The sequence below is a fragment of the Sphingobium chungbukense genome (genome assembly GCF_001005725.1).
In the GTDB taxonomy this organism is placed as follows: domain Bacteria; phylum Pseudomonadota; class Alphaproteobacteria; order Sphingomonadales; family Sphingomonadaceae; genus Sphingobium; species Sphingobium chungbukense.
On sequence record NZ_LBIC01000001.1, the window covers coordinates 339,793 to 394,246 of the forward strand.

Sequence of the window (54,454 nt, forward strand, 5' to 3'; positions counted from 1 at the left end):
TCCTCTGTCGCGAGGCGAAGCTCATCATCGAACTGGACGGCTCCACCCACGACAACGGCGCCGATTATGACGCCCGCCGCGATGCCTATTGCCGCACCCAAGGCTATAGCATCTTGCGCTTCACCAATGCAGATGTGCTAACCAATCTCGAAGGCGTGCTGTCGCATATCCAGACGACGCTCGCGCAAGCCCACCCCCAACCCCTCCCGCCTGCGGGAGGGGAGTAAGAAGACCCTATGCCCATCACCACCTATGACGTCGTCATCATCGGTTCCGGCGCGGCGGGGCTGACAGCCGCCATCAACCTTGCGCAGGACCGCAAGGTCGTGGTTCTGGCCAAGGGCGCGCTCGACGGCGGATCGACCAACTGGGCGCAGGGCGGCATTGCCGCCGTACTCGATGCCGGTGACAGTTTCGAGGCACATATCGAGGACACGATGGTCGCGGGCGCGGGCCTGAACGACCGCAGCACCGTCGAATTCGTGGTCTCCGAAGCCCCCGCCGCGATCGAACGGCTGGCGGAACTGGGTGTGCCCTTCAATCCTAATGAGGAGGGGATCGGCGAGGAGTTCGGCGAACGCTGGCACCTCACCCGTGAAGGCGGCCACAGCCACCGCCGCATCGTCCATGTCGACGACGCCACCGGCCATGCCGTGCAGGTCGCGCTGCTGAAGGCCGCGCGCGCCAATCCCAACATCACGCTGCTGGAGGATAGGGTCGCGCTCGACCTCATCACCAGCCGCCATGGCGAGAAATATTCGGGCGACGGTCATGTCTGGGGCATCTACGCCTTCAACAAGCGGACCGATCATGTCGACGCCATATTGGGCCGCGCGACCATCCTGTGCACCGGCGGCGCGGGCCGCACCTATCTCTTCTCGACCGCGCCCAGGGGAGCGACCGGCGACGGCATCGCCATGGCCTGGCGCGCGGGCTGCCGCGTCTCCAACATGGAGATGAACCAGTTCCACCCGACCTGCCTCTACAATCTGGAGGTCAAGAATTTCCTGATCACCGAAGCGGTGCGCGGCGAAGGCGGACATCTGAAGCTGCCCCCGGCGTCCCCGGCGGCGGCGAGCGCTTCATGCCCCGCTTCGACGAGCGCGCCGAACTCGCCCCCCGCGACATCGTCGCCCGCGCCATCGACCATGAGATCAAGCGGCTCGGCCTCGACTATGTCCATCTCGACATCAGCCACAAGCCGCCGGAATTCGTGCGCACCCATTTCCCGACCATCTATGCGCGGCTGCTCGACCTCGACATCGACATCACGAAGGAGCCGATCCCGGTCGTCCCGGCGCAGCATTATACCTGCGGCGGCGTGGTCATCGACCTCGATGGCCGCACCGACCTGCCGGGTCTCTACGCGGCGGGCGAAGTCACCGAAAGCGGCCTGCACGGCGCCAACCGCCTTGCCTCCAACTCGCTGCTCGAATGCTTCGTCTTCGGGGAGGCCGCCGCCCGCCATATCCGCGCCCATTGGGACGAGCTGCCCGCGCCCCCGCCAATCCGCCCATGGGACGAAAGCCGCGTCACCAATTCCGACGAAGAGGTCATCGTCCAGCACAACTGGAAGGAAATCCGCCGCTTCATGTGGGACTATGTCGGCATCGTCCGCACCACCAAGCGGCTGGAGCGCGCCCAGCATCGCATCGACCTGCTGGCCAAGGAAGTGGACGAATATTACGGCCATTTCCGCGTGACGCCCGACCTGATCGAGCTGCGCAACCTGCTGGAGGTCGCGCGCCTCGTCGTCCGCTCCGCCCTGCACCGCAAGGAAAGCCGCGGCCTGCACTATACGCTCGACTTTCCCGACATGCTGCCGCAGGCCATCGACACGGTACTGGCGCCATGAAGGAAAAAAGTGGCGCAGCGGCCCATCGCGCTGCGCCATCAGTCGAGGAGTGACGCGGAGGTCGGCGTCGAACTCCTTCTAGACCAGCCATGGCGTGCCGCCTTTGATCGGCGTCAAAAGCCTTTCAGAAAATCGCCCAGCACCGCGTTGAAGCGCGCGGGCTGGTCCGCCATGACGACATGGCCGCTGGGACCGATCGGCACCAGCCGGACATCACGCTTGGCCGCATAGGCGGTGCGGAAGGTGCGGCCGATCTCGCCCGCCTGCGCCCTATCGCTGCCCACGGCATAGACCACCTCCATGGGTGCGGCCAGCCGCGCCAGTTGCGGCCCCAGATCGACATTGGCCAGATCGCGCAGCGCATTGGCGATGACGTCGGGATCGCTCCCCCTCGCGCCCGGCATGTCCGCCAGCATCTGCGCCAGATAGGCCCGCCCCGCCTTGGTCCCGGTGAGATATTGCCCCAGTTGATCGGCCAGGAAACCCATGCCCTGCGCCGTGCCGCCGATCATCGCCGCGCCTTCGGGCAGCATGTCGACCACCATCAGCCTTCCCGACAGCCCCTTCAAACCCAGCATCATCGCCAGCGTACCGCCCATGCTGTGGCCGACGATCGCAGGCCGATCCAGCGCAGCCGCCGCGATATAGCGGGCGATCTCGTCCGCCACCGGCTGGACCAGCGGCCCGCTGGCGTTGGCGTCCGCGGCGAGGCCCGCAAAGCCCCGCACATGGACCAGATGCCAGCGATAACCCGAAAGCGCGCCGACCACCCCGTTCCACAGTCCCGGCCCGCTCGCCAGCCCGGCGATCAGCACGACGTCGCGCCCCGCTCCCCGCGTGGTCACCGCGATCCGGCGCGAGGCGAAGGGCGCCGCCCAGGCCTTTGGTGCCAGCACGCCACCCGCCAGCAAGGCGGCGGCGGCGCGCATCAGGGTCCGTCTGTTCATCACTTGCTGCATCCACACCCTCTTGCAGCCCGCCGCCTGAACCTCAACTGAGTTAAGGCATCCCTCGTTCAGCCTCCTTACATCGCATTTGTGGAATCGTTCGTCGCATGATTCTTGTCACCCGGCGCACGCGCAAAGCCTAATAGGAGAGGAGAGTGCGGGGATTTTGATGACCATGTTGAAGGGAGGGCGCGGCAAGCGCCCAAATGGCGGCGGCAATAGCGGCTCGGCTCGTCTTGTCCTGTTGATGGCGGCGCTGTCGGCTTGCGTCAGCGCGCCGCAGCAACCTTATGCGGCCGTCCAGCGACCGCAACCTACAACGTCGACCTATCCGATCAAGCCGGTCGCCAATCCACCCAAACCCTTCCAGGCCCTCGACGTCGACCAGCGGGAGGCACCTCCGCCCGCGCTGGTCAGCGTCGTGCGCAACCTCGGCCAAAGCTTCAACGGCAAGGTCGGCATCGCCGTTCGCCGCATCGGCAGCGACTGGACGGTCGCCTGGAACGGCAATCTGCTCTTCCCGCAACAGAGCGTGTCGAAACTCTGGGTGTCGATGGCCTTCCTCGACGCGGTCGACCGGGGCAAGATCCGCCTCAGCGACAGCACCACCATCACGAAGAAGGACCTGACCCTCTTCCACCAGCCGACCGCCGCGCTGGTGGGCAATTCGGGCTGGACCACCACCTATTCCGACCTGATGCGCCGCGCCATGACGCAGAGCGACAATACTGCCAACGACACGTTGCTGCGCGCCGTCGGCGGGCCGGACGCCGTGCGCGGCTATCTCGCCCGCCGCTATATCAGGGACATACGCTTCGGTCCGGGCGAGCGGCTGCTGCAATCGACGACGGCGGGCCTGGAATGGCGGCAGGATTATTCGATCGGCCGCAATTTCTACGCCGCCCGCGCCAAGCTGCCCATGGCGGCGCGGCAGAAGGCGCTGGACAATTACCTCGCCAGCCCGCCCGACGGCGCGGCGCCCTCCTCGATCGTGCAGGCGCTGGCGAAGCTCAAGCAGAACGACATGCTGTCGCCCGCCTCCTCGCAACTGCTGATGTCGATCATGAGCGAAGCGAAGACCGGGCCGCAGCGGATCAAGGGCGGCGTTCCGGCGGGCTGGCATTATCTGCACAAGACCGGCACCGGCCAGGAACTGGGCGCGCGGTCGACCGGGTTCAACGATATCGGCATCATGACAGCGCCCGACGGCACCAGCTATGCGGTCGCGGTGATGATCGGCAGCACGACCGAACCGATCCCGACGCGCTGGCAGTTGATGCAGGCGGTGGCCAAGGCGGTGGCGGCGAACCACGAGGCGCGCTGAATAGCTAACCACCGTGCTCCTGCGCAGGCAGGAGCCCAGTCCTAACGTTGCCATGACAATCAAACGACAGAACTGGGTTCCTGCCTCCGCAGGAACACGCTGTTCATAAGGTCGGGCGTTAGTCCAGATTCGGCCGCAGCCAGCGCTCCGCCGTCTCCAGGTCGACGCCGCGCCGCTTGGCATAATCCTCCAACTGGTCGCGGCCCACGCGCGCCACGCCGAAATATTCGGCCTGCGGATGCCCGAAATAGAAGCCGCTGACCGCCGCCGTCGGCAGCATCGCAAAGCTCTCCGTCAGCGTGATCCCGGTCGCATGATGCGCGTCCAGCATGTCGAACAGCAGCGGCTTCAAACTATGCTCCGGACAGGCCGGATAGCCGGGCGCCGGGCGGATGCCGCGATATTGCTCCTTGATCAGCGCCTCGTTGGTAAGCTGCTCGCCCTCCGCATAGCCCCAGAGCGCCGTCCGCACATAATGATGCAAGCGCTCGGCAAAGGCCTCCGCCAGACGGTCCGCCAGCGCCTTCAGCAATATGTCCGAATAATCGTCGATGGCATTTTTGAACCGCGCCAGATGCGGCTCGATGCCGTGGATCGACACCGCGAAGCCGCCCATCCAGTCGCCGTCATGGCTGATGAAGTCGGCGAGGCACATATTGGCCCTGCCCTCCCGCTTGGCGATCTGCTGGCGCAGCATCGGCAGGGTGACATGCTTCTCATCCTCGACATGGACGATGATGTCGTCGCCCTCGCGGCGGCAGGGCCACAGGCCTGCCACGCCCCGCGCCGTCAGCCATTTCTCGTTGATGATGCGGTCGAGCATCGCCTGTGCGTCGTTGAACAGGCTGGTCGCGCTCTCGCCCACCACCTCGTCGTCGAGGATCGCGGGATAATTGCCCGCCAGTTCCCAGGCGCGGAAGAAGGGCGTCCAGTCGATATAGTTGCGCAGGTCCTTCAAGTCCCAGTCCGGGAAGCGATGGACGCCGGGCAGGCGCGGCTTGCCGGGCTTCAGGCTCTCATCGATCTCGAAGCCGTTGGCCCGCGCATCCTCGATCGGCACCAGCGCGCTCTGCCCCTTATTGGCGCGGGCGACGCGAACATGCTCATAATCATCCTTGGTCTTCTGGACGAAGTCGGTCTTCTGCGTCTCCGACACCAGCGCGGTCGCCACGCCGACCGCGCGGCTGGCGTCCAGCACATGCACCACCGGCCCCTCGAAGGCCGGATCGATGCGCAGCGCGGTATGCACCTTCGACGTGGTCGCACCACCGATCAGCAGCGGCATGGTCATTTTGGCGCGCTGCATTTCGGCGGCGACCGTCACCATCTCGTCCAGCGAGGGGGTGATGAGGCCCGACAGCCCGATCATGTCGGCGTCATGATCGTTCGCGGCCTTGATGATGTCCTGCCAGGGCACCATGACGCCCATGTCGACCACTTCGAAGCCGTTGCACTGGAGCACGACGCCGACGATATTCTTGCCGATGTCATGGACGTCGCCCTTGACGGTCGCCATGATGATCTTGCCCTTGCCCTTGGCGCCCGGTTCCTTCGCCGCCTCGATGAAGGGCAGCAGATGCGCCACCGCCTTCTTCATGACGCGGGCGGATTTCACCACCTGCGGCAGGAACATCTTGCCCGCGCCGAACAGGTCGCCCACGACATTCATGCCGTCCATCAGCGGGCCTTCGATCACCTGAATAGGCTTTTCGGCGGCGAGGCGGGCTTCTTCCGTATCCTCGACCACATACATGTCGATGCCCTTGACCAGCGCATGCTCCAGCCGCTTGGCGACCGGCCAACCGCGCCATTCCTGCGCCGCCTTTTCGGACGCCGCGTCCTTGCCCTTGTAGCTTTCGGCCAGCGCGACGAGCCGATCCCCGGCTTCGGGATCGCTGTTCAGCAGCACATCCTCGCACGCCTTGCGCAGCGCCGGATCTATGGCATCGTAGACGTCGAGCTGCCCCGCATTGACGATCGCCATGTCCAGCCCCGCCGGAATGGCGTGGTAGAGGAAGACCGAATGCATCGCCCGCCGCACCGGCTCATTGCCGCGGAAGGAGAAGGAGAAGTTCGACAGGCCGCCCGAAATATGGACATGCGGGCAACGCTTCTTGATCTCGCGACACGCCTCGATGAAATCGACGCCGTAATTGTTATGCTCCTCGATCCCCGTCGCCACGGCGAAGATATTGGGGTCGAAGATGATGTCCTCCGGCGGAAAGCCGATGGTCATCAGCAGCTTGTAGGCCCGCTCGCAAATCTCGACCTTGCGCGCCTGGGTATCCGCCTGCCCCGTCTCGTCGAAAGCCATGACGACCACCGCCGCGCCATAGGCCATGCAGAGCTTCGCATGATGCAGGAAGGCTTCCTCGCCCTCCTTCATGCTGATCGAATTCACGACCGGCTTGCCGCTGACGCACTTCAACCCCGCCTCGATCACTTCCCATTTGGAGCTGTCGATCATCACCGGCACGCGGCTGATATCCGGCTCGGAGGTCATGAGCTTGAGGAAGGTCGTCATCGCCTCCACGGCGTCGAGCAGCCCTTCGTCCATGTTGACGTCGACGATCTGCGCGCCGTTCTCCACCTGATCGCGGGCGATGTCGATGGCCGCGGCATAGTCGCCCGCCATGATCAGCTTCTTGAACTTGGCCGAACCGGTGACGTTGGTGCGCTCACCGATATTGACGAAAGTGGCGGTCGATTGCTGGGTCATGTCATTCTCTTCCCCCCTCCCGCAAGCGGGAGGGGCCGGGGGTGGGCTTTCTTGGGATGGCGCCTGGACCGGCCCACCCCTAACCCCTCCCGCCTGCGGGAGGGGGAACAATCTTACGCCGCGATATGCATCGGTTCGAGGCCCGCGAGCCGCGTCACCACCGGCAATTCCGGCACGACACGCGGCTTGTGCCCCGCCAGCGCCTTCGCCACCGCACCGATATGCGCGGGCGTGGTGCCGCAGCAGCCGCCGACCATATTGACCAAGCCTTCATCCACCCACTGGCGGATCAGGCTCGCCGTCGTTTCCGGCAGCTCATCATATTGCCCCAACTCATTGGGCAGACCCGCATTGGGATAGGCCAGGATCAGCGTATCGGCATTCTTCGCCAGCTCGGAGAGATAAGGCCGCAGCAAATCCGCCCCAAAGGCACAGTTCACCCCGATGGTGAGCGGCTTCAAATGCCGAAGCGAATACCAGAAGGCGTTGATCGTATGCCCCGACAGGTTCCGCCCGGACATATCGGTGATGGTGAAGCTCAGCATCAGCGGTACAGGCCGCCCCGCCGCCGCCTCGGCCTCCCGCGCCGCCATGCCCGCCGCCTTGGCGTTCAGCGTGTCGAAGCAGGTTTCGACCAGCAGGAAGTCCACCCCACCCTCGATCAGTGCATCGCACTGCTCGCGATAGTCGGCCTTCAGCGTATCATAATCGACCTCGCGATAGGCCGGGTCGTTCACATCCGGAGAGATCGACAAGGTCTTGTTCGTCGGCCCGATCGACCCAGCGACAAAGCGCGGCCGCCCATCCTTCGCCGTCGCGGCCTCGCACGCCTTGCGGGCGATCCGGGCAGCGGCGATGTTGATCTCCCGCACCAGATGCTCGCAGCCATAGTCGGCCATGGCGATCTTCGTGGACGAAAAAGTGTTCGTCTCGATCATGTCCGCGCCGGCGTCGAGATAGGCGGTGTGGATGCCCTCAACGATATCCGGCCGGGTGAGACACAGAAGGTCATTATTGCCCTTCTGATCCTTCGCCAGATCGAGCGACCCTCGATAATCCGCCTCGCTAAGCCCATGTTTCTGGATCGACGTGCCGTAGCCGCCGTCGAAGATCATGATCTTCTCCGCCGCAACGGCGCGGAAGCGTTCCTCAGCGGTCATGCCGTCTTCTCCAATGTCGCCGGCCGCAGCCCGAGCAGATGGCAGATCGCATAGCTCAGTTCCGCCCGGTTGAGCGTATAGAAATGAAAGTCGCGCACGCCGCCCGCATAGAGCTTGCGGCACAATTCCGCCGCCAGCGTCGCGGACACGAGCTGCCGCGCAGCGGCGTGATCGTCCAACCCCTCGAACAGCTTGCCCATCCATCCGGGCACATCGGTGTTGCACATGGCCGACATGCGCTGGACCGCCGCGAAATTGCTGACCGGCATGATGCCGGGAATGATCTCCGCGTCGATCCCCGCCGCAGCCACCGTGTCGCGGAAGCGGAAGAAAGTGTCCGGCTCGAAGAAGAATTGCGTGATCGCTCGGCTGGCGCCCGCATCCAGCTTGCGCTTGAGATTATCAATGTCGCTCTGCGCGCTCAAAGCATCCGGATGGGTTTCGGGATAGGCCGCGACCGAAATCTCGAACGGATGCCGCTTCACCAAGCCCTCGACCAGCTCCGCAGCGCCCTTATAGCCGTCCGGATGCGGCTCGAACTTCGAGCCCGCTTCCGGCGGGTCGCCCCTCAGCGCCACGATATGCCGCACCCCCGCTTCCCAATAGGCGTCCACGACTTCGTCGATTTCGGCCTTGCTCGCCGCCACGCAGGTGAGGTGCGCCGCCGCCGACAGGGGCGTTTCCTTCGCGATCCGCGCCACCGTATTGTGCGTCCGCTCCCGCGTCGAACCGCCCGCGCCATAAGTCACCGAAACGAATTTGGGCGCCAGCGGCGTCAGCGTCTGGATCGCGGACCAGAGCTGCTCCTCCATCTTCTCCGTCTTGGGCGGGAAGAATTCGAAGCTGACGTTAACGTCGCCCGCCAGATCGGCATAGAGCGGCGCTTGCCAAGCCTGCGAGGCCTCTTCGACGGAGGGGAAGCTCAAGGTCATGCGGAAAGTCGTCCTTCATGTCGCAGGACACGCGCGCCCCGGCGCCGCCCCAACCATAATTGCACCGTCAGTTCCTGGCCGGGCAGTACCTCCACCCGCTCCAGTTCCAGGCCCGCCTCCGCGAACCAGCCTTCGATCTGCTCGTCGGAAAAGCCCAGCCGCGCATGCTGGTCGCGCAGCCGCAGTTCTTCCCGTTCATGCGCCGCAAAGTCAGCGATCAGCACCCGGCCGCCCGCCGCCGTCACCCGCGCCGCCTCGCCGATCACCGCCTCGGGCGCCTGCGCATAGTGCAATACCTGATGCAGCACCACCGTATCGACGCTGCCCGATTCCACCGGCAAGGCGCCGAAATCGCCCAGCACCAGCGCATATTTGTCGCCCGCATCATGCGGCAGCTTGGCCCGCGCCAGCCGCAGCATATCGGGGCTGCGGTCCAGCGCCGTCACCTGATCCGCCGCAGGGCCGAACAATTCGATCATCCGTCCGGTGCCAGTGCCGATGTCGAGCAGATGCCCGATCGGCTCCGCCCCCAGCAGCGCCTTCATCGCGCTTTCCACATCCCCTTCGGGCACATGAAGCGACCGGATCGCGTCCCACAATTCGGCATGTTCGGCAAAATAGCTTTCCGCCGCCTGTGCCCGATCGGCACGTACCGCCGCCAGCCGGGCCAGATCCGCCTTTTGCCACAAATCCTCATTCTCGGAAGGGACAAGCTGGTCAAAAAGCGCCCAGAAAGGCACGATCTCCGTCTTTTTGCCCAGCCGGAGGAAAACCCAATTGCCTTCCTTGCGCCGCTCGACCAGACCGGCTTCGGCCAGGATGCGGACATGGCGCGACACGCGCGGTTGGCTTTGCCCGACGACCTGCGCGATCTCGCCCACGGCCAGTTCCATGGCGCGCAACAAATGGATGATGCGCAGCCGCGTCGGGTCGCCCAATGCCCGGAAAATGTCGAGTGCCGCGCTCATGAAATGATCATATAAAGAAATCTTTATATACGTCAATCACCGTTGGGCACGGACCCGTCCGACCCTCTTCAGCCCCAAATCACGGGCTTAACGCATGATTGGGATTGCCATGAGTCGCCGGATTCATTACGAATCGCGGCGCAGACGCAATGGGGGGTGAACTTTTCTCCGAGAGTGGTCTGCACCGTTTTTATTCTCAGAGAGGGGTTTAGCCCATGACCAAGTCGATTGCTCTTTCGCTCGTTCTCGCTGCCTCGCTGGGCCTGGCCGCTTGCTCGGGTCACGCCGACAACGCCGCCAACGCTGCTGCGAACGCCGCCGACAACGCTTCGAATGCTGCCGACAACGCCATGAACGCCGCGATGAACGCCGCCGACAACGCCGGCAACGCTGCTGCGAACGCGACCAACGCTGCCGCGAACGCCGCTTCGAACGCGATGTAATTCCCTCCTCGGGGAATGTCTGAATGGGGCCGCGCCGGTAACGGGGCGGCCCTTTTCGTTGGGCGAAGGCCCTTCGATGAAAATGAAAAGGGCCGCCCCACCGGGGCAGCCCTCATGCTTTCATCCCGTCAACGTCGACGGATCAGCAATCCCGGTCGATCGCCCGGCCCGCCAGCGCGCCTACACCCGCGCCGATGATGGCGCCCGTGGTGCCGTCGCCGCGACGGCCATAACGGCCGCTGCCCTTGCCGACTTCGTTACCGAGCAGACCGCCGGCGATCGCCCCGATGATGGTGCCGCCCGTGCCGTTGTCCCGGCAGCGATAGCCGCCACGATAACCCCGGTAACCGCGATAATAGCCATCGTCACGATAATAGCCGCCACCGCGGTAATAGCCGTCGCGATAGCCGCGATAGCCGCGGTCGCCACGATAATAATCGCCACGTTCATAATGGCGGCCCCAACCGTCGCGCGCCATGGCAGGCGTCGCGGTGACGGCGAGCGAGGCAGCGCCCATGGCAAGCGCCGCTCCCATATTGATCAGAAACTTGGTCTTCATGGCGTTGCTCCTCATTTGCCATCGATCTTCGGCGGCCCTTCCCAAAAAGGCGGACTCACCATCGATTGAAGCCCTTTTGCCCGATTCGCGTTGAGCCGAGCCTGAATGGCGATGACAGCGATCGTTCAGCTTGACCGGGGCCCATCATCGCCCCTTTCGGTCCGGAAAGCCAGCGGGACGAAAAGGCGCGCAACCGGTCCGATATTGCACTATGGCCAGCAGCGATGCGTCGAATCCTGATCGTCCTGCTGCTTGCGATCCTGCTCCTGCCCGCGCCGAACAAGAACAAGCCGGAACTGTTCGGTCCCGGCCCGCTGCTGGTGACGGCGCGCGCCCTGCCGCTCAGCTCGACCGATCCGGCGCTGCGCAGGATCGGCCGCCTCACCTATCTGGGCGGCTGGCAGCTCCGCAGCCCCCATCATGGCTTTGGCGGCATATCCTCGCTGCTGGCCGAACCGGACGGGCAGATATTGGCGCTCAGCGATTCCGGTACGCTGATGGGCTTCCATATCGGCCCCGGCGCGCCCGCCCGCCACCCCTTCATCGCGCCGCTGCCGGTCCGCCCGCGGGATCGCGACAAGCCCTGGTGGGCCTGGGATTCGGAAAGCCTGACCCATGACCCCGCGACGGACCGCTATTGGGTGGGATTCGAACTGCAACAGATGATCTGCCGCTATGCGCCGGGCTTCGCGCGGGTGGAGGCCTGTCGCACCTGGCCGGAGATAGAAGCCTGGCCGGAAACCGGCTCCATCGAATCGCTCGCCCGGTTGCCCGATGGACGTTTCCTGGCGATCGCGGAAATGGGCATGACCGCCGACGGCAGCCACGACACGCTGCTCTTCGCCGGCGATCCGGCCGAGGGCGGCACAGCCGCCCCCCTGCATCTGCGCTACGTACCGCCGCGCGGCTATCGCCCGACCGATGCGGTGGCGCTGGATGCCCGGCGCCTGCTCGTGCTGAACCGGCGGCTGACCGTGCAGGACCTGTTCACGGCAACGCTGGCGATCGTCGAGCTGCCGGAAAACCCTCGCCCCGGCGACCGGCTGAAGGCCCGAACCCTGGCGCGCCTGGCGCCCCCCTTGCTGGCGGATAATTTCGAGGGGCTGGCCGTCACCCGCGAAGGCGATCGCCGGATCGTCTGGATCGCATCTGACGACAATCACGAATTTTTCCAGCGCAACCTGCTGCTGAAGTTCGCGCTGGACTGACGGGAATGGCCTTGTCGTAAACCCGAAGCCCTCATATCGCAGGCAACGCAAAAAAGCGGCCCGTCACCGGACCGCTTCTTCAAGCGAACGAATCGAAAGCGATCAGGCCGCGACGGCGGCCTTCTTCTTCGCGATGTCGCGCTTCAGGCGGCGCGCCTTCAGCGACAGCTTGTCGTCGCTGGTCTTCAGCAGCCAGTTGTCCAGGCCGCCATTATGCTCGACCGAACGCAGACCATGGGTCGACACGCGCAGCTTCACGGTCGTTTCCAGCGCTTCGGAGATCAGCGACACATTCTGCAGGTTGGGCAGGAACACACGCTTGGTCTTGTTATTGGCGTGGGAAACATTGTGACCCACCTGGCGGCCCTTGCCGGTCAGCTCGCAAATGCGCGACATAGTCAATCAACCTTGTAATTCGGGTTCGTTCGGAAAGCGGCGCCGATAACGGGATTCCCGACGCACGTCAACCCGCACAGAGCCTTTCGGGGCCGCAACCCTTTCCGACTCATGCGCGTTGACGCCCCATAACGTAGAGGAGGCCGAAATGCGATTCATTGGTGGCTTGTTGCTGATCGTGCTGCTGGTGCTGGCCGGCGGCATCGCCACCGGCTTCATCGACCTGCAAAAGACGCGGGAAGGAAGCCTGCCGCACGTCGCGGTCCAGGGCGGCTCCCTGCCCAAATATGAAGCCAATGTGGCGAAGGTCGAAGTCGGCAAGCGCAAGGAAACGGTCGAAGTGCCGACGGTCGATGTGAAGAAGCCCTGATTCTTTCCTTCCCCGCGTTCGATCCTGTATGGGCGGGGCATGGCCACGCCCTTCCCCTTGCCCGATCCCATGCGCCGCGCGCTGGATCTTGCCCGCGCCGCCGAACAGGCGGGCGAAGTGCCGATCGGCGCCGTCGTGACGCTGGACGGCCGGATCATCGGCGAGGGTGAAAATCGCAACCGCCGGGACAATGATCCCACCGCCCATGCCGAGATGGTCGCCATCCGGGCGGCGGCCGCGCATCTCAAGGACTTCCGCCTGACGGGCTGCGACCTCTGGGTGACGCTGGAACCCTGCCCGATGTGTGCGGGCGCCCTTTCCCACGCGCGGATCGCCCGGCTCTATTATGCCGCCGCCGATCCCAAGGGCGGAGCGATCGAACAGGGACCACGCCTCTTCACCCAGCCGCAATGCCTGCACCGGCCCGAAGTCTATGGCGGCATCGCCGAGACCGAGGCTTCGGCATTGCTGCGCGATTTTTTCCTGGCCCGGCGCTGACGTGGCGAAAACGGCCTCCGCTATCGCGGCGCGCCGTAATCGATGCGGTAGAGGGTATAGGGCAGGGTGATGCCCGTCTTGAGCGCCACGGGCTCCAACCAGTCCGGCACCTCACCCCGCATCAGCCCCGCATAAAAGCCCTTGGGACTGCGCGCCTGATAGATGGTGCCCTCCGGGAAGCCCGGGCAGACCAGCAAATAGGTCGCATGATGCCTGGCGGCGATCGGGCGGAAGGCCGCCGCCGGACCGTCATAGGCATGGTGCATGTCGAGGATCACTGCCCCGTTGCGATGATAGGGGCCCGCTACCGCGCTGTGATGCGTCACCGCGATCAGGCGCGGGCCAAGGTCGACCATGGTGAAGATGGTGGCGGCGGGCAACTGGTCCAGCACCTGCAAGGACGGCAGGGTGCGGCAACGGCCATTGGCCTTGTCGATCGCCTTCCGGCGCGCCTGCACCGCCGGCTTTTGCGGCTTGGTCTGCGCGCCGGTCGCCGTGGTCCACAGCAGGTTGATCTGCGGATAGAGCGGCGTTGCGAAGGCGACCGCCGCCAGCAACAGCATCCCGACCAGCGCCAGCCCGCGCACCAGCGGCCGCCCCGTGCCAAGCGCACAGAGCAGCCGATAGGCCGCCCAGGCGGCAGGCGGGATCGCCAGCAATTGCGCCGCCGGACCCGCACGGAGCTGCCAGAAGAGCAGCGCTGTCGAAAACAGCATCATCAGGCCGACCGTGGCCCAGGCCCAGAGCCGGTCGGTATCGCGCCGGGAATCCCACAGGGCCCAGATCAGGCCGATCAGGCCCGCTGCCGGGATCGCCATCAACGGCACGATCAGGCTCCAGGGCTGCACCGTGATCGGCTTGGCCTCCCGGATATTGGCCAGCCAGAGCCGCTCAAGCTCGGGCGAGATCTGATAGGCGCCGGTCAGGCATTGCGGCCAGTTCAGCCAGGCGAAGACCGCCACCGCCGCCCCGACGACGATCCCCGCCCCCAGCCGCGCCGGCCAGCTTCGGAGCGGCAGCAGCGCCAGCAACGCCATCCCCGCCGAGGCGGCGGCGAAGATCGCGACCCAGATGGGCGAGATCGCGTCGCACACCATCTCCCGGTTGGCATGGCTGGCGAACAGCAGGAAGGAGAGCGACGTCGCTCCGGCCAGGCTGAGCGCATAGGGCAGCATCCGCCGCGCCGCGCCCTCCTTGAACACCCAGCGCAGCGCGATCAGCGCGCCCCCGGCCGCCAGATAGACGATCATCTCCATGCCGATGGCGATGGAGAGGGCGCTGCTCACCCCCGCAACGATGCCACCGCGCAGCCAGTTGCGGTCGATCAGCTCCGCCAGCATCAGCACGGTGAAGGCGAGTTGCCAGCCATGATGGTCGATCCGCATCGGCATGAACATGCCGATGCCCATCTGCGCGGCGAAGGGCGCGAGCGCCGCCAGGAACCAGCTGTTCCCCCCGGCCAGCCGCCGCGCGATGAAGCCCAGCCCCAGCATCAGCGGCAACAGCGGCAGCATCGGCGCGATGCCGCAGGCCAGCCGGTCGGCCAGTCCCTGATCGACGAAGGCGCGGAAGAACAGCATCAACCCCGCGATCGGCAGGTCGACCAGCCGCGACCAGTGGATGTTGAACCCGGCGGGCGGATCGAGCCGATATTGCCGCAGATCGTACCAGCCCTGCCCCGCCAGCCAGTCCTTCACCTGCACATAGCGGATATTGTCGTCGGTATCGCTGAGCGTCAGCCAATGAATCTGCGGCCAGCGCATCGCGATCAGCCAGGCCATGGCGAAAATCCACAGCAGGACCGTCAGCCATTTCCAGTGCCGCTCGGCATAGACGGAAAATTTCGCCGCAACAGGTGCGACGCGCGCGCGCAGGACAGGCCAGCTTTGCAAGTTCATGGGCGGTGGATTAGAGCGTTTTCAAGTCGGCCGGAAGCGGCCGACGGCTCGGAAAATGCAGGCATCAAAAATATCCAGAGCGGACTTTCGCGTCAGCGACAGCCGCTTTAGAGGCTGCGCATCAAAGCGCAACGGGGCGGCATGAAAATCCTCCAAATCTTGACAGCGGAAAAGCAGGCCCTGTTCTGGCAGATCGTCCGCTATGGCCTGACGGGCCTGTTCGTGACGGCGTGTCAGGCCAGCATCTACTGGACGCTGGCCGCGCCGGTCGGCCTGCATCCGCAGCTCGCCAACGGCATCGGCTATCTGGCGGCGGTGCTGATCGGCTATGTCACCCACAGCGCCTTCACCTTCCGCGGCCATGGGAGCCGCGACAATCAGGCCGCACGGGGCGTCCGCTTCGTCGCGGTGTCGCTGGTGAGCTATGCGCTGAACGCGCTTTGGGTGTGGCTGTGCGTCACCCATATGCATTGGCCGGAATGGTCGCCCATCCCGGCCATGCTGTTCATCACCCCGGCCGCAGTGTTCGGCCTCAACCGGCAATGGGTGTTCAAGTAGAAGTCAATGCACGAACCGCGCCACCACGTCGCGGTAGGACCGGCTGACCTTCACCTGCGCGCCGGATTCGAGCACCAGGAAGCATTCGCCGTTGGTATGCGGCTTCACCTGCCGCACTTGGCTCAGATTGACGATGGTCGACCGGTGCACCCGCTGGAAATTGCGCGGGTCGAGCCGCTTTTCCAGATCCTTCATCGTCTCGCGCAGGATCAGCGAATTGTCGGCGGTATAGATGCACATATAGTCGCCCGCCGCGTCGATCCGCTCGATCGAATCGACATCCACGCGGAAGATCTGCCCGCGATCCTTGATGTTGATGAGCTTTTCGAAGCGATTGGCGGCCGGCGCCTCCTCATCGGCGTTGAATTCGTGCATCGCGTCCGGCGCGACTTCCGCCAGCACCTCGCGCAGCTTTTCGGCTTCCTGCACCTGCTTCTTTTCGGACAGCCGCTGGCGCACCCGGTCGAGCGCGTCGGCCAGCCGCCCCTCCTCCACCGGCTTCATCAGATAGTCGACCGCCTGCGCCTCGAAGGCGCGGATCGCATGGTCGCTGTAAGCGGTGCAGAAGATGAAAAGCGGCGGTTCGACCTCCATCAGCCCCTGCACGACGGAAAAGCCGTCGAAGCCGGGCATCTGGATGTCGAGGAACACAAGGTCGGGTTTATGCGTCTTGATGGCGCGGATCGCTTCCCGGCCGTTGGAACAGGTTTCTACGATTTCGACATCCTCATGCGCTTCCAGACGCAGCTTAAGGCCTTGTATAGCCAGGCTTTCGTCGTCGACGAGGATTGTTCTGATGGTCATGCGGCCACTCTCGATGGTTCATCCAAATTCAGCGGCATTTCGATCAGGACCGAAAAGCCGCCAGGCGTGGAACGCGTTTCGAAGCTCTGTCGTTCCCCGAAGGCCTGAATCAGCCGGTCGCGGATATTCGCCAGGCCGACACCCGTTCCTTCGCTGACATGATTGTTCGGGCGGGTGAACCCCTCATTCAATCCCGGACCCGTGTCGGATACGATGATCCGGACGTTTTCACCGGCAGGCTGCGCCGTGACGGAGATTTCCGCGCCCTCTTCCTTGGGCGTCACGGCATATTTGATCGCATTTTCGACCAGCGGCTGGAGCAAAAGAGAGGGCAGGCGTGACTGCGCCACCGCCGGATCGATGTGGAAAACCGGCCGCAATCGGTCCTCGAACCGCATCTTCTCGATCTCCAGATACAGCTTCAACGTCTCGATCTCCTGCTCGATCGTGACCTGCGCGGTCGGTTCGTTGATCAGGGTATAGCGCAAAAAGGACGACAGGCGGGAAAGCATCGCATTGGCCCGGTCGGTCTGCTTGAGCAGCACCAGGGTCGAGATGCTGTTCAGCGTATTGAACAGGAAATGCGGATTGAGCTGATAGCGCAGCATGGCGAGCTGCGCGCTCGACGCCTGGCTTTCCAGATGCAATAGCTGGTCCGCCTGCTCCTCCACCGTCAGGTAGAAGTTGATCGCATAATAAAGCGCCGACCACGCCCCCAGCAATGTCATGCTGAGGTAGAAGGCGCCCAGGAACAATTGCAGCCCCGCCGTGTCGCTGCCCCGGTTCTGGGTCGAGAACACCCAGGCGTCGATGAACGCCACCAGCCCCGCCGCAACCACCACCGTCACGATCGATGCGCCCCAGGTGACGATCGGCCGCTGCCGCTGGAGGAAACGGAAGACCACCGCGATCAGCAGCGTCACCGAATAGCCCGACACGGTCGAGATCATCACCGGGATCAGGCTGGAAAGCGGTTGCCCGTTGGCGATGGTGGAGGAGCCGCGCAGCAGGAAGGCGCCCGCCCATCCCACCGACTGGAGGTTCCAGAAAGCACGGTTCTTGTCCGCGAAAAAGGGCTGAGGCTGGAAGCGATGGACTGACATTGCGTTCAGCCTAAAGCATCAGGCAAAAAAGTGGGAACCGGTTTTTGCAAAAGCCGATGCGAAAATCAGCGCGCGCCATTGGGCGGCGGTCCCCGTCAGGCCGCCTTCACCGTCTCGGGCGAGCGCGCGTCCGCCACCGGCGTTTCCTCGTCGACGCACAGCCACACCAGATCGCTGAGCTCCAGCGTGCGGCCGTCATGGGCCTGTATGGTCATCTTGCGGATCGGCTGCCGGTCGCGGCCATCGGCCAGCACCTGGCAGGAAATGGGACCGCAGCCCCATTTCTCGCCCCACTGGCGCAGGGCGATCATGGCGGGCGCCAGATCCTCGCCCTTTTCGGTCAGGCGATATTCGACCTTGCGCCGGTCGCATTGCATCGGCTGGCGCAGCATGATGCCGTTTTCCACCAGCCGGGCGAGCCGGTTGGCCAGGATATTGCGGGCAATGCCGAGGGTCGACTGGAACTCCTCGAAATGGCGGATGCCCGAAAGAGCGCCCCGCAAGATGAGGAACGACCAGCGTTCACCCATCGCCTCCAATGCGCTCGGCAGCGCGCATTGTTCCAGATCCTGCGCCAGATTATGCTTCATGGGTCTCATAGATAGCTCAAAGCCATCGCTGTTGCAAAAGTGCAGCGCGTTTATCGCTAAATGGGATTTTTTTGTTGCACTGCAAGGGGCATCGCGGACAATCGGCATACGATGTTACGCCAGTATGAACTTGTTGAACGGGTAAAGCGCTACGATCCGGATGCGGACGAAGCGATGATCAACCGCGCCTATGTCTTCTCGGTCCAGAAGCATGGCAGCCAGAAACGCGCCAGCGGCGACCCTTATTTCAGCCATCCGATTGAAGTCGCCGGTATCCTGACCGATTTCAACCTCGACGACCAGACCATCGTGACCGCGCTGCTGCACGACACGATCGAGGATACGCTCGTCACCTATGAGGAGATCGAGCACGCCTTCGGCAAGGACGTCGCCAAAATGGTCGACGGCGTCACCAAGCTCAGCAAGATCGAGGCGATGTCCGAAAATGAGCGGGCGGCAGAGAATCTGCGCAAATTCCTGCTCGCCATGTCGGACGATATCCGGGTGCTGCTGGTGAAGCTGGCCGACCGCCTGCACAATATGCGCACGCTGCACTTCATCAAGAATGAGCAGAAGCGCCGCCGCATCGCGCGCGAGACGATGGATATCTACGCCCCGCTGGCGGAGCGGATCGGCATGTACGACTTCATGCGCGAGATGCAGTTGCTGGCCTTCCGCGAACTGGAGCCGGAAGCCTATGACAGCATCACCAAGCGGCTGGAGCAACTGAAGGAAGGCGGCCATGACAAGGTCGACCGGATCGGCGCGGAACTGCAATTGCTGCTGGGCGGCAAGGGGCTGCCGGTCACGGTTTCAGGCCGCGAGAAGCATCCCTATTCCATCTGGAAGAAGATGCAGGAACGCCATATCAGCTTCGAACAGTTGACCGACGTCATGGCGTTCCGCGTGATCACCGAGACGACGGAAGATTGCTACCGCGCGCTCGGCGTCATCCACCAGACCTACAAGATGGTGCCGGGCCGGTTCAAGGATTACATCTCCACGCCCAAACGCAACGGCTACCGCTCGCTACACACCACGGTCATCCATCAGGACAATGCCCGGATCGAGGTGCAGATCCGCAGCCGCGACATGCATCATGACGCCGAACTCGGCCTCGCCGCGCATTGGGCCTACAAGCAGAAGGGCGACGCCGGCGACCATCAGGCCGCCTGGCTGCGCGACCTGGTCGAAATCCTGGAGCAGAGCCAGGACGCGGACGAACTGCTCGAACATACCCGCATGGCGATGTATCAGGACCGCATCTTCGCCTTTTCCCCCAGGGGCGAACTGCACCAGTTGCCCAAGGGGTCGACGCCGGTCGATTTCGCCTATGCGGTGCATACGTCGCTGGGCAACCAGACGGTCGGTGCCAAGGTCAACGGCCGAGTCGTGCCGCTGCGCACCACGCTGGAAAATGGCGACCAGGTCGAAATCCTGAAGTCGGAGGGGCAGGAACCGCAGCCCGGCTGGCTGACCTTCGCCATCACCGGCAAGGCTCGCGCCGCCATCCGCCGCTATATCCGCCAGAAGCAGCGCGGCGAGGAAGTGGCGCTGGGCGAGAAGCTGTACGAGGAAATCATCGGCCGCTTCTCCCCCGAACTGGCGAGCGAGCTGGGCGACAAGGCGCTGAAGGCGGCGCTCAAGCGCCTGAAGCTGGACGACCGCGCGTCCCTGATGGTCGCCATCGCCACCCACCGCCTGCTCGATTCAGAAGTGATGGAGGCGCTGATCCCCGGCTCGACCAGCGCGGAAGGGATGGAGGAAGCCCACCCGCGCCAGCACGCCCCGGTCTCGATCCGCGGCCTGACGCCGGGCATCGCCTATAATCTGAGCGACTGCTGCCATCCCGTGCCGGGCGACCGCATCGTCGGCGTGCGCCGCACCGGCGAACCGATCGAGGTCCACACGATCGACTGCCGCTCGCTGGAGGTCGACCAGAATGACGATTGGGTCGACCTCGCCTGGGACAGCAAGTCCAAGGGCGGCACCGCGCGCCTCCAGGTGATCGTCAAGAACCAGCCGGGCGCGCTCGCCGCCGTCACCAACGTCTTCGGCGCGACCAAGGCGAACATTCTGAACCTGCAACTGGTGAACCGCGAAGGTCCCTTCCACACCGACATCATCGATCTTGAGGTGGCGGATGCGCAACATCTCAACCGCATATTATCGGCGTTGCGCGGACTGGACACGGTGGTGCAGGCGGATCGGGTTTAGGGCAGCGAAGGGTGGTTAGCTGCCACTCAAACTCGTCTTCCCAGCGAAGGCTGGGATCTCAGGCGAGAGGGGACAGCCCAGCCTCACGAGATCCCAGCCTTCGCTGGGATGACGAATTGTTGACGTCCGCTTCTGGCCATTTCCAGCCATGCCCTTCGCCACGCCGGACTAGACCGGCATCCCGCTTCTTTTTCACAGAAGGTCGATGAAGAAGTCGACACCCGCTCGAGGTCGGGGTGACGTCGGTACAGAACTCCGCTTCAGTCGAAGTCCGAACTGTCTCTTCACACTGTGACCTCCGCGCCACGCCTCGCAAAAAAAGCATCCTATTCCCATCGGCCCCCGCCTTTATCCTGTCCTACATCCCCCGGCCCCGCCTATCCCGCCCCCGTCTTTGAAAATGTCGATCCGCTTCCCACGTCGCCTACGCGCGCTCGCCCACGCGCGCGCATATGGTGTGAACTTCGATGAGAAAACGACGCTTTTCCGCCGCTTTGCACAGCCATCGCCAGATTCTGCGTGACAGGACGCCGCCAACTCTGTAGGGGCGCCCGCAGCGGACCTTTGGCAGCAATGCCGATGGTCTTCCGTCCGAGACAGTTGGTGAAGGGAATATGCCCTTCTTAATGTCCAGCCTAGACGGGGAAAAGTTCTTTACCGGCGGGCTCATGCCCTGTCCGGGTCTGCCTGTTCTCTTTTGAGGATACGGGCCGGTTGATCTCTCCCCTTCGGACCAATGCCCCGCGAGAAATCGCGGGTTTTTGCCGTTCATCGGGTCGTCCGGTGAACATGAAGTGGAGTAATGGCATGGATCGTAATCAGAAAGCTGAGGTCGTTTCCGCGCTGAACGCACATCTGGCAGAGGTCGGCGTGGTCGTCGTGACCCGCAACCTCGGCATGACGGTCGCCCAGTCGACCCAATTGCGCCAGAAGATGCGCGAAGCCGGCGGCACCTACAAGGTTACGAAGAACCGCCTCGCCAAGATCGCCCTTGGTGGCACCGATTATGCCGGGATCAGCGACCTGCTGACCGGCCCGGTCGGCCTCGCCTCCTCGGCCGATCCGGTCGCAGCCGCCAAGGTTGCGGTCGAATTCGCCAAGACCAACGACAAGCTTGAGATCGTTGGCGGCGCGATGGGCGATGTGATGCTGAACGCCGAAGGTATCAAGGCGCTCGCCTCGATGCCGTCGCTGGATGAACTGCGTGCGAAGATCGTCGGGCTGCTCGTTGCACCCGCGACCAAGCTCGCAACCGTCACCCAGGCACCGGCTGCCCAGCTCGCACGGGTCTTCAACGCCTATGCGGAAAAGAACGCGGCCTGATCGCCGCGCCCTTTGCGCAAGTAACGTTTTCAACTCTCAATTCAGGGGCACAGGCCCCACCCAGAAGGGAATATTAACATGGCAGATATCAATGCTCTGGTCGACCAGCTCTCGGCCCTGACCGTCCTCGAAGCCGCCGAACTGTCGAAGGCTCTGGAAGAAAAGTGGGGCGTTTCGGCCGCCGCTGCCGTTGCTGTTGCCGGCCCCGCCGCTGGCGCCCCGGCTGCCGCCGCTGCTGAAGAGCAGACCGAATTCGACGTGATCCTGACCGGCGACGGCGGCAAGAAGATCAACGTCATCAAGGAAGTCCGCGCCATCACCGGCCTGGGCCTGACCGAAGCCAAGGCGCTCGTCGAAGGCGCGCCGAAGGCGATCAAGGAAGGCGTCAGCAAGGACGAGGCCGAGAAGGTCAAGAAGCAGCTTGAAGAAGCCGGCGCGACCGTCGAACTCAAGTAAGCTCGGCTCCGGCCCTGCACCCGCGGGGCCTCGCTGGCCGGCGTTGCGCCGGAGGAAATCAGGGCGGTGCCGTCACGGCGCCGCCCTTTTTCTTTTGGGAGATCAACCGTGCCGGCAGCAATGGGTGGATGCCCAACGGTCGGCAGGCTGGCCTTGTGGGCGTGGCGGCGATGGCTTCCCGTGTGAGCCGCCAGTGGAAGGGATACTGGCAGCGGGCGGCGTGAACAAGCCCGGAACGGCTGGCATCTTACTAACGATATAACGGCAGCTTTATATACCCACGGCCTAAAACATCCTCGATTTCCTCCGTGAAGGCACCGCCAGAGGCCAATAGGTGCTTTAAAGGTCTCTCCCGTCACCTCAGGGTAAGAAAAGCGCCTCACGGCCCTTCTGAGGCGATTCAGCTTGCTTCTTAATTTTGGATTAGGCATATGAAGAAGCCTCAGTGCGTTGGCGCGCACTGAGGCTTCGAAAACCGCGTTTGGGCCGCGATTTAAATTTGCTGTAAGCAGGCGAAATTCTACATTTCGCTGGCAAATTGTCAATCCGGCCCATCGCATTTTGGTAGGACCAAGATGAAATGGAACGGAAAAACTCTCCTAAAATCACCCCTGAAATGGCAGCGCACATTCGCTTCCTGGTAAAAGAGCGCAAACTCTTTCAGCATCAGGTCGCGGCACTTTGCGGCCTCAACCAAGGGCGCGTATCTGAGGTGATGCGCGGGAAGCATTATCCCGACGTTCCACCTGCGCAGGGCGCATTTCCTTTCTAACCTGTCGCCTTTGCGCGGCCAGCTTGAAAGGGGGTGATATTATGTCAAAGCATGAGCGTGGACGCGATGCTGGCAATGGCCAGTTTATTCCGGTTCGCGAGGCTGAACGCCGTCCGAGAACGACCGTCGTTGAGACTTACCAGACGAACAAGAAGGGGCCTAAGAATTAAGGCGCTTTGCCCCCTTCCTACAACAGCAAGGTCGCCGGGGTTTTCTGAATCCCGGCGATCATCATGTCAACTACCCAAAAGCAGCGTGGTTGCGCCATTCCGCCACCCACCCACAGGATCGCTCGCCTTCCCAGTAAGCTGCCACCGCCGGGGCCTGCCTTCGATTATCGTGACGCCGTGCCCGACGCGCCTTTCCAGCGATGCGGCCAGACTGCCCGCAACGGCTGACAGCGTTTTGTTGTCGGGCAATTCTATCCCGTTTATGGCGAGTGCCCTTGCGGCGATCTCATGCGCTGTCATGGGGCCGTTAATCGGCCAGCGCATGATCGTCCCAGGCATATTCCAGCGTGGTCGCCGCACCCGCTTTTCCCCCAGCATAGGGCGGACTGGGATTCCCGGCCGGCACGATGTCCGCGATCCACCCATTGCGGTCGTATTCGGCCAGATAATCGCGCGGCCCCTTGGGATCGATCGCATTCCGGCGCAGATAGTCATAGACCCCGGCATAGTCGAAGGGGATGCCGCGCTTCCACGCGCCCAGATAGAGCAACACCGCATTGTCGCCATGGAAGGAGGTGTTCATATACCCCTTCTCCTGCGCCAACTCATATTCCGACTGCATGATGTCACGCACGACATCCGGCTCCATCAGTTCCAGCAGCACGATCTGGTTGCGCCCGGTGTCCCAGAAAGGCACCGGGCCATAGCGATCATGGGTCGCCGTGCGGACCTTGCCCGTCATGTCGGTGAACTTCTCGCCCTTGGCGACGATCAGCCGGGGACTGGCGAAGGATTGGAACAGCGTCGAATAGAAGAGCATGCGCTGCTTTTCCGTGCCGCCCGTGACCTGTACCCGGTCCAGCAGCCTGCTCCATTCGGCGCGCGCCTGATCGCGCACCCGCGCGAAGTTCCAGCCGGGCAGTTCGTCGCGCAACCGCTGCGCCGCCTGTTCGTGGCTCGTGCCATGCGCCATTTTGACGAAGATCTTCTCGCCCGCGCCTGTGCGGAAGGTCACATAGCTCCCCTCCATTGTCCGCCCACCCCGGACGACCTGCTTGTCGCCGATGCCCCAGCCCTTGGCCTCGCCCGGCGCCTTGCGGAACGTACCGAGGTCCGTGAAGGGCCGGGAAAATTCCGCGACGAAATAGGCTCCGTCGATCGCCTCCCGTCCCTTGGACATGCCGCGCACGACATGATCGCCCACGACCTCGATGCTGCCGCCATGGCCGAGCAGGTTCATCAGTACGTTCGCCCGGTCGCTCTGCGGAAAGGTGAACTGCATCAGGCTCGCCCAGCGCGTCCCGGTCAGTTCCACCTGCGTCCGGAAACTGTCGAGGAAGACCGAATAATAGCCGGGCGAAGCGATCTCGCGCTTCTTGTCATAAGCCGCTTGGCTATAAGCGGGTGGCGCTGACCAGTGCCCACCACCGGCATGATCATCGGCTCCGCATTGCCGCCATAGGTCGAGCCCCCTCCGCCGGTGAAGCCGATCATCGACTCCGCTTAAATTATTAAAGCAATTTGTTTTGTCAATTTGATCGTTGCATCATAGAAGGCGGTTTCGAGGAAACCCGGATCGTGGCGGAACCGACAGCCGTCCTGTTCGGGACTTGAGAGGATTGGGCCGATATGATTGGACTGCCATGATGGACGCTGAACCGATACTGGCCGGGGTCGAGCTCGGAGGAACCAAGGTCTTCGTGCTGCGCGCGAGCGGTCACACGATTCAGGACCGTGAGATGATCCCCACCACGACCCCGGCCGAAACGCTCGCCAGGGCCGTTGCAATCCTCGAACGCTGGCATGCCGAGACTCCCTTCGCGGCGATCGGAATAGGCAGCTTCGGCCCCCTTCGCCTCGACCGCCGCGTTCCCGATTTCGGGGTCATGCTGCCCACGCCCAAGCCGGGATGGGCGGGCGCGGATATTTTCGGCACGCTGACGGCTCCCTTCGATTGCCCGGCCGCGATCGATACCGACGTCAATGGCGCTGCCCTCGCGGAACTGCGCTGGGGCGCCGGCGCGCAAGGGGACGCGCCGTCAGACAGCCTGTGTTACATCACCATAGGCACTGGCGTGGGTGGCGGCTTCGCCTTCAACGGCCGCACCGTTCACGGCGCCATGCATCCGGAAATCGGACATATCCGGGTGCCCCGCGCGGCGGGCGATCGCTTCAGCGGCCGCTGCCCCTTTCACGGCGACTGCATTGAGGGACTGATATCCGGCCCTGCATTGGCCGAACGCTTCGGCGTTCCCGGTCATGAGATCAACCCTGCTGATTCGCGATGGGACGACGTCGCAAATGACATCGCCCATCTGGTCTCCACCATCCTGCTCAGCACGGCGGCGCGGCAGCTGTTGATAGGCGGAGGGGTAGGCATGGGCCGCCCCGACCTGTTGGACCGCGTCCGCAAGAAGGTCGTCGCCCAACTGGGGGGGTATCTGCCCTATGTCGACGATGACAGCATCGAGCGGATCGTGGGTGCACCGCTGCTCGGCGATCAGGCGGGTCCCTTGGGCGCGGTGGCCCTGGCCATGGATGCGCTGGAAGGCCGGAGGATCAGTTGATCCCCTCCTTGCGAAAGAGCGGCAGGAAGATCATGGGGACGATCACCGCCATCACGCCCGCGACGAGTGGATCGTCGACCAGTCGATAGATGGTGGTGAAGAACATCAGGATCGCCGCAACCGCCAGCGAGGGAAGAAGGAGGCGAACCAGCCCCTCCTCCACCTGCGGCGGGATTCGCCGTGCCAGGGCCATGAGCGAATCATCCTTCCCAAGGGTCGGACGGCCGTCAGGCGGACGCATGTTGAAGCTTCTTGGCTTGCCGGGCCGGTTCATGGGAGGCTGGTCCTCGTTGATAGACTAGTTTCATATAGCAACTGGAATGCCGATTTACAGGTGCGAAGATCGCTACGAAATGTTTCCGGTTCGGCTATGAACGAGGCGCTACCGTCGCCGCGGCGGGCTTTCCCGGACCACAATAGCCGACACGGAACTAGCGGTGGCACTTGCCGATCGGGACGGACAGACCATAAGGAATCGCATGACCATCACCCGCCTCGACGCCCATCTGGTGGAAAAGCCCTGGGGCCGTACCGACATTCCGGCCCATATCGCCGCAAGCGACGGTCGGCAGATCGGCGAAGTCTGGTTTTCGGCCGACCGCGAAAAGACACCGCCGCTGCTGGTCAAATATATCTTCACCAGCGAAAATCTCTCGGTGCAGGTTCACCCCGATGACGCCCAGGCACGACAACACGGCCTGACGGGCGGCAAGTCGGAATGCTGGTACATATTGGATGCGGAACGCGACGCCCGGCTCGGCATCGGCCTGACCCGCGAACTGACGCCGCACGAGTTGCGCGCCGCCGCGCTCAACGGCAGCATCGAGCGGCTGATGGATTGGAAGCCGGTGAAAGCGGGCAGCTTCTATTATATCCCGGCGGGCACCGTCCATGCCATCGGCGGTGGCGTGACGCTGGTGGAGGTACAGCAGAATAATGACGTGACCTATCGCCTCTACGACTATGGCCGCCCGCGCGAACTGCATCTGGATGAAGCCATGGCGGTCAGCAATGCCGTCCCCTATGCCCTTCCCGACCGCATCGTGCCGGTCGCGGCGGAGGAAAGCCTGGTCACCGGTCCCGGCACGCCCTTCCTTCTCGACATGGTGCACGGCACGGCGGGAACCGAACGAACAGTTGAAGGCGAGATGCTGTGGTTCATTCCCCTCGCCGGAACCGGCATGATCGATGGCCAACCCTGGCGCCGGGGCGAATGCTGGCTGATCGAGCAAGGTGCCGCCATCGCCGCCGATACGGATATGAGCGCGCTGCTCGCCCGCCTGCCCTGAACCGACGGACAAGGGGAACAGCCATGCCAAAAGGAAAGATGATCGCGGACAAGCGGGTCCTGTTCGTGATGGCGGTGGAGGACGAATATGGCCCTCACCTCAAGGCACGCTTCGATCCGCTCATGATCGGCGTCGGGCCGGTGGAGGCCGCGCTCAGCACCGGCCTCGCGCTCCAGCGGCTGGATCGGGAGGGGGACTTGCCCGATCTGGTCGTGTCGCTGGGATCGGCGGGATCGCGGCTGTGCACGCTGGGGGAAGTCTATCAGGTCGCCAGCGTTTCCTGGCGCGACATGGACGCCTCTCGCCTGGGCTTCCCCAAGGGCGTGACCCCCTTTTCCGACCACCCGGTTGAAATAGCGCTGCACACCCCGCTGAAACTACGCGCGGCCCGGCTTTCCACGGGCGCGAATATCGTCGGCGGTCAGGATTATGCCGCCATCGATGCCGACATGGTCGACATGGAAACCTTTGCCGTGGTCCGCGCCTGTCAGCGTTTCGGCGTACCCGTCATGGGTCTGCGCGGTGTTTCCGACGGCCCTGGCGAACTGGCCGACATGTTGGGCTGGACGCAATTGCTGGCCCTGCTCGACGAAAGGCTAGCGCAGGCAGTGGATATGCTGGAGGATGCGCTTCGGGACTGATCCGGCTGGTGGGGAATGGAAAGCGGCGGCTCCAGTCGTTCCCGGCCTTCGTCCCGCGAGCCTGACCCCAGTTCCCACTTTTCTTCCGTGCGCAGTTGGAAAAACGGTGGCTCCCTGGGACAAGCCCGGGGCGACGTGATAACAAGGGTCGCGAACTGCTCATTCCCGCCCTGAGCGTCTCCGCCGTCAATGCCCCCCGAATGCGATGATCGCCGTCGACGCCACGCCGTCCGCCTCCAGTGCCGCCATGCCCCCCAGATCGGGCAAGTCGATGGCGAAAAGTGCCATCAGCACGGTCGCGCCCTGCTCCCGGACAAGCTGAGCCGCCGCGAGCGCGGTCCCGCCGGTCGCGATGAGATCGTCCACAAGCACCACGCGCGCGCCGTCCGGAATCTGCCCTTCATGCAGTTCCAGCCGGTCGGTGCCATATTCCAGCACATAATCGATGCCGACGGTCTTTCCGGGCAGCTTGCCCTTCTTGCGCACGGGCACGAAGCCGACGCCCAGTGCATGGGCCAGCGCCGCACCCAGGATGAAGCCTCGCGCCTCGACGCCGACGATGAACGCAGGATCGAGCGGTCGGGCGACAGTTGCCATGCGCTCCACCAGTTCGGAGAGGCCCTGCCCGTCCGCCAGCAGGGTCGTGATGTCGCGGAACTGGATACCCGCCTTGGGAAAGTCGGGAATGGTGCGGACCAGGGCCGCCAGACTGTCTGCACTCATAATGCCCTCATAAGAAAAGGGGGCCCGGTTTCCCGCGCCCCCTCCCATTTTCCGTTTCCAGTCGCGATCAGGCGGCCTTCTTCTTGTCCGCCCAGATATTCTGATAGGCCATATAAGCCAAGCCCGTTGCGATCAGCAGGAAGAAGATCGTCGCCAGACCCGCCCGGCGGCGGTTTTCCAGCTTGGGTTCGGCGGTCCAGGTCAGGAAGGCCGCGATGTCCTGCGACATCTGGTCGACCGTCGCCTTGGTGCCGTCGCCATAGGTCACCTGCCCATCCGCCGTCAGCGGCGGCGCCATGGCCAGGTTCAGGTTGGCGAAATAGGGGTTGTAATGCAGCCCCTCCGGCGTCTTGGCATCGGGGAATTCCTTCAGCAGCTCGGCCGGCTGCGCCTGGAAACCCGTCAGCAGCGAATAGACATAGGCGCTGCCATGGTGGCGGGCCTTGGTCATCAGCGACAGATCCGGCGGGATCGCATTGTTGTTCGCCGCCGCCGCCGCGACATTGTTCGCGAAGGGCTTGGGGAAATAATCCGCCGGGATCGGGGCGCGGGTCGACATCTCGCCCGTCTTGGGATCGACGTCGGGGGTCTTGATCGCCCAGTTCTTGGCGATCGCCTTGATCTCCGCCTCGTTATAGCCAATGCCCTTGAGATCGCGGAAAGCGACGAACTTCAGGCTGTGGCAGGCCGAGCAGACCTCCTTGAACACCTGGAATCCACGCTGCAACTGCGCCTGGTCGTACTTGCCGAAGGGGCCGTCGAACGAGAAGGCGACATGTTTGGGATCGCGGTGGAATTCATGTTCCACCGTGACCGCGGGCGGATCGGTGACATAGGCCACCGCGCCCACCAGGAAGGAAACCAGCAGCCAGCCCGCGAAGAAGAGGCCGACGAGAAATGCGCCAATGCGAACCATATTCCGTCTACCCCCTTATTCGGCCGCAACCGCGACGGTTTCGCCGTCGGTCTTGCCATATTTCGCCAGCACCGCCTCGGTGATCGAGTTCGGCAACGGCAGCGGCTTTTCGAAGCGCGAGATCAGCGGCAGGATGATCAGGAAGTGGGCGAAATAATAGGCCGCCGCGATCTGGGAGATCATCACATAGGGCTCAGCCGCCGGAGCGCCACCGCAATAGCCCAGGATCAGCACGTCGATGATGAGGATCCAGAAGAATTTGCGGAAGGTAGGCCGGTAGCTGCCCGAACGCACCGCCGAGGTATCGAGCCAGGGCAGGAAGAAGAGCAGCAGGATCGACGCGAACATCGCCAGCACGCCCAGCAGCTTTGCAGGCACGAAGAAGAAGTCGACGGTGAAGGCACGCAGGATCGCGTAGAAGGGCCAGAAATACCATTCAGGCACGATATGCGCGGGCGTCGAGAGCGGGTTTGCCTCGATATAATTGTCCGGGTGGCCCAGATAGTTGGGCGCGTAGAACAGCAGCACCGCAAAGAGGATCAGGAAGATGCCCGCCCCGAAGCCGTCCTTCGCCGTGTAATAGGGGTGGAAGGGCACGGTGTCCTGGGGACCCTTCACTTCCACGCCGGTCGGGTTCGAGGAGCCCGGAATGTGCAGTGCCCAGATGTGCAGGATCACGACCGCCGCGATCACGAAGGGCAGCAGGAAGTGCAGCGAGAAGAAGCGGTTGAGCGATGCATTGCCGGGGGCGAAACCGCCCAGCAGCCAGGTCTGGATCGGCTCGCCCACCACAGGAATCGCACCGAACAGGCCGGTGATCACCTTCGCACCCCAATAGCTCATCTGCCCCCAGGGCAGCACATAACCCATGAATGCGGTCGCCATCATGAGGAGGAAGATGACGAGGCCAAGCAGCCACACCATTTCGCGCGGCGCCTTGTAGGAACCGAAATAGAGGCCGCGGAAAATGTGCAGATAGACAACGATGAAGAAGAAGCTGGCACCATTGGCATGCGCATAGCGCATCAACCAGCCCGCATTCACGTCGCGCATCGTCTGTTCGACTGTGCCGAAGGCGACCAGCGTATTGGCGCCGTAATGCATCGCCATGATGACGCCGGTGACGATCTGGATCACCAGCGCAAGGCCGGCCAGGACACCGAAGTTCCAGAAATAATTGAGGTTGCGCGGCACCGGATAGCCGGCGCCCACGGCATTGTAGACGAGGCGCGGCAAAGGCAGCTTCTCGTCGACCCACTGCATCACCGGATGCTTGGGGGTATATTGCTCAGCCCATGGAAAGCTCATTTTCTACCCCCTCAACCCACAAGAATGGCGGTATCGGAAGTGAAGCTGTACTTCGGCACTTCCAGGTTCTTGGGGGCAGGCCCCTTACGGATGCGGGCCGCGGTGTCATAGGAGGACCCGTGGCAGGGGCAGAAATAGCCGCCGAATTCGCCGCGATTCTCACCCTCGCCCGCGCCCAGCGGCACACAGCCCAGATGCGTGCAGACGCCCATGGTGATCAGCCATTGCTTCTTGCCGTCGACGGTTCGCTGCTCCAGCGTCTGCGGATCGCGCAGCGTGGAGGGATCGACCTTGTCGGCCTCGGCGATTTCCTTGTCGGTCAGATGCCGCACGAACAGCGGCTGCGAGCGGAAGGTCGTCTTGATCGCCTGTCCCGGCTGGATCGCCGACAGATCGACCTCGGTCGAGGCAAGCGCCAGCACGTCGGCGCTGGGGTTCATCTGGTCGACCAGCGGCACCACCACCGCGACTGCACCGACGCCGGCGAAACTCACCGCCGCGATATTGATGAAATCACGGCGACGAACGCCATCGCTGCCGCCTCCGCTGGAGACGGCCGCCCCCTCACTCTCCAAATGTTCCACGATCGCCATGCACCTCAACCCTTGCAAGAACGTCCCTGACCTCGCTCCATTGCCGTCTTCAGCTATGAATGTCCGGAAGATCCGCGGGCGCCCAAGCAAATGGATGCCGCATTCCCCCTTTTGGCGCGGTTTGATGGCCTGATAACCGTAGGATGCGCCATTTGCCAAGCAATTTAGACGGGCTATGACAAATTGCCGGGCTGTTCTATGGCGCGAGCCATGCGTATCGCCCTCTATCAACCCGAAATCGCCGGCAATGTCGGCGCGATTCTGCGCCTCGCCGCCTGTTTTTCCGTACCGGTCGACATCATCATGCCGATGGGATTCGCCTTTTCCGATGCGAAGCTGAAGCGCGCGGCGATGGACTATGGCGCGTCTGCCGATATCACCCGCCACGCCAATTTCGAGGCTTTCGACGCTGCCCGCCGGGCGCAGGGGCGACGACTGATGCTGATGAGCAGCCATGCGTCGCAGCGTCTGCCCGATGTCGAGTTCCGCAAGGACGATATATTGCTGATGGGATCGGAAAGCGCAGGCGTGCCCGACGGCGTGCGCGATCTGGCGGATGTTCGCGTGCGCATTCCGATGGCGCCGGGCTTCCGGTCCTTGAACATCGCCGTTTCCACGGGCATCGCGGTTGCCGAGGCCCTTCGCCAGACTGAAAGTTTCCCGCAATGACCCTGATCCTCGACCCGCAACAGCAATCCGCCCGCACCTGGTTCGAATCGCTGCGCGACCGCATCTGCGCCGAATTCGAGGCGATCGAGCGCGAGGCGGGTTCCGATGCCCGCTTCGACTATATCGCCTGGGACCGCGAGGCGCCCGGCCTCCCCGCTGGAGAAGGTGGTGGGGGCGTGCGCGGCGTCATGAAGGGCAAGGTGTTCGAGAAGGTCGGCGTCAACGTCTCGACCGTCGGCGGGACCTTCTCCCCGGAATTCGCGAAGACCATTCATGGTGCTGGCGAAGACCCGAATTTCTTCGCTACCGGCATCAGCCTCGTTGCCCACATGGCCAATCCGCATGTGCCCGCAGTCCATATGAACACCCGCTTTCTGGTGACGGCGAAACGCTGGTTCGGCGGTGGCGCCGACCTCAACCCCCCACTCCCGCGCGACGAGGACACGGCCCATTTCCACGATGCGCTCAAGGCCGCCTGCGACGCCCATGACCCCGACCATTATCCCCGCTTCAAGGCGTGGGCCGACGACTATTTCTTCATTCCCCATCGCAACGTCCACCGTGGCGTCGGCGGCATCTTCTACGACCATCTGGAATGTGCGGACAATGCCGCGTTCGATGCGCATTTCGCCTTCACCCGCGATGTCGGTGATGCCTTCCTCAAGGCCTTCCCGCCCATCGTCCGGCGGCGGATGAACGAAGGCTGGTCGCAGGAGGACTATGCCCGGATGCTGGAATGGCGAGGCCGCTATGCCGAATTCAACCTGGTCCATGATCGCGGCACGCTCTTCGGCCTCAAGACCGGCGGCAATATCGACGCCATATTGATGAGCCTGCCGCCCATGGCGAGCTGGAGCTGAACCGTTGAGCCTCACGCCTGTCGCCAACGACCAGATCGCCACCATCGTCACCCATCTGGAGATGCGGGAGCGGCCGAAACCTGCCCCTGTCCCGCCCGCACCGCTGCGGCTGGTGCCGTGGAAGGCGCCCGCACTGGACGGCTATCGCGCGTTGTTCCGGCGCGTGGGTGAGCCCTGGCTCTGGTTCTCCCGGCTGGTGATGGGCGATAAGGAACTCAGCGCCATCATCCACGATCCCGCCGTCGAAATCTACGCCGTCACGGACGCGCGCGGCGTGGAGGTCGGGCTGCTGGAACTGGATTTCCGCGCGATGCCGGATTGCGAACTGGCCTTTTTCGGCCTGATCCCGGAACTGAACGGCAGGGGATTGGGCCGATGGCTGATGGCGCAGGCCAAGGCGCTGGCGTGGCGCAAGGACGTGACCCGTTTCTGGGTGCATAGCTGCACGCTCGACAGCCCTTCAGCCTTGGGTTTCTACCGCAAGTCAGGCTTCACGCCCTATAAGCGCGAGGTGGAGATTTTCGCCGACCCCCGCCTCGCCGGCCTGCTGTCGCGCGAAGCGGCGCCGCATGTGCCGCTGCTGGATCAGCCGGCGACGGCCTGACGATAGAGCCGGGCGAGCATCACCAGCATATAGACCTGCACCACGGTCGAAACGGCGGCGGCCACCACGCCGCCGATCAACCGCGCGCCATCGGCGCCGACCAGCACGCGGCCAAGGATGCCGAACACCGCCTGCGCCGCGGTGCTGGCGACGAGAGACAGAAGCGTCAGCACGGCGATCAACCCGAACAGATGCCAGAAATGGCCCTTGGTCAGCCGCCAGCTTCGCTTCAACGACGCGACCACGCCGTCCTGCCCGTCGATCACCACGGGATTGAGCAGCACGAGCCGCACGCCGACAAAGGCCAGTCCCCCCACCATGGCCGCCGCCAGCAGGGGCGCAAGCAGTGCGGGGGACGCCGCGGCGATCACCATTCCCACCAAGGCCAGCAGCAGCATCGCCAGCGCAATCGCCCCTCCGGCAAGGAAGCTGGTCCCGATCAGCACGGGCAAACGCGCCAGACTGAGCCGCAGCGCCTCGCCCACGCTGATGCCGGGACGCAATGCCAGTGCGAACAGGGCGAGCGACCCGAACCAGATCAGCACTGCCGTCAGCAACATCGCCAGCACATAGGTAGCGGGAATGGGCGGCAGCGCGCCGCGCGGCTGCGATGCCGCCCAAGCCGTCAATTCGGGCGGCGTCATTTCGCCCAGGATGATGCTGGGCAAGGCGATGAACAACAGGGCGACGGGGAACAGCAGGCTGCTTTCGCGCTGAACGAAGGCGACCGCCTCTTCCCAAGCCTTGCCGATGGACATTGTCGCCATATCTTTACGCCCCATGAAACACTCTAAAATGTGAAGCTATTCAAAAATCGCGGAGGAGACTTGATCGCTCGCTCTGCCCAAGTCAAGGAAGCCCCATGTCGTCCCCGCCTCTGGAACCAGCCATGGAATGGCGCGTCGAAATCGCCCCAATGGATTACCCTGCCGCATTGGCGGACATGGAGGCACGGGCGGCGGCGATCTTCGAAGGGCAAGCCGGCGAACGGGTCTGGCTGCTGGAACATCCACCGCTCTACACCGCGGGCACCAGCGCCGATCCGGCCGAACTGCTCGACCCGCGCTTTCCGGTGCATGCCGCCGGGCGCGGCGGACGCTATACCTATCACGGCCCCGGCCAGCGCATCGGCTATCTCAACATCGACCTGCGCGAACGCGGCAAGGATGTGCGCAATTTCGTCCATCATCTGGAAGGCTGGATGATCGACGCCTTGGGCGACCTCGGCATCGCCGCCCGCCGTGCGGAGGGACGCATCGGCATCTGGACCGACGACCTGCAAGGCCGGGAGGCAAAGATCGGCGCCCTCGGCATCCGGGTGCGGCGCTGGATCACACTCCACGGCTTTTCGATCAATGTCGATCCCGACCTGTCCCATTTCGGAGGCATCGTGCCGTGCGGCCTGGCCGAATATCCCGTGACCAGCATAGCCGCCCTGGGCGTAAAGGCGTCGATGGCCGATCTGGACGCTGCGCTTTACGCGCATTTCCCAGCCTTTATTAGCCGATTGCGGCGGTGCGGACCGGATGGCTCCACGGGGGTTGAGCAATGCGGGACAGGCCGCTAGGGTCACGGCTTTCGCCAGGTGGGGGGCTACCGGGCATGCTGAAACAGGCTTGATGGAGACCCGGATGCGCCTTGACGCGAAGATGGTTTATACGACGCTGATTTTATCGGGCTGCATCGCCCTTGGGGCTTGCGGCGGTAAGGAAAAGAACAGCACCGCTGTTCCCATGAACCATATGGAGGTGGTGGACGGCACCGCCACCGATGCCATGACGGATCTGGACGGGGTACAGAGCGAAGGCACCGCGCTGGCGCTGCCCGCCAACCGCAGCGACAATGCCAGCGCGCCCGCCCCGGCGAAGAATGAGAGCGCGGAAAAGTCAGCCCCCGATACGGAAGTGCTTTCGGATCAATAAGCTGGCGTCCGCGTTCAGGCGTGATACAGACGGCCGACAGATAGTGCGCATCGCTCGTTTCAAAGAGGGGTTTCGATGAATTTCCGTTCCATTGGCCGTTCCACCGCGCCCAGGTCCGCCCTGGGACTGGCCGCCTTGGGATTGGCTGTGCTGGCATCACCGCTGCTGACACAACCGGCGGCAGCGCAATTCTTCTGGTCCCCGCCCGATTTTTCGACACCCCCGCTGACCGATGCGGAAGCGGCGACCGCGCTGGGCCTGCCCGGGGCGACCCCGGCGGAGATCAAGGCGGGACTGGTGTGGAACCTGCGCGCGGCGCTGAATGTCGCCGCGCTTCAATGCCAGTTCGAACCGACCCTGCTGTCGATCAGCAACTACAATGCCATGATCGCCCATCATGACGCGGAACTGGATTCGGCGCAGGCCGGCATCCTCGGCTATTTCCAGCGCACCGTGGGCAAGGGCAAGCCGGGCCAGATGGCATCGGACCAATATGGCACGCGCATCTATTCGGGCTATTCGACGGTACAGGCGCAACGCGGCTTCTGCCAGGCGGCGGCGCTGGTCGGACGGCAGGCGATCTTCGCCCAGCGCGGGACGCTCAACGAAGTGGCCCGCAACGGCCTGGGATCGATCAAGAAGTCGCTGATCCTGGCGGGCGAGCAATTTTACGGCGATCCGGGCCGCAGCTATTCGCTGGCGCTGCCTTCCTTCGATCCCAAATGCTGGAAGAAGGGCAAGATGCTACCCGCCTGCCAGATCGCCTGGAACCAGAAGACCGGCGCGCAACCCTGAGAGACTGGCGGCGGTGATCGGCCGTGAGCGGATGTCGGATGTTGGTGGGGATCGGGTGGAATCCACCCCGTTATCGCAATCCCAGATATTTGTGCGACTGAAGGCTTAGCCGCCAGCGCGGCCGGTCCATCACCAGATCGACCGCCGCCTGGGCATTGCGCACCGCATTCGGATCGTCCAGCGGCTGCACCAGCAGATGGTCGAACGCCCAGCCTTCCATCTCCTCGACATCGGCCAGGCTGTGCCCCTGTCCCGGCTGCGGCCAGACCAGCTTCAATTCATTGCCGCTGCGCTGCACTACCTCGCTGCCGGCCTTGGGGCTGATACAGACCCAGTCCAGCCCCGGATGCGCGGGCAGGGTGCCGTTGCTCTCAATCGCGATGGCGAAACCCCGCGCATGCAGCGCATCAACCAGACCGTTGTCGATCTGAAGCATCGGCTCCCCGCCGGTGAGTACGATATAGCGCCCCTCCGACCCCTCGCCCCAAAAGGCCAGCGCCGCATCGGCCAGACCATCAGCATCGGCGAACCTGCCGCCGCCATCGCCATCCGTGCCGACAAAGTCCGTGTCGCAGAACCGGCAGATCGCGCTTGCCCGGTCCTGCTCCCGCCCGGACCAGAGGTTGCAGCCGGCAAAACGCAGGAACACCGCCCGTCGTCCGGCGTGCACGCCCTCGCCCTGCAGGGTCAGGAACATCTCCTTGACGGCATAGCTCATGGCGTCAGGGCTTCACCGCATAGATGGTGGGGTCGGGCAGGCCAGCCTCCACGAAACCCTTCGACCGCAGGCGGCAGCTGTCACACTGGCCGCAATGCTTGCCGTCGGGCGTTGGGTCGTAACAGGACCAGCTCAGCCCGGCGTCCAGCCCAAGCCGGTGCGCTTCGCGCACGATATCGGCCTTGCTCATATGCTGGAGCGGCGCGTTGATGCGGATCGGATGCCCCTCCACCCCCGCCTTGGTGGCCAGCGCCGCCATCTTCTGGAACGCCTCGATGAACTCCGGGCGGCAGTCGGGATAGCCCGAATAATCGAGCGCATTGACGCCGATGAACACATCGCTCGCCCCCGACACCTCTGCCAGCCCCAGGGTCAGCGACAGGAAGATGGTGTTGCGCGCGGGCACATAGGTCACCGGAATACCCGGCCCGACCCCGCCTTTCGGCACGGCGATGTCGGCGGTCAGCGCCGACCCGCCAAATGCCGTAAGGTCCAGCGGCAGCACGATATGCGAAATCGCGTTGAGCGCGGAAGCGATCCGCCCCGCCGCCTGCAATTCCAGACGATGGCGCTGATTATAATCGATCGAGAGCGCGAACACATGATAACCGGCCTCTCGCGCGAGGCCCCCCGCGACCATGGAGTCGAGTCCGCCGGACAGCAGGACGACGGCAAATTTTCCGCTATTGGCAACCATAAGCGCCGCGCTACCCTTCCGGGCGCGTCAACGCAAGCCGGTGGCGCCTAATGGCAGGCCCCTACCCATCGCCCCTCCAGTGAAAAATCGAACGGCGCGCCCCTGGCGATGCCCTGCGACTGGATCTGGACCAGCCGCGCGGTTTCGATGCGAAGGTCGGTCCGCCCATTGCCCGCGGCGCCGCATTCATAGGTAACGACCAGCCGCCTCTGCGTTTCGCTCACGGTGAAGCTCTTGCAGCTATTGCCCGCATGGCGGCTTTGCAGAAGCTGGTTCAGATGGGCGACGCATATCCTGCGCACTGCGCCGTCCGTTCCCCGCTCGCGCAATTCCCACTCGCCCGCTTCCAGCCCCTTGGGCAGGCGCGGCAAAGGGGCCGCCGCCTGAACGGCGGGCGCTATCGCCATCATCATCGCCAAGGCCGCCCCAAGGGCGCACCGTCCTGCCGTCATACCGATCCCCCACACCGATCATGCGCGAACCCGCATCTCTCTTGCCCATGAATTGCGGCAATTTGATAGCGGAACCGAATCGACCGGCCATAATGGTGCGGCCAGCCTCTATCCGAAGCTGTCGAGCGCCACCGGAAAGAGCCGTGAGCAGAAAGCGCAATCGACGCCTATGATACCCTGATCGTCGGCCATTTCCGCCCGCTCGGCGGCCGGGAAGCGGCCGATGACGCTGCGGATATGACCGAGATCGCAGCGGCAGCCCTTGCTGAGCACCGTCGGATCGGTGACGCGCACCTCATCCTCTTCATGGAACAGCCGCCACACGATGTCGGCCAGCGGCAGGTCGCGATCGGTCAGTTCCGCGTCCCTCAGCGTGTGCGCCAGCGCCTGCACATGCTCCCATTCCGGGTGGTCGTGGCGGACATGCAGCCGCTCGCGCCCGACCTCGCCCTCGGGCAGGTGCTGGAGCAGCAGGCCCGCCGCCAGACATCCCTCGCCCGCATCATGGCGGGTGGCGATCTGTATGATGCTGGGGATCTGTTCGGACTGGAAGAAATAATGCTCCGCGGCGTCCGCCAGCGATTCGCCGTCCAGCGGCACGATCCCCTGATAACGCTCGCCGCTCACCGCCTGATCGAAGGTGATGGCCAGATAGCCCTTACCGAACAGCCCGAACAGCGTCGGATCGGGGCCGAGTTCGGCCAGCCGGTCGGCGTCGAACTTGGCATAGCCGCGCACTTCGCTACCCTTGTAATCGGCCACCAGCAGGCTGACGACGCCATTTTCGGTCTGCGCCTGAAGGGTCAGCTGTCCGCCCGCATCCTTGAGCGTCGTGCCGAGCAGCGCCGCCAGCACCAGCGCGGAGGCCAGCAGCCGCTCGATCTGCGGCGGATAGGCATGGGCGGCCAGAACATCGTCGAGGACCGGCCCCAGCCGCACGATCCGCCCGCGCGCATGGCGCGAGGGGATGGTGAAGCCAAGGGCCTGGTCGAGAGAGGCGGAAGAGGTCAAATCAGGCTCCGTGCGGCCCGCATTCCTGCGGGCCCATGCTGCAAAGGCGCTTAGATAGGATGGCTCGGGCCAAACTCAACCAAGACGGCCCAGCGCCCAGAGCAGCACCGACTTCTGCGCATGGATGCGGTTTTCCGCCTCGTCCCAGATCACTGATTGCGGGCCGTCGATCACCGCCTCCACCACTTCCTCGCCGCGATGGGCGGGCAGGCAGTGCAGGAATTTCGCCGTCGGCCTGGCCAGCGCCATCAGTTCGGGCGTCACCTGATAAGGCATCATCGCCGCCAGCTTTTCCTCGGCATGGGATTGGCCCATGGAGATCCAGGTGTCGGTGACGACGATATCGGCGCCCGCCACCGCCGCCTGCGGATCGCGGCTGTGGATGATCTGCGCGCCCCGCGCGCGGGCTTCGGCTTCGAAAGACGGGTCGGGATCATAGCCTTCGGGCACCGCAATCCGCACATCGAACTTCATCAGGCCCGCCGCCTCGACGATCGAATGGAGGACGTTGTTGCCATCGCCGAGCCAGGCCCACTGGCTGCCCGGCAGCGCCACGCCATGTTCCACCACGGTCAGCAGGTCCGCGACGATCTGGCAGGGATGCGACAGGTCAGTGAGACCGTTGATCACCGGAACGCTGGCATGATGCGCCATTTCCTCGATCTTCGCATGATCGTCGGTGCGGATCATGATGGCGTCGCACATGCGGCTGAGCACCCGCGCCGTGTCGGCAACGGTTTCTCCGCGTCCGAGCTGGCTGGTCGCGCCGTCCAGGATCAGCGACGTGCCGCCCAATTGGCGGATCGCCATATCGAACGATACGCGGGTCCGGGTCGAATTCTTCTCGAAGATCATCGCCAGCGTATGCCCGGCCAGCGGCGCATCCGCATCGGCCTGCCCCTTGGGCCAGCTTTTACGCGCCGCCTTCCGGTCTATGGCGTCTGCAATCATGGCGGCGATCGCATCGCCACCGGCGTCACTCAGATTCAGAAAATGTCTGGTCATGATAACCCCCAATCCCATCCTCCGCCCGCTTCACGCGAACGAAGGGGGATGATTGGCGTCAGGCCGCGTTCGCGTCCCCAAAGCTCCGCGCACCGGCCGAAATCCTTTCGATGCATTCGGAAATATGGCTTTCCTCGATGACGAGCGGCGGCAGGATGCGCACGACATTCTGCCCCGCCGACACGGTCAGCAGGCCATGATGGTCGCGCAGATGCGCCACGAAAGCGCGGGCGTCATGACTGTCCTTCATCTTGACGCCCAGCATCAACCCCATGCCGCGCACATCCTCGAACATGCCGTCATGATTGGGGATGAGCTGCTCCAGCGCCGAACGCAGACGCGCGCCCATCGCCTTCACATGGCCGAGGAAACCTTCGCCCAGCACTTCGTCCAGCACGGTCATGCCGACCGCCATGGCCAGCGGATTGCCGCCATAGGTCGACCCATGGGTGCCGAACACCATGCCCTTGGCCGCTTCCTCGGTGGCAAGGCAGGCGCCCAGCGGGAAGCCCGCGCCGATGCCCTTGGCCACCGCCATGATGTCGGGCGTCAACCCATATTGCTCATGCGCGAAGAAGGTGCCGGTGCGGGCATAGCCGCACTGCACTTCGTCAAGGATCAGCAGCAGCCCCTTCTCATCGCACAGCTTGCGCAGGCCCGACAGGAACTCCTGGGTCGCGGGCGTGACGCCGCCCTCACCCTGCACGGGCTCCAGCATGATCGCGGCGGTATCCTCGTCGACCGCGGCGGTCGCCGCCGCCAGATCGTTGAACGGCACCACGTCGAAACCGGGCAGCAGCGGTTCGAAACCGTCGCGCATCTTGGGCTGGCTGGTCGCGGAGATGGTGCCCAGCGTCCGCCCGTGGAAAGCGTTGTCGAAGGTCACGATCTTGTGCCGGTGCGCCTCGCCATTGGCGTAGTGATAGCGGCGCGCGGTCTTGATCGCGCATTCCACGGCCTCGGCGCCCGAATTGGTGAAGAACACCGTGTCGGCAAAGGTCGTATCGACCAGACGCTGCGCGAACTTTTCTCCCAGCGGCATGCCGTAGAGGTTCGATGTGTGCATCAGCGTCGCGGCCTGATCCGCGATCGCCTTGACCAGCTTGGGATGGCCATGGCCCAGCAGGTTGACCGCGATGCCGCTGGCGAAATCCAGATAGCGTTCGCCGCGTTCTCCGATCAGGTAGCAGCCCTCGCCTCGGACCGGGCGTACATCGCACCGGGGGTAAACGGGCATGAGCGGCGTAATCGACATGGTCCTTCCCTTTCTGGGCTGATGCAAACACTTCCGAAACGCAAAAAGGCGGCCCCCGCCGGGCCGCCCTTTGCGAGCGCTGCCTATACAGGCGCGCCTTTGATGGCGCAACCCCATGCAATGAACGTCGTCCCAGCGCAGGCCGGGATGACGGATGTCTTACGCGATCTGGTTCCAAGCCTCCGCGATCTCGCCGATCATGACGCGGGCCTGATCCACCGGGGCGGCATCATGTTCTTTCGCGCCAGCCAGCAGCAAGCGACGAGCCTCGCGATAGATTTGCGCCAGGCCGGTGGCGATGTCGCCGCCCTTGTCGAAGTCCAGGCTCGATTCGAGTGCGAACAGGATCGACATCGCGCGGGCCTGCTTGTCCGACACCTTCAGGCGGTCGCCATTGCGTTCGGCCAGAGCCGTCGCGTCCAGCGCCAACAGCAGCTCGTCGAACAGCACCTTGACCAGCGCATGGGGCGTCGCGCCCTCGATCCGGCTGCCGGTATGAACCGCCGCATAACGCCGCGCCGCCGCGCCACCGAAACCGCCATGATTATAGAACATGATCTTCCTGACCCTTTTGTATCAATTGTTGCTTTTGGTCCACAGCGCCACCTGCTGCGTCAGATAGCTCTGTGTTGCCTTGAGGGCGGACAGCCGGGTTTCCATGGCCGAATAGACCTTGGTGAGCTGCTCCTGATAATCGGTCATCTGGGTGTCGAGCTTCTCGAGCTGCCCGGCCAGATCGGTCGCCAGCGCCTTATACTTGCTCTGCGAGGAGGCGAGCGGGCCGTCGGTCTTCTGGATATTGTCGCGCACGCTGTCCATCAGCCCGGCGAGCCCGGCATTGGTCGCGGTCTTGACCGACGGGTTCAACATCTGCGTGATCGCCGTCGGGTCGGCCGCGATCGCCTTGTCCAGCGCCGTCGTGTCGAGCGCGATCGTGCCGTCGCGATTGGTGCTGATACCCAGATCGTTCAGCGTCTTGTAGGCACCGGTTGCGGTAAGCTGCGTCGAGACCATCGCCGACAATTGCCGCTTCATGTCGCGGATCGAGGATTCGCCGTTCAGCACGCCCGCATTGGATTGGTCCGTGCCGGTCGAGGTCGCCGTGTTCAGCGCCTTCATCAACGTGTTGTAGGCGTCGACGAACTCGACCATCAGGTCGCGCATGGAGGTGGTCGGCTCGGTCGTGGCGAGCGTGACGCTGGTGCCCGGCGCGGCCTTGTTCAGGTCGATGCGCAAAAAGGGGATCGCGCTGTCGATCGTGTTGCCGGCATAATGCTGCTCCACCCCGTCGAGCAGGATGATCGCATCCTTGGGCTGGGCCGCGGAACTCATCCTGCTGCCCGCGGGCGGTGTCGTCGCAGAGAAGGCGAACTGGGAGAGGTCCGCACCCGTCGTCGCGTCGGTGGTGGAGGAAACCGTGGTCAGCGAGATATCGTTCGCCGCACCGGTCGGCCCCTTGAGCATCAGCCGCGTGCCCTGCGAGTCCGTGACGACGGTCGCGGTGACGCCCGCCCCCGAACCGTTGATCGCGGCGGCCAGGCCCGTATAGCTGTTGTTGGCCGCGGAGATCGTGATGGAAACGGGATTGCCGGTACCGACCTTCAGCGACAATTCCCCGATGCCGACAGTGGCCGCCGCGCCTTGCGCCGCGTCCTGATTGGCGTTGACCGCAGAAACCAGGGTCCGCGATGAAGCGAGCTGATTGACGACGATCTGCGCCGGAAGGCCGGTCGGCGTGCCGCCCGGCAGCGCGCTGACCGACGCGATGCTGGCGTCGTTGGAGGCTGGCGTACCCGAATAGCCGGTGCCCGCAAGCAGGCTGTTCAGCGCATCGGCAAAGGTATCGAGCGAGCTGGAGGCGGAGGCCAGGGCGGAAATACGCGCGCTGTTCAGCGTCTGGCGATTGGTGATCGCCGCTTGCTTGGGCTCCTTGGCGGCGCTGACCAGGCTGGAGACGAGCGAGGCGGTATCGATGCCCGATCCCGCGCCAAGCGCCGTCAAGATGCTGCTGCTCACCGAAGTCATTGGGCCGTCCTTTCAAATACGAGAACGGCCCTATGCCCAAGACCTTTAGGAATGATTTGCGCGGGGGCGGAAAAAGCATGTGGGAAGACCGCTTCCACGCGCCGGGAAACGGATTGCGCCTGCACTCAATGGGGGCATATCAGCCGCCGATGGTTACGACCTGATCGACCGCTCCGTGCCGGATATTGGCCTGTGCGACATGGGCAATGGCCGCCTGCTCGGCTATGCGCTTGGCGATGCGGATGGTGCTTTCCACGGCTTCCTTCGAAGCGGGCGGCAGCGGCACGAGCACTTGCGGTGCAGGCAGCATCGACTGGATTTCATCCGCTGCACCCTGGACGGTGGCGGTGGTGCCCTGGACGCGCAGTTCCGCCAATATGTCGGCGATGCGGGCATGCACCTTGGCATATTCGGCGCTGCTGGCGATGCGGTCTTCCGATCCGGACTGATCGTCGGGCGCTGTCTGCGAAGACGATCCACGGCCCTGGCGAACCGTTTGGGATGTGGAGGAAACCGGCTGAACGGCGGACACGGCCGAAGGCGCGCGGGTAGCGCTGCGTTCAACCGGCGAAATATCGCTCCGCGAAAAATAGTCGTTCATGACGCACCATCTTAATGCGTCCCCATCAACATTATACGGACAATCAGTCCTAAACTTTAGTTAAGCATCGTATTTTTGCGAAATTCATTCTCAACACAATGAAATCACGGAATTTTCTTGCCGTCCGCATCAAAGCGCAGATCGTCCGGCACGGTGATGAACGGCCGGTCCATCTCGCTGCCCAAGCGATTCTCCACCCGGAAGACGAAGGCCAGCACGGTCGCGACCGCCATATAAAGCCCCTCGTTCACGATCTGCCCGGCGCGCGAGGTGAAGTAGATGGCGCGCGCCAGCTCGGGATATTGCAGCACCGTCACACCATTCTGGTCCGCCAACTCGCGGATCGCCGCCGCAATGGCGTCGCATCCCCGCGCCACCACGACAGGCGCGGCGTCCTGCCCCGGCTTGTAGCGCAGGGCGACGGCGAAATGCGTCGGGTTGGTGATGATCACGCTGGCTTCCGCCACCGCCTTGCGGGTCGAACCGCTCAGCACTTCATATTGCTTGCGGCGGATATGCCCTTTCAGTTCGGGCGAGCCTTCGCTCTCCTTATGCTCGTCCTTGATTTCCTGCTTGGTCATCGCCAGCCGCTTGGACCGCTGGATAAGCTGCGCCGGCACGTCGATGCCCGCGATCAGGAACAGGCCGCCCGCCATCACCAGGCATGTCATGATGAACATATTGCCCAGGTCCGACATGGCGGGCGCCAGCCCCGCCTTGCCCAGGCCGACAATGTCCGTCATCCGGTCCCAGATCATCCACACGCCGATCGCACCCAGCAGCGATACCTTGGCGATCGACTTCACCAGTTCGATCAGCCCATGCATGCCGAACATGCGCTTGAGGCCTGCGGCCGGATTGAGCTTCGACGCCTTGGGCGCGAAGGCACCGGGGCGGAAACCGAGCGCCCCCAACAGTGCCGGTCCGGCAATGGCCGCGAGCAATGTCGCCAGCAAGATGCCCGCCACCGGCAGCGCGATCCCCGACAACAGGGCAAAGCCCCGGTCGGCGGGCGCGAAATTGACGATATCCTCGCGCCGGAAACGCAATGCCTCGATCAGCATCTCCGACAGGGACTCCACGACCGAAGGCCCGGTAACGGCGATCCAGCCGATGCCCGCCATCACCACCAGCGCCGTCGCCAGATCGCGGGACTGGAGAATGTCGCCGTTCTTCGCGGCATCCTTCAGCTTCTTGGCTGTCGGTTTTTCGGTCTTTTCGCCGCCGCCATTGCTCTGTGCCATGGTTCAGCGCCCTTCCGACAAATATTGGGCCTGGTCCAGCCCGGCCTTCAGCGCGGCGGTGATCCCCTCGCCCATGATCGGCGCGGTGACCGCCAGCAGGATCAGCCCCGCCATCAGCGCCACCGGCATGCCGACCGCGAACAGGTTGAGCGCGGGCGCGGTGCGCGCCAGCATGCCCATGACGATCTGCACCAGCACCAGCGCGAAACCGACCGGCAGCGCGATGGTGACGCCCGCGCCCAGCAGCGCGCCGCCGAACTCGATCAGATGCCAGACCGCATCATTGCTCAGCATCGCGCCGCCCGGCGGCATCGCCTGATAGCTTTGCACGACAAAGCTCACCAGCATCAGATGCCCGTCCATCGCCAGCAGCAGGAAGGTGGCGAGGATGGAAAGGAACTGACCCACCGCCTGTGTCGACTGACCCGATGAGGGATCGACCATCGCCGCGAAATTGAGGCCCATCGTATTGCCGATCGCCTCGCCCGCGACCAGCGCGGCGGCATAGCCGATCTGCACGGCAAAGCCCATGGCCAGGCCCGCCAGCACCTCGCCCGCGACCAGCATGATGCCTTCGAAACTGGCGACGCCGTCCTGCGGCAGCACGATATGCACGCTGTTGAGCGCCGCCATGCCCAGCGCCAGAGACAGGATCAGGCGCAGTTGCAGCGGGACGGCAGGCGCGCCGAAAATAGGCGCCGCCATGAAGGCCGCGCCGGGACGGATCATGGCGATCAGCCAGATCCAGAGCTGGACCTCGACATTGGCGAAGCCCGGCGCGATCATTGCAGCAGGTCCGGTATGCGCTCGAAAATCTCGCGCGTGAAATCGGCGATCAGCACCATGATGGAGCCACCGAACAGCACCAGCATCGCGCCGACAACGATGATCTTGGGAATGAAGGCCAAAGTCTGTTCGTTGATCGAGGTTGCCGCCTGGATCATGCCGATCAGCACGCCCGCGACCAGCGCCGGAATCAAGATAGGCGCTGCCGCCAGCGCCGTGATCCACAGCGCCTGCTGCGCCAGCCCCATGAAGAAATCGGCGTTCTCCATTGCGGGCCTCCCTAGAGCATTTTGAAGTCGGCTGGCACAGCCGACGGCTCGCAAAATGCGGCAAACAAAAGACCATGAGGCATGTTCAATCTCATTGAAACATGCCTCATGTCGCGAAGGAGCCGGCAAGCGACCCCATCGTCAGCGCCCAGCCATCCACCAGCACGAACAGCAACAGCTTGAACGGCATGGAGATGATCGTCGGCGACAGCATCATCATGCCCAGCGCCATCAACGTGGAGGCGACCACCAGATCGATGATGAGGAACGGCAGGAAGATCATGAAGCCGATCTGGAACGCGGTCTTCAGTTCCGACGTCACGAAGGCGGGCAGCAGGATGGAGAAGGGGATGTCGGCGGGCGACTTGAACGCCGGCGCCTCGGCCAGATTGGCGAACAACTTGAGGTCGGTCTCGCGCGTCTGCTTGGCCATGAAACCGTGCAGCACCTTGCCCGAACGGCCCACCGCCTCCTCGATGGAAATCTGCCCCTTGCCATAGGGGTCGAAGGCTTGCGCGTTGATCTGGTCGACATAGGGCCGCATCACGAACAGCGACAGGAACAGGGTCAGGCCCACCAGCACCTGATTGGGCGGCGTCTGTTGCAGGCCCAATGCCTGGCGCAGCAGCGACAGCACGATGATGATGCGGGTGAAGCTGGTCATCATCAGCACCAGCGACGGCAGCACCGTCAGCAGGCTCATGAGGATCAGGATTTGCAGCGACAGCGACAGCGAGCGGCCGTCGCCCGAAATCTGCCCCATGGCGCGGGTCAGCGCGCCGCCATTATCGAGAGGCGGGGGCGCAGCGGGCGCAGCCTGCGCGAAAGCGGGAAAGGCGGTGAACAGCGCCGCGATCAGAAACGCCGCCGCGACCCATTTCATCATCCCCGTCACAGGCCGGGCAAGGGGAAACAACTCAGCGCCCGGCACGATAGGACCCGAGATTGCCGGTATCGCCTTCCGCGATCTTCTCGATCCGGCCGCGCGTCACGGAGAGCAATATCTTCTTGCCCTCGAACTCCACCACGGCGAGCTTGCCGAACGTCCCCATAGGCAGCGCTTCCAATATTTTCAGGGAACGGTCGTTCTGCCCGACCATCATGCCGGGCTGATATTTGCGCCACAGCCACAGCGCACCAAAGGCCATGCCCCCCACCAGCGGCAACAGGATCAGCAGCTTGACGAAGTACCAGATCATGAACGGGCTTTCGCGACTAGAGTGATTTCAAGGTAGATGGCCTCATCTGGCGACTCGGAAATCACGGCAACCAAAATTCATGGATTTGGCCGGTTCCATCAGAACCGGATCAAATTCATGGTTAATCCGTCACGCGGTCTGCCAATAATGGCGCGCAAGGCAAGCGGTAAATCAGCAAGGTCGCCGTTTCTGGCAATCACCCCCGCCGTTCGACCCCGGCCAACCGGGTTTCGGTCGCCGCGATCTCCACGATGCGTACGCCGTAACGGCCGTTCACCGTCACCACCTCGCCCTTGGCGATCAGCGCGCCGTTGACCATGATGTCGAGCAGATCGTCGGCCTGGCGGTCCAGTTCCACGACGCTGCCTTCGGCCAGGTCCATGACCTCGGCCAGACGCAGGGAGGTCGACCCGACCTCCACCGACATGCGCACCGGAATATCGGCCAGCAGGCGGAATTGCCGGTTGTTCACCATGCGGCTGACGCTGTCCTCGCCGATGCCGTCCAGGCGCGGGGCTTCACTCATATCGCTCATTGTCCGGGTTCCTGTGCAAGCTTTTCAATCTGGAATGCGGCGCGGCCGTCCTGATCGCCGATCGAGCCATGGGCGACGATGCGATCGCCCACGATCAGCGGCAGGCTGCGGTTGATGGTAACGGGAATGACGTCCCCGGCCTTGAGCTGCATCAGCTCGGCCAGCGACAGATTGGGACGCGCCAGCACGGTGCGGGCAGGCAGGCGGATGTCATGCATGCGCGATGCGATGCGCGCCTGCCAGACCGGATCGATCCGCGCCTCATCCACCGGTACCCTTGCGCCCATCAGCGGCTCCACCGCGCGCAGCGAGGCCAGCGGGAACAGCAGATCGACCGGCCATTCATCGTCGCGGCTGATGCTGATCATGAAGCGTTGCAGCACAACCTGCTCGCCCGGCTGCGCGGCGGCGGCAAAGCCGACGCCCGCCTCGCGTACGATCAGGCCCGGCTCCAGCGCCAGCATATCGCCCCAGCATTCGACCAGCCGGGTCATGAAACCATCGGAAATGCGCGCGATCAGCCTGTCTTCGGTCGGCGTGAACTCGCCGCGCGCCGGCAATGCCCGATTGCCGATGCCGCCATAGAAACAGTCGACCAGCGTCGAGATCATCGCCGCGTCCAGCCGCAACAGAACCTGGCCCTTGAGCGGCGCAAGACGATAGACGCCGATGCTGGATGAAGCGGGCACTTCGGCATTCCAGGCGCCGAATTCCAGCCCCCGTGCATCCTGCGCGACGATATGCGGACGGACGCCGGCAATCGGCTCGATCAGGGCGCGCAAACGCCGGCCGAGCTTTTCGCCCAGCCGGTCCAGCCCTGACAGCATCAGCGGCGCCTGCGATTCCCCCCGCCCGAAGGCGTAGGCTTGAACGTCGGTCATTTCGGTCCCCTGCCGTCCCGGGCGGGGGACTTCCCGCACGTTCAGGCAGCCCTATTGAATAACGAAATTGGTAAAATAAACGTTATCGACGCCGCCATAGCCCGTCTTTTGCTTCAAAATGTCGTTAATGATGGCCTTTATCTTGCCCTGGAGCGCGCGTTTGCCCTGCGGCGTAGAGAGCGCCTCAACCGGCTGTTCGGCCAGCATCATCAGCACCTGGCTGCGAATCGCCGTCTCATGGGCCTTGATCGCCTCGACAACGCGAATGTCGTAATAGGTCGAAACGGCGAGCGATATCTGCGCGAACGCGTCCGTGTCGGACATGTTCGAGGTGAAGGGGGTCTGGAGCTGGAAATAGGTCGCCTGATAGGCGGCCGGGTTCGCTGGGGTCGGCAGGTCGATGCCCTTGGCCGGAACATGGACGCCGGACGCGACATGACCACCACCGCTACCGCCCTCATGGCCGCCGCCTTCGCCACCGCCACCGCCGGCATAGCCATGGGCCTTGGCGACTTCCTCGGCGCTTTCGCCGGCCAGGACAAGCACGGGCTTGTTGGGGTCTTCCTTCGGTCCTTCCGCCTTCGGGCTGAAGAAACCGGCGGCGTACAATCCGCCAGCGGCGCCCGCCCCGCCGACCACCATGGCAATGACGATCAGCAGGATCATCTTCATGCCCCCACCCTTTTTCTTCTTCGGCTTCGCGTCGTCACTCATGGAAAATCCCCCGTCTCGATCGGGCCCGGTCTCAATCAGGCATAGCGCGCGCGCAGGGAGTCATGGCTCGCCCGGCGCGCATCGTCAGGGTTGAGAACGGCAGGATCGCCGGAATTTTTAGGGGAAAAAGCACCATTTTCCGACGCGCGCCAACGACCCTGCCCCTGTGCTTGCCCGTGCGCCTGCCCTTGGGACTGCGCCATGTTCTGGCCGTTATTCGCCCAGCCATTGGGGGTCTGGGAAGATTGCTGCGAGCCTTGCTGACTCGCGCCGTCCGCCCGCGCGGCTTCGGCGACATGCGGCGCGCGCTCGATCTTCACCTCGGCGATGCGCACCGCGGACAGGCTGGCGTCAAGACGCAACCGATCACTGTCCTGGCGCAGCGCCATTTCGGCGGCCTCGCTGGCGACGGTCAGGCTGACCGCCGCGCCGTCGCTGCCATGACGGATGTCGACCTGCACGGGCCCAAGCTGATCGGCATTGATCTGGAATCGACCCTGTGCCCCATTGGCGGAAAGGCCGGCAATCTCGCGGGCGAGGCCATCGATCCACTGGCCGGAAACCCCCATGTCCACCACCTGCGCGCCCAGGCTGGCGGACAGGTCCACCGTGGGCGGCGCGATGACGGCCGTTTGAACCGCGGGACCGGCGGACGGCTGGGCGAGCGGCGGCACCGACGCAGCATCGGTCGGGACCGGCTGAGCGGTATTGGCCGGGGCCAGTTCCGCCGCAATGCCCGCGCGGCCGCTCTTGACGCGCGCCGCGACCGGTTCCCCGGCGCGGACCGGCATGCCCGGCTGGCGGCCAGCGACCTGATCGCGCACCAGTTGCAGCAGGGCTATGGCTTCGGATTTCACCGGACGGCGCTCACCCTGCGGAGTCACCGGAAGGGAAAGGTCGGCTGACGCCGACGTCGGCGCGGCGGAAATGATCTGTTCGCCAGCCGCGGGCTGCATCAACGCCTCTGCCGGCAGATTCTTGCCGCTATCCGGCTTCACCGCTGCCGCCTCGCCCTGCCGCGCGGATGTCGGCAATGGCTGCGGAGGAGCGGCTTGCGGCATCGGCGTCTGCACGGCTGCGACATCGGGCGAAGGCATGGCCTGGACCCTTTCCTCCGGCTTGTCCTTATCGGTCCGATCGGCATGGTCCCGATCGGCGTCGGCCTTTACCGGCTCATCCGGTCGGGTCGTTACAGGCGTTTCAGGCAAAGTCTCGGCTTGTTCCAGCTTCGCCTCCTTGACCGGGCGGGCTGCCTCGGGCTGCTCACCAGGCAGAATGACGGGCATTTCCTGCGCCTCGCCTGCGCCATTATCGGCAACCGCGGGCACCGGTTCGCCCACCTGCGCGGGCGTTTCCGCGGCGACCTCTTCGACAGGCTCGCCATCTACGGCGGGCGTTGGAAGCGCATCGGCGGGCGCTGCGGGCTCAGCGAGCGCCTCTGTCTTCCTCGCAAGCCCAGGCGGCAGCGGCAGCGTCTCCTTGCGATGGCTCTGCACGGCCCTCAGGGCGTTCGCCAAACCGAAGGGCAAGGGAAGGACCGTTTCGGCCTCTCCCTCTTCGGCCTTGGCGCCATTGAGTCTGGCAGGCGCGAGACCTTCGCCGTCCAATGCCGTGCCTTCGACCGCCGCGGCATCCGCCGCAACGGTCGGCGCGGTCGCTTGCGGAAGCCCCGGCATCTCCGGCGCGGCGTCCATCGTGCCATCCAGCAACTTCGCGAAATCCACCGCCCCCTCCGGCGGAACGGTGCCCGCGCCCTCGGCGGGCATCTGCGTCGAGGCCGACGAAAAGAGCAAGGCCTTGAGGCTGGTCAGCATGTTCACGTCAGACATCTCCTGTCCTCTGCATCCGGCGATAGCGCGGCAGAGCCGCGAGTTTATTCTCCCGCCATTCCTCCAGGTCCGCGCGTGCGCGATCCTTGAGCTTCACGGCGATTTCGCGATCCCGATTGGCCGCGAGGGACAGGCCTTCCTTGGCCTCCACCTTGCGGCGCGCATCGTAGAGCGCACCATCCAGTTGCCGCCCGGCCTGTTCCAACCGCCCGGCAAGTTCCTGCATCGCTGCAAAATTCGCGCCAGTTGCGATGCCCTGCCCCGAAAAAAGATCATTGCGCACATTGCGCAGCCGTTCGACATTGCGGGCGATGCCCTCCGCCTCGTCGCGCGCGCGGGCGGTTTCGGCCACCGCCATGGCATGCTGCACATGGCGGACGCGCAGCACGCGATTGCGGCGGGCGACTTCCCCCTTCATGCGCCGAACTCGGCGATCAGGGCGTTGGCGCTGGTGTCGAGGTCGATGAAGCTCTTCTGATCCTGCCGGATGAAGTCGAGGATTTCCTGCCGCCGCTGCACCGCCTCGTCGATCACCGGATCATTGCCGGGGCGATAGGCGCCCATCAGGATGAGGTCGCGATTTTCCTCATAGGCCGCCCAGAGGCGGCGATAGGCGGCGGCGGCCAGACGATGCTCGTCGGGCACCACATCGGCCATGACGCGCGACAGGGACTTGCCGACATCGATGGCGGGGAAGATCGCCTGCTCGGACAGGTGACGCGACAGCACGAAATGCCCGTCGACAATGGCGCGGGCCGCGTCGACGATCGGATCGTCGGTATCGTCGCCATCCGCCAGCACGGTGTAGAGCGCAGTGATCGAACCGCCACTGCGGCTATCGACGCCGGCACGCTCCACCAGACGCGGGATCAGCGCGAGAGCCGAGGGCGGATAGCCCTTCATCGCGGGCGGCTCGCCCAATGCCAGCCCGATCTCGCGCTGGGCATGGGCGCAGCGGGTCAGGCTGTCGATCAGCAGCAGCACCTTCTTGCCCCGCGCCCGGAAATATTCGGCAATGGCTGTGGCGCGAGCGGCGGCGCGCAGCCGCAGCACCGGCGGATGATCGGCCGGGACGGCAACGACGATGCTCTTGTGCATCGCGCCCTTCAGCTTGGTTTCCAGGAAGTCGCTGACCTCGCGGCCGCGTTCCCCGATCAGGCCCGCGACGACGATATCGGCTTCGGCGCCCTGGATCATCTGGCCCATCAGCACCGACTTGCCGACGCCCGACCCCGCAATGATCGCGATGCGCTGGCCGCGCCCGGCGGTCAGCAGCGCGTTGACGGCCCGAACCCCCAGATCGAAAGGCTCGGTGACGCGCCCCCGGTCGAGCACATTGCCCTTGACCCCGTTGAGCGGCCAGCTTCCGCCCGCGATGATCGGCCCCTTGCGGTCCAGCGGCTGGCCCATGGCGTCGATGACACGACCGATCAGGCCGTCGCCCACCTGCACCTTGGTCGCCTGGCTATCCGGCTCCACCCGCGCGCCATTTTCCAGCGGCGCATCGGCGTCGAGCGGCACCAGCAAAGTCTTGTCGCCGCGAAAGCCCACGACTTCGGCCCGGCAGACCGTCCCGTCCGATGCGATCAGCCGCGCGCCCGCGCCGATGGGACGGCGGAAACCGGTGACTTCCAGCATGCCCGCATCATGGCTGACCAATCGGCCGACATGGCGGGGTGCACGGTTCTGCACCTGCATATGGTCGAACAGCGCCTCCGCCTGGGCCAGCGCGGTGTTGATCATCAGGCCTTACCCTCCATATCGTCGAGCAAGGCGCGCAGCCGCGACAGCCGCACATCCGGCCCATCCTCGACCCAGCCGTCGGCCGTTTCCAGCCGGACGCAGCCGCGCTGCATCCCCCTGTCCGCGACCAGCTTCACCCCGACCGCCTCGCCTTCCAACAGTTCGATATCCTCGGGATGGAGGTGCAGCGCGCTCTTCTCGTCATTGTCCTCGATGAAGGCCGCGACGCTGTCGCAGCGCTGGAGCAGCCGTTCGATATCGATCTCGACCTCGCCGACAATCTGCTCGACCAGCCGGACCACGGTGGCGGACAGCATGGTCGACAACATCCCGCTCGGCGCGGGGGCCAGCATTTCCATCGCTTCGGCCAGCCGCTGGCGCGCCTGCGCATCGGCGGTATTGGCGTCCGCGGTCACCCGGCACCCCTCATCGAACCCCATGGCGAAGGCTTCTATGCGTGCCTGCTCCAGCGGGTCCTCTTCGCTTTCCGGCAGGCTGTCATGCACCGCCTGGCCGGGCAAGGTAGGCGCTTGCACAAACAGGTTGCGGAAGCCTCCGCTCGTCACCTGCCCCATGCCGCCCAGCGGAATGCTGGCGACGTCGGCATTGGCCCAGCCCTTATACAAAGTCGTTCCCCTTGCCGCCCAGCATGATGGTGCCCGCATCGGCCATGCGGCGCGCGGTGGCGATGATCAGCTTCTGCGCGTCGATCACTTCGGCCAAGCGGATCGGCCCGCGTTCCTCGATCTCGTCGGAAATGGCCTGGGCCGCGCGCGCCGACATCGAACCGAAGATCTTGCCCTTCAATATGTCGTTCGCGCCCTTCAGCGCCACGACCAGCACGGCACTGTCGACGGTGCGCATCAACGTGCCCAGATTCTTGTCGTCCATGTCGATCAGATTGTCGAAGACGAACATCTCCTCCTCGATCGTCTGGGCGACCATCTTGTCCCGCTTGGCCAGCGCCTTGATGATGCGCTGTTCATTGTCCTTGCGGACATTGTTCATGATCGCCGCCGCCTCGACCGTGCCGCCGCGCTGCGACGCGCCGCCCTGCTTCTTCGCCATATTGCCGCGCAGCAGGAGCTGCTCCAGGTCGTCCAGCGCCTCGTTCGACACCGGGCCGAGCGTGGCGATGCGGTAGACGATCTCTTCCTGATATTCGGTCGGCAGCAATTGCAGCACATCGGCGGCGATCGGCGCCTCCAGATGGGCGAGCACGATCGCCATGATCTGCGGATGCTCCGCCTCGATCAGCACGGCGATCTCCTTGGCGTCCATCCATTTCAGCATCTCAAGCTGGGTGGAGCGGGTCGGCGGGGTGATGCGGGCC

60 protein-coding genes and 1 pseudogene (2 of these 61 running past the window's edge) are annotated in these 54,454 nt (G+C 64.1%); 21 read left to right on the top strand and 40 right to left on the bottom strand.

What is annotated here, in order from left to right; all coding sequences use genetic code 11:
• Both YP76_RS01655 and nadB read left to right on the top strand, forming a co-directional pair.
• A protein-coding gene (locus YP76_RS01655; RefSeq protein WP_046761872.1) for an endonuclease domain-containing protein crosses the window boundary here: on the top strand, positions 1 to 227 show its 3' portion. It extends 217 nt beyond the left edge of the window; the window shows 227 of its 444 coding nt (coding positions 218-444); its start codon lies beyond the left edge, outside the window; its stop codon occupies positions 225 to 227.
• Positions 228 to 236: 9 nt separating this feature from the next.
• Positions 237 to 1,855 (top strand): annotated as a pseudogene (nadB, locus tag YP76_RS01660) (L-aspartate oxidase).
• A 113-nt stretch (positions 1,856 to 1,968) separates the two neighbouring features.
• Here nadB and YP76_RS01665 read toward each other — a convergent pair.
• Positions 1,969 to 2,805 carry an alpha/beta fold hydrolase gene (locus YP76_RS01665; protein ID WP_046762563.1) on the bottom strand — a complete coding sequence of 279 codons (837 nt, stop codon included), beginning with the start codon at positions 2,803 to 2,805 and terminating at the stop codon, positions 1,969 to 1,971.
• A gap of 166 nt (positions 2,806 to 2,971) precedes the next feature.
• On the opposite strand from YP76_RS01665, the gene YP76_RS01670 reads away from it, so the two are divergent.
• On the top strand, positions 2,972 to 4,126 hold the full coding sequence (locus YP76_RS01670) for a serine hydrolase (protein ID WP_046761873.1): 1,155 nt from the start codon (positions 2,972 to 2,974) through the stop codon (positions 4,124 to 4,126).
• Positions 4,127 to 4,244: 118 nt separating this feature from the next.
• Here YP76_RS01670 and metH read toward each other — a convergent pair whose 3' ends face one another.
• From metH to YP76_RS01690, 4 genes are all read right to left on the bottom strand, one after another.
• A complete protein-coding gene (metH, locus tag YP76_RS01675) occupies positions 4,245 to 6,845 on the bottom strand; it encodes a methionine synthase (protein ID WP_046761874.1) in 2,601 nt (866 codons plus the stop codon).
• Positions 6,846 to 6,958: 113 nt separating this feature from the next.
• Entirely contained in the window at positions 6,959 to 8,005 is a 1,047-nt protein-coding gene (locus YP76_RS01680) for a homocysteine S-methyltransferase family protein (protein WP_046761875.1), read from the bottom strand.
• Complete coding sequence (gene metF, locus YP76_RS01685; RefSeq protein ID WP_046761876.1) at positions 8,002 to 8,937, bottom strand: methylenetetrahydrofolate reductase; 936 nt, start codon at positions 8,935 to 8,937, stop codon at positions 8,002 to 8,004. The genes YP76_RS01680 and metF overlap by 4 nt, the downstream gene beginning before the upstream one ends.
• Positions 8,934 to 9,905 carry an ArsR/SmtB family transcription factor gene (locus tag YP76_RS01690; RefSeq protein ID WP_046761877.1) on the bottom strand — a complete coding sequence of 324 codons (972 nt, stop codon included), beginning with the start codon at positions 9,903 to 9,905 and terminating at the stop codon, positions 8,934 to 8,936. The genes metF and YP76_RS01690 overlap by 4 nt, the downstream gene beginning before the upstream one ends.
• A 215-nt stretch (positions 9,906 to 10,120) precedes the next feature.
• Here YP76_RS01690 and YP76_RS01695 point away from each other — a divergent pair, with 215 nt between their 5' ends.
• Positions 10,121 to 10,348: a hypothetical protein gene (locus YP76_RS01695; RefSeq protein ID WP_046761878.1), complete on the top strand. Its 228-nt coding sequence runs from the start codon at positions 10,121 to 10,123 to the stop codon at positions 10,346 to 10,348.
• 142 nt (positions 10,349 to 10,490) lie between these two features.
• Here YP76_RS01695 and YP76_RS01700 read toward each other — a convergent pair whose 3' ends face one another.
• Positions 10,491 to 10,907 (bottom strand): glycine zipper 2TM domain-containing protein, encoded by a 417-nt coding sequence (locus YP76_RS01700; RefSeq protein WP_046761879.1) that lies wholly within the window; start codon positions 10,905 to 10,907, stop codon positions 10,491 to 10,493.
• A 224-nt stretch (positions 10,908 to 11,131) separates the two neighbouring features.
• On the opposite strand from YP76_RS01700, the gene YP76_RS01705 reads away from it, so the two are divergent.
• Positions 11,132 to 12,115: an esterase-like activity of phytase family protein gene (locus YP76_RS01705; RefSeq protein WP_046761880.1), complete on the top strand. Its 984-nt coding sequence runs from the start codon at positions 11,132 to 11,134 to the stop codon at positions 12,113 to 12,115.
• A gap of 102 nt (positions 12,116 to 12,217) precedes the next feature.
• On the opposite strand, the gene rpmB is transcribed toward YP76_RS01705, so the two are convergent.
• Positions 12,218 to 12,511, bottom strand: a complete 294-nt coding sequence (gene rpmB, locus YP76_RS01710) for a 50S ribosomal protein L28 (protein WP_007687480.1) — start codon at positions 12,509 to 12,511, stop codon at positions 12,218 to 12,220.
• A 148-nt stretch (positions 12,512 to 12,659) separates the two neighbouring features.
• Here rpmB and YP76_RS01715 point away from each other — a divergent pair, with 148 nt between their 5' ends.
• Positions 12,660 to 12,881, top strand: coding sequence for a hypothetical protein (locus YP76_RS01715; RefSeq protein ID WP_046761881.1), 222 nt, complete (start codon positions 12,660 to 12,662; stop codon positions 12,879 to 12,881).
• Positions 12,882 to 12,920: 39 nt separating this feature from the next.
• The gene (locus YP76_RS01720; RefSeq protein ID WP_046761882.1) at positions 12,921 to 13,379 is read left to right on the top strand and encodes a nucleoside deaminase; all 459 of its coding nucleotides are present in this window, start codon (positions 12,921 to 12,923) and stop codon (positions 13,377 to 13,379) included.
• A 20-nt stretch (positions 13,380 to 13,399) separates the two neighbouring features.
• On the opposite strand, the gene YP76_RS01725 is transcribed toward YP76_RS01720, so the two are convergent.
• Entirely contained in the window at positions 13,400 to 15,277 is a 1,878-nt protein-coding gene (locus YP76_RS01725; protein WP_046761883.1) for a hypothetical protein, read from the bottom strand.
• A gap of 141 nt (positions 15,278 to 15,418) precedes the next feature.
• Here YP76_RS01725 and YP76_RS01730 point away from each other — a divergent pair, with 141 nt between their 5' ends.
• Positions 15,419 to 15,835, top strand: coding sequence for a GtrA family protein (locus YP76_RS01730; RefSeq protein ID WP_046761884.1), 417 nt, complete (start codon positions 15,419 to 15,421; stop codon positions 15,833 to 15,835).
• 3 nt (positions 15,836 to 15,838) lie between these two features.
• On the opposite strand, the gene YP76_RS01735 is transcribed toward YP76_RS01730, so the two are convergent.
• The 3 genes from YP76_RS01735 to YP76_RS01745 all read right to left on the bottom strand — a co-directional run bounded on the left by YP76_RS01735 (position 15,839) and on the right by YP76_RS01745 (position 18,332).
• Entirely contained in the window at positions 15,839 to 16,639 is an 801-nt protein-coding gene (locus YP76_RS01735; RefSeq protein ID WP_046761885.1) for a LytR/AlgR family response regulator transcription factor, read from the bottom strand.
• Positions 16,636 to 17,742 carry a sensor histidine kinase gene (locus YP76_RS01740; RefSeq protein WP_046761886.1) on the bottom strand — a complete coding sequence of 369 codons (1,107 nt, stop codon included), beginning with the start codon at positions 17,740 to 17,742 and terminating at the stop codon, positions 16,636 to 16,638. The genes YP76_RS01735 and YP76_RS01740 overlap by 4 nt, the downstream gene beginning before the upstream one ends.
• Before the next feature lie 95 nt (positions 17,743 to 17,837).
• Entirely contained in the window at positions 17,838 to 18,332 is a 495-nt protein-coding gene (locus YP76_RS01745; RefSeq protein WP_046761887.1) for a winged helix-turn-helix transcriptional regulator, read from the bottom strand.
• Between the two features lie 111 nt (positions 18,333 to 18,443).
• On the opposite strand from YP76_RS01745, the gene YP76_RS01750 reads away from it, so the two are divergent.
• The 4 genes from YP76_RS01750 (at position 18,444) to YP76_RS27540 (ending at position 23,100) form a co-directional block, all read left to right on the top strand.
• A complete protein-coding gene (locus YP76_RS01750; protein ID WP_046761888.1) occupies positions 18,444 to 20,549 on the top strand; it encodes a RelA/SpoT family protein in 2,106 nt (701 codons plus the stop codon).
• A gap of 807 nt (positions 20,550 to 21,356) precedes the next feature.
• Complete coding sequence (gene rplJ / locus YP76_RS01755) at positions 21,357 to 21,872, top strand: 50S ribosomal protein L10 (protein ID WP_046761889.1); 516 nt, start codon at positions 21,357 to 21,359, stop codon at positions 21,870 to 21,872.
• Between the two features lie 78 nt (positions 21,873 to 21,950).
• Complete coding sequence (rplL, locus tag YP76_RS01760) at positions 21,951 to 22,328, top strand: 50S ribosomal protein L7/L12 (protein WP_046761890.1); 378 nt, start codon at positions 21,951 to 21,953, stop codon at positions 22,326 to 22,328.
• Between the two features lie 580 nt (positions 22,329 to 22,908).
• Positions 22,909 to 23,100, top strand: coding sequence for a helix-turn-helix domain-containing protein (locus YP76_RS27540; protein ID WP_157035634.1), 192 nt, complete (start codon positions 22,909 to 22,911; stop codon positions 23,098 to 23,100).
• A gap of 477 nt (positions 23,101 to 23,577) precedes the next feature.
• On the opposite strand, the gene YP76_RS01775 is transcribed toward YP76_RS27540, so the two are convergent.
• Positions 23,578 to 24,804: a glycoside hydrolase domain-containing protein gene (locus tag YP76_RS01775; RefSeq protein ID WP_332307410.1), complete on the bottom strand. Its 1,227-nt coding sequence runs from the start codon at positions 24,802 to 24,804 to the stop codon at positions 23,578 to 23,580.
• Between the two features lie 109 nt (positions 24,805 to 24,913).
• On the opposite strand from YP76_RS01775, the gene YP76_RS01780 reads away from it, so the two are divergent.
• On the top strand, positions 24,914 to 25,837 hold the full coding sequence (locus YP76_RS01780; RefSeq protein WP_198147408.1) for an ROK family protein: 924 nt from the start codon (positions 24,914 to 24,916) through the stop codon (positions 25,835 to 25,837).
• Here YP76_RS01780 and YP76_RS01785 read toward each other — a convergent pair.
• A complete protein-coding gene (locus tag YP76_RS01785) occupies positions 25,830 to 26,111 on the bottom strand; it encodes a hypothetical protein (RefSeq protein ID WP_232307416.1) in 282 nt (93 codons plus the stop codon). The two genes, YP76_RS01780 and YP76_RS01785, sit on opposite strands and share 8 nt — an antisense overlap.
• Positions 26,112 to 26,316: 205 nt before the next feature.
• Between YP76_RS01785 and YP76_RS01790 the strand changes: the two genes are divergently transcribed.
• Together YP76_RS01790 and YP76_RS01795 are read left to right on the top strand one after the other, a co-directional pair.
• Positions 26,317 to 27,126 (top strand): class I mannose-6-phosphate isomerase, encoded by an 810-nt coding sequence (locus YP76_RS01790; protein WP_046761893.1) that lies wholly within the window; start codon positions 26,317 to 26,319, stop codon positions 27,124 to 27,126.
• 38 nt (positions 27,127 to 27,164) lie between these two features.
• Complete coding sequence (locus tag YP76_RS01795) at positions 27,165 to 27,767, top strand: 5'-methylthioadenosine/S-adenosylhomocysteine nucleosidase (protein WP_046761894.1); 603 nt, start codon at positions 27,165 to 27,167, stop codon at positions 27,765 to 27,767.
• Positions 27,768 to 27,953: 186 nt separating this feature from the next.
• Here the strand turns inward: YP76_RS01795 and YP76_RS01800 are convergent, their stop codons facing one another.
• From YP76_RS01800 to petA, 4 genes are all read right to left on the bottom strand, one after another.
• Positions 27,954 to 28,490, bottom strand: a complete 537-nt coding sequence (locus tag YP76_RS01800) for an adenine phosphoribosyltransferase (protein ID WP_046761895.1) — start codon at positions 28,488 to 28,490, stop codon at positions 27,954 to 27,956.
• Between the two features lie 67 nt (positions 28,491 to 28,557).
• On the bottom strand, positions 28,558 to 29,406 hold the full coding sequence (locus tag YP76_RS01805; RefSeq protein ID WP_046761896.1) for a cytochrome c1: 849 nt from the start codon (positions 29,404 to 29,406) through the stop codon (positions 28,558 to 28,560).
• Between the two features lie 15 nt (positions 29,407 to 29,421).
• Positions 29,422 to 30,714, bottom strand: coding sequence for a cytochrome b (locus tag YP76_RS01810; protein ID WP_046761897.1), 1,293 nt, complete (start codon positions 30,712 to 30,714; stop codon positions 29,422 to 29,424).
• 11 nt (positions 30,715 to 30,725) lie between these two features.
• Positions 30,726 to 31,307: a ubiquinol-cytochrome c reductase iron-sulfur subunit gene (gene petA / locus YP76_RS01815; RefSeq protein ID WP_046761898.1), complete on the bottom strand. Its 582-nt coding sequence runs from the start codon at positions 31,305 to 31,307 to the stop codon at positions 30,726 to 30,728.
• 198 nt (positions 31,308 to 31,505) lie between these two features.
• On the opposite strand from petA, the gene YP76_RS01820 reads away from it, so the two are divergent.
• From YP76_RS01820 to YP76_RS01830, 3 genes are read left to right on the top strand one after another with little or no spacing between them, the layout of a single operon-like run.
• Positions 31,506 to 31,976 carry a tRNA (cytidine(34)-2'-O)-methyltransferase gene (locus YP76_RS01820; protein WP_046761899.1) on the top strand — a complete coding sequence of 157 codons (471 nt, stop codon included), beginning with the start codon at positions 31,506 to 31,508 and terminating at the stop codon, positions 31,974 to 31,976.
• Complete coding sequence (gene hemF / locus YP76_RS01825) at positions 31,973 to 32,836, top strand: oxygen-dependent coproporphyrinogen oxidase (RefSeq protein ID WP_046761900.1); 864 nt, start codon at positions 31,973 to 31,975, stop codon at positions 32,834 to 32,836. The genes YP76_RS01820 and hemF overlap by 4 nt, the downstream gene beginning before the upstream one ends.
• Before the next feature lie 4 nt (positions 32,837 to 32,840).
• The gene (locus YP76_RS01830; RefSeq protein WP_046761901.1) at positions 32,841 to 33,440 is read left to right on the top strand and encodes a GNAT family N-acetyltransferase; all 600 of its coding nucleotides are present in this window, start codon (positions 32,841 to 32,843) and stop codon (positions 33,438 to 33,440) included.
• Here the strand turns inward: YP76_RS01830 and YP76_RS01835 are convergent.
• Positions 33,422 to 34,207, bottom strand: coding sequence for a glycerophosphoryl diester phosphodiesterase membrane domain-containing protein (locus tag YP76_RS01835; RefSeq protein WP_046761902.1), 786 nt, complete (start codon positions 34,205 to 34,207; stop codon positions 33,422 to 33,424). The two genes, YP76_RS01830 and YP76_RS01835, sit on opposite strands and share 19 nt — an antisense overlap.
• 95 nt (positions 34,208 to 34,302) lie before the next feature.
• On the opposite strand from YP76_RS01835, the gene lipB reads away from it, so the two are divergent.
• The 3 genes from lipB (at position 34,303) to YP76_RS01850 (ending at position 36,157) form a co-directional block, all read left to right on the top strand.
• Complete coding sequence (gene lipB, locus YP76_RS01840) at positions 34,303 to 35,007, top strand: lipoyl(octanoyl) transferase LipB (RefSeq protein ID WP_046761903.1); 705 nt, start codon at positions 34,303 to 34,305, stop codon at positions 35,005 to 35,007.
• A gap of 64 nt (positions 35,008 to 35,071) precedes the next feature.
• The gene (locus tag YP76_RS01845) at positions 35,072 to 35,362 is read left to right on the top strand and encodes a hypothetical protein (protein WP_046762566.1); all 291 of its coding nucleotides are present in this window, start codon (positions 35,072 to 35,074) and stop codon (positions 35,360 to 35,362) included.
• Positions 35,363 to 35,437: 75 nt separating this feature from the next.
• A complete protein-coding gene (locus tag YP76_RS01850) occupies positions 35,438 to 36,157 on the top strand; it encodes a hypothetical protein (protein ID WP_046761904.1) in 720 nt (239 codons plus the stop codon).
• Between the two features lie 70 nt (positions 36,158 to 36,227).
• On the opposite strand, the gene queE is transcribed toward YP76_RS01850, so the two are convergent.
• From queE to fliG, 22 genes are all read right to left on the bottom strand, one after another.
• Entirely contained in the window at positions 36,228 to 36,875 is a 648-nt protein-coding gene (queE, locus tag YP76_RS01855; RefSeq protein WP_046761905.1) for a 7-carboxy-7-deazaguanine synthase, read from the bottom strand.
• Between the two features lie 4 nt (positions 36,876 to 36,879).
• Positions 36,880 to 37,572: a 7-cyano-7-deazaguanine synthase QueC gene (queC, locus tag YP76_RS01860; protein WP_046761906.1), complete on the bottom strand. Its 693-nt coding sequence runs from the start codon at positions 37,570 to 37,572 to the stop codon at positions 36,880 to 36,882.
• 47 nt (positions 37,573 to 37,619) lie between these two features.
• Entirely contained in the window at positions 37,620 to 37,985 is a 366-nt protein-coding gene (locus tag YP76_RS01865) for a DUF3617 domain-containing protein (protein WP_232307418.1), read from the bottom strand.
• 147 nt (positions 37,986 to 38,132) lie between these two features.
• Entirely contained in the window at positions 38,133 to 39,035 is a 903-nt protein-coding gene (gene hslO, locus YP76_RS01870; RefSeq protein WP_046761908.1) for an Hsp33 family molecular chaperone HslO, read from the bottom strand.
• Between the two features lie 75 nt (positions 39,036 to 39,110).
• Positions 39,111 to 40,040, bottom strand: coding sequence for an ornithine carbamoyltransferase (argF, locus tag YP76_RS01875; RefSeq protein WP_046761909.1), 930 nt, complete (start codon positions 40,038 to 40,040; stop codon positions 39,111 to 39,113).
• A 58-nt stretch (positions 40,041 to 40,098) separates the two neighbouring features.
• Positions 40,099 to 41,295 carry an aspartate aminotransferase family protein gene (locus YP76_RS01880; RefSeq protein WP_046761910.1) on the bottom strand — a complete coding sequence of 399 codons (1,197 nt, stop codon included), beginning with the start codon at positions 41,293 to 41,295 and terminating at the stop codon, positions 40,099 to 40,101.
• 159 nt (positions 41,296 to 41,454) lie between these two features.
• Complete coding sequence (locus YP76_RS01885; protein ID WP_046761911.1) at positions 41,455 to 41,850, bottom strand: flagellar export chaperone FliS; 396 nt, start codon at positions 41,848 to 41,850, stop codon at positions 41,455 to 41,457.
• A gap of 21 nt (positions 41,851 to 41,871) precedes the next feature.
• Positions 41,872 to 43,320 carry a flagellar filament capping protein FliD gene (fliD, locus tag YP76_RS01890; protein WP_046761912.1) on the bottom strand — a complete coding sequence of 483 codons (1,449 nt, stop codon included), beginning with the start codon at positions 43,318 to 43,320 and terminating at the stop codon, positions 41,872 to 41,874.
• Positions 43,321 to 43,459: 139 nt separating this feature from the next.
• A complete protein-coding gene (locus YP76_RS01895; protein ID WP_046761913.1) occupies positions 43,460 to 43,921 on the bottom strand; it encodes a ribosome-recycling factor in 462 nt (153 codons plus the stop codon).
• 104 nt (positions 43,922 to 44,025) lie between these two features.
• Entirely contained in the window at positions 44,026 to 45,165 is a 1,140-nt protein-coding gene (gene flhB, locus YP76_RS01900; protein WP_046761914.1) for a flagellar type III secretion system protein FlhB, read from the bottom strand.
• Between the two features lie 3 nt (positions 45,166 to 45,168).
• Positions 45,169 to 45,951: a flagellar biosynthetic protein FliR gene (fliR, locus tag YP76_RS01905; RefSeq protein WP_046761915.1), complete on the bottom strand. Its 783-nt coding sequence runs from the start codon at positions 45,949 to 45,951 to the stop codon at positions 45,169 to 45,171.
• Positions 45,948 to 46,220: a flagellar biosynthesis protein FliQ gene (gene fliQ / locus YP76_RS01910; protein ID WP_046761916.1), complete on the bottom strand. Its 273-nt coding sequence runs from the start codon at positions 46,218 to 46,220 to the stop codon at positions 45,948 to 45,950. The genes fliR and fliQ overlap by 4 nt, the downstream gene beginning before the upstream one ends.
• A 106-nt stretch (positions 46,221 to 46,326) precedes the next feature.
• Positions 46,327 to 47,106 (bottom strand): flagellar type III secretion system pore protein FliP, encoded by a 780-nt coding sequence (gene fliP / locus YP76_RS01915; RefSeq protein ID WP_046762567.1) that lies wholly within the window; start codon positions 47,104 to 47,106, stop codon positions 46,327 to 46,329.
• A 31-nt stretch (positions 47,107 to 47,137) separates the two neighbouring features.
• A complete protein-coding gene (locus tag YP76_RS01920; RefSeq protein ID WP_046761917.1) occupies positions 47,138 to 47,419 on the bottom strand; it encodes a FliO/MopB family protein in 282 nt (93 codons plus the stop codon).
• A 196-nt stretch (positions 47,420 to 47,615) separates the two neighbouring features.
• On the bottom strand, positions 47,616 to 47,954 hold the full coding sequence (fliN, locus tag YP76_RS01925) for a flagellar motor switch protein FliN (RefSeq protein WP_046761918.1): 339 nt from the start codon (positions 47,952 to 47,954) through the stop codon (positions 47,616 to 47,618).
• Entirely contained in the window at positions 47,951 to 48,835 is an 885-nt protein-coding gene (locus YP76_RS01930) for a flagellar motor switch protein FliM (protein WP_046761919.1), read from the bottom strand. The genes fliN and YP76_RS01930 overlap by 4 nt, the downstream gene beginning before the upstream one ends.
• A 51-nt stretch (positions 48,836 to 48,886) precedes the next feature.
• The gene (locus YP76_RS01935; protein ID WP_046761920.1) at positions 48,887 to 49,549 is read right to left on the bottom strand and encodes a flagellar basal body-associated FliL family protein; all 663 of its coding nucleotides are present in this window, start codon (positions 49,547 to 49,549) and stop codon (positions 48,887 to 48,889) included.
• Between the two features lie 35 nt (positions 49,550 to 49,584).
• The gene (locus YP76_RS01940; protein WP_046761921.1) at positions 49,585 to 51,378 is read right to left on the bottom strand and encodes a flagellar hook-length control protein FliK; all 1,794 of its coding nucleotides are present in this window, start codon (positions 51,376 to 51,378) and stop codon (positions 49,585 to 49,587) included.
• Positions 51,371 to 51,796, bottom strand: coding sequence for a hypothetical protein (locus YP76_RS01945; protein ID WP_046761922.1), 426 nt, complete (start codon positions 51,794 to 51,796; stop codon positions 51,371 to 51,373). Before YP76_RS01945 ends, YP76_RS01940 begins: the two co-directional genes overlap by 8 nt.
• Positions 51,793 to 53,121 carry a FliI/YscN family ATPase gene (locus tag YP76_RS01950; RefSeq protein WP_046761923.1) on the bottom strand — a complete coding sequence of 443 codons (1,329 nt, stop codon included), beginning with the start codon at positions 53,119 to 53,121 and terminating at the stop codon, positions 51,793 to 51,795. The genes YP76_RS01945 and YP76_RS01950 overlap by 4 nt, the downstream gene beginning before the upstream one ends.
• Complete coding sequence (locus YP76_RS01955) at positions 53,121 to 53,747, bottom strand: FliH/SctL family protein (RefSeq protein WP_408640418.1); 627 nt, start codon at positions 53,745 to 53,747, stop codon at positions 53,121 to 53,123. Before YP76_RS01955 ends, YP76_RS01950 begins: the two co-directional genes overlap by 1 nt.
• Positions 53,740 to 54,454 carry the 3' portion of a flagellar motor switch protein FliG gene (fliG, locus tag YP76_RS01960; RefSeq protein ID WP_046761924.1) on the bottom strand. The gene runs 299 nt beyond the window's last position, so 715 of the gene's 1,014 nt are visible here — the last part of the coding sequence; its start codon lies beyond the right edge, outside the window — the gene reads right to left on this strand; it ends in the stop codon at positions 53,740 to 53,742. Before fliG ends, YP76_RS01955 begins: the two co-directional genes overlap by 8 nt.

What these genes read in the sequence shown, in the direction of transcription:
- YP76_RS01670 (WP_046761873.1), top strand. Translation starts at nt 2,972, where the DNA reads ATGACCATGTTGAAGGGAGGGCGCGGCAAGCGCCCAAATGGCGGCGGC.
- metH (WP_046761874.1), bottom strand. Translation starts at nt 6,845, where the DNA reads ATGACCCAGCAATCGACCGCCACTTTCGTCAATATCGGTGAGCGCACC.
- YP76_RS01680 (WP_046761875.1), bottom strand. Translation starts at nt 8,005, where the DNA reads ATGACCGCTGAGGAACGCTTCCGCGCCGTTGCGGCGGAGAAGATCATG.
- metF (WP_046761876.1), bottom strand. Translation starts at nt 8,937, where the DNA reads ATGACCTTGAGCTTCCCCTCCGTCGAAGAGGCCTCGCAGGCTTGGCAA.
- YP76_RS01690 (WP_046761877.1), bottom strand. Translation starts at nt 9,905, where the DNA reads ATGAGCGCGGCACTCGACATTTTCCGGGCATTGGGCGACCCGACGCGG.
- YP76_RS01695 (WP_046761878.1), top strand. Translation starts at nt 10,121, where the DNA reads ATGACCAAGTCGATTGCTCTTTCGCTCGTTCTCGCTGCCTCGCTGGGC.
- YP76_RS01700 (WP_046761879.1), bottom strand. Translation starts at nt 10,907, where the DNA reads ATGAAGACCAAGTTTCTGATCAATATGGGAGCGGCGCTTGCCATGGGC.
- YP76_RS01705 (WP_046761880.1), top strand. Translation starts at nt 11,132, where the DNA reads ATGCGTCGAATCCTGATCGTCCTGCTGCTTGCGATCCTGCTCCTGCCC.
- rpmB (WP_007687480.1), bottom strand. Translation starts at nt 12,511, where the DNA reads ATGTCGCGCATTTGCGAGCTGACCGGCAAGGGCCGCCAGGTGGGTCAC.
- YP76_RS01715 (WP_046761881.1), top strand. Translation starts at nt 12,660, where the DNA reads ATGCGATTCATTGGTGGCTTGTTGCTGATCGTGCTGCTGGTGCTGGCC.
- YP76_RS01720 (WP_046761882.1), top strand. Translation starts at nt 12,921, where the DNA reads ATGGCCACGCCCTTCCCCTTGCCCGATCCCATGCGCCGCGCGCTGGAT.
- YP76_RS01725 (WP_046761883.1), bottom strand. Translation starts at nt 15,277, where the DNA reads ATGAACTTGCAAAGCTGGCCTGTCCTGCGCGCGCGCGTCGCACCTGTT.
- YP76_RS01730 (WP_046761884.1), top strand. Translation starts at nt 15,419, where the DNA reads ATGAAAATCCTCCAAATCTTGACAGCGGAAAAGCAGGCCCTGTTCTGG.
- YP76_RS01735 (WP_046761885.1), bottom strand. Translation starts at nt 16,639, where the DNA reads ATGACCATCAGAACAATCCTCGTCGACGACGAAAGCCTGGCTATACAA.
- YP76_RS01740 (WP_046761886.1), bottom strand. Translation starts at nt 17,742, where the DNA reads ATGTCAGTCCATCGCTTCCAGCCTCAGCCCTTTTTCGCGGACAAGAAC.
- YP76_RS01745 (WP_046761887.1), bottom strand. Translation starts at nt 18,332, where the DNA reads ATGAAGCATAATCTGGCGCAGGATCTGGAACAATGCGCGCTGCCGAGC.
- YP76_RS01750 (WP_046761888.1), top strand. Translation starts at nt 18,444, where the DNA reads ATGTTACGCCAGTATGAACTTGTTGAACGGGTAAAGCGCTACGATCCG.
- rplJ (WP_046761889.1), top strand. Translation starts at nt 21,357, where the DNA reads ATGGATCGTAATCAGAAAGCTGAGGTCGTTTCCGCGCTGAACGCACAT.
- rplL (WP_046761890.1), top strand. Translation starts at nt 21,951, where the DNA reads ATGGCAGATATCAATGCTCTGGTCGACCAGCTCTCGGCCCTGACCGTC.
- YP76_RS27540 (WP_157035634.1), top strand. Translation starts at nt 22,909, where the DNA reads ATGGAACGGAAAAACTCTCCTAAAATCACCCCTGAAATGGCAGCGCAC.
- YP76_RS01780 (WP_198147408.1), top strand. Translation starts at nt 24,914, where the DNA reads ATGATGGACGCTGAACCGATACTGGCCGGGGTCGAGCTCGGAGGAACC.
- YP76_RS01785 (WP_232307416.1), bottom strand. Translation starts at nt 26,111, where the DNA reads ATGAACCGGCCCGGCAAGCCAAGAAGCTTCAACATGCGTCCGCCTGAC.
- YP76_RS01790 (WP_046761893.1), top strand. Translation starts at nt 26,317, where the DNA reads ATGACCATCACCCGCCTCGACGCCCATCTGGTGGAAAAGCCCTGGGGC.
- YP76_RS01795 (WP_046761894.1), top strand. Translation starts at nt 27,165, where the DNA reads ATGATCGCGGACAAGCGGGTCCTGTTCGTGATGGCGGTGGAGGACGAA.
- YP76_RS01800 (WP_046761895.1), bottom strand. Translation starts at nt 28,490, where the DNA reads ATGAGTGCAGACAGTCTGGCGGCCCTGGTCCGCACCATTCCCGACTTT.
- YP76_RS01805 (WP_046761896.1), bottom strand. Translation starts at nt 29,406, where the DNA reads ATGGTTCGCATTGGCGCATTTCTCGTCGGCCTCTTCTTCGCGGGCTGG.
- YP76_RS01810 (WP_046761897.1), bottom strand. Translation starts at nt 30,714, where the DNA reads ATGAGCTTTCCATGGGCTGAGCAATATACCCCCAAGCATCCGGTGATG.
- petA (WP_046761898.1), bottom strand. Translation starts at nt 31,307, where the DNA reads ATGGCGATCGTGGAACATTTGGAGAGTGAGGGGGCGGCCGTCTCCAGC.
- YP76_RS01820 (WP_046761899.1), top strand. Translation starts at nt 31,506, where the DNA reads ATGGCGCGAGCCATGCGTATCGCCCTCTATCAACCCGAAATCGCCGGC.
- hemF (WP_046761900.1), top strand. Translation starts at nt 31,973, where the DNA reads ATGACCCTGATCCTCGACCCGCAACAGCAATCCGCCCGCACCTGGTTC.
- YP76_RS01835 (WP_046761902.1), bottom strand. Translation starts at nt 34,207, where the DNA reads ATGGCGACAATGTCCATCGGCAAGGCTTGGGAAGAGGCGGTCGCCTTC.
- lipB (WP_046761903.1), top strand. Translation starts at nt 34,303, where the DNA reads ATGTCGTCCCCGCCTCTGGAACCAGCCATGGAATGGCGCGTCGAAATC.
- YP76_RS01845 (WP_046762566.1), top strand. Translation starts at nt 35,072, where the DNA reads ATGCGCCTTGACGCGAAGATGGTTTATACGACGCTGATTTTATCGGGC.
- YP76_RS01850 (WP_046761904.1), top strand. Translation starts at nt 35,438, where the DNA reads ATGAATTTCCGTTCCATTGGCCGTTCCACCGCGCCCAGGTCCGCCCTG.
- queE (WP_046761905.1), bottom strand. Translation starts at nt 36,875, where the DNA reads ATGAGCTATGCCGTCAAGGAGATGTTCCTGACCCTGCAGGGCGAGGGC.
- queC (WP_046761906.1), bottom strand. Translation starts at nt 37,572, where the DNA reads ATGGTTGCCAATAGCGGAAAATTTGCCGTCGTCCTGCTGTCCGGCGGA.
- YP76_RS01865 (WP_232307418.1), bottom strand. Translation starts at nt 37,985, where the DNA reads ATGATGATGGCGATAGCGCCCGCCGTTCAGGCGGCGGCCCCTTTGCCG.
- argF (WP_046761909.1), bottom strand. Translation starts at nt 40,040, where the DNA reads ATGACCAGACATTTTCTGAATCTGAGTGACGCCGGTGGCGATGCGATC.
- YP76_RS01880 (WP_046761910.1), bottom strand. Translation starts at nt 41,295, where the DNA reads ATGTCGATTACGCCGCTCATGCCCGTTTACCCCCGGTGCGATGTACGC.
- YP76_RS01885 (WP_046761911.1), bottom strand. Translation starts at nt 41,850, where the DNA reads ATGTTCTATAATCATGGCGGTTTCGGTGGCGCGGCGGCGCGGCGTTAT.
- fliD (WP_046761912.1), bottom strand. Translation starts at nt 43,320, where the DNA reads ATGACTTCGGTGAGCAGCAGCATCTTGACGGCGCTTGGCGCGGGATCG.
- YP76_RS01895 (WP_046761913.1), bottom strand. Translation starts at nt 43,921, where the DNA reads ATGAACGACTATTTTTCGCGGAGCGATATTTCGCCGGTTGAACGCAGC.
- flhB (WP_046761914.1), bottom strand. Translation starts at nt 45,165, where the DNA reads ATGGCACAGAGCAATGGCGGCGGCGAAAAGACCGAAAAACCGACAGCC.
- fliR (WP_046761915.1), bottom strand. Translation starts at nt 45,951, where the DNA reads ATGATCGCGCCGGGCTTCGCCAATGTCGAGGTCCAGCTCTGGATCTGG.
- fliQ (WP_046761916.1), bottom strand. Translation starts at nt 46,220, where the DNA reads ATGGAGAACGCCGATTTCTTCATGGGGCTGGCGCAGCAGGCGCTGTGG.
- fliP (WP_046762567.1), bottom strand. Translation starts at nt 47,106, where the DNA reads ATGATGAAATGGGTCGCGGCGGCGTTTCTGATCGCGGCGCTGTTCACC.
- YP76_RS01920 (WP_046761917.1), bottom strand. Translation starts at nt 47,419, where the DNA reads ATGATCTGGTACTTCGTCAAGCTGCTGATCCTGTTGCCGCTGGTGGGG.
- fliN (WP_046761918.1), bottom strand. Translation starts at nt 47,954, where the DNA reads ATGAGCGATATGAGTGAAGCCCCGCGCCTGGACGGCATCGGCGAGGAC.
- YP76_RS01930 (WP_046761919.1), bottom strand. Translation starts at nt 48,835, where the DNA reads ATGACCGACGTTCAAGCCTACGCCTTCGGGCGGGGGGAATCGCAGGCG.
- YP76_RS01935 (WP_046761920.1), bottom strand. Translation starts at nt 49,549, where the DNA reads ATGAGTGACGACGCGAAGCCGAAGAAGAAAAAGGGTGGGGGCATGAAG.
- YP76_RS01940 (WP_046761921.1), bottom strand. Translation starts at nt 51,378, where the DNA reads ATGTCTGACGTGAACATGCTGACCAGCCTCAAGGCCTTGCTCTTTTCG.
- YP76_RS01945 (WP_046761922.1), bottom strand. Translation starts at nt 51,796, where the DNA reads ATGAAGGGGGAAGTCGCCCGCCGCAATCGCGTGCTGCGCGTCCGCCAT.
- YP76_RS01950 (WP_046761923.1), bottom strand. Translation starts at nt 53,121, where the DNA reads ATGATCAACACCGCGCTGGCCCAGGCGGAGGCGCTGTTCGACCATATG.